This window comes from uncultured Ramlibacter sp. (assembly GCF_936925435.1).
GTDB lineage: Bacteria > Pseudomonadota > Gammaproteobacteria > Burkholderiales > Burkholderiaceae_C > Ramlibacter.
The window spans coordinates 1-55094 of sequence record NZ_CAKZHQ010000019.1; the positions used below are offsets into that span (position 1 = coordinate 1).

Consider the following 55094-nt stretch of genomic DNA (forward strand, 5'->3'; position numbering starts at 1 on the left):
CGTGGAGCTGTTTCACCTCGACCTCGAGCGTCTTGGTCTTGAGCGCGCGCTGGAGCAGCACTTCGAGGCGCTCGAGGTTCACCGGCTTGGTCAGGAAATCCACCGCGCCGCGCTTCATGGCCTCCACCGCCGTATCCACGTTTCCATACGCGGTCATCATGATCACCGCCGGCCGCTGCGGCATGGCTACCACCTCACGCCGATGGGGCTGGCGTTGTTCGACACCTTCGCCGCCCTGCTGCGCTGGCAGCTGCGCTGGCATGGCGCCGGCAGCGCCGGCGGGCTGCAGCTGGACCCCCTGGCCTGCGGCCAGGCCGCCGTGCAGCCCGATTCGGTCAGCGTGGTTACTTCCGTCGAGGACAGTGCCCCGGTGGCGGCCGACGCCACGGCCACGGGCCGTGAGGCCTGGAACCTGAAGGCGTCGCCGGACCCGCTGGTGGCGCTGATCCAGATGTCGCGCCCCACGCTGCGGCTGGCCGGCGGACCGGAAATCTCAGTGCGCGTGCTGGGTGGCTTGAGCGTGACGCTGAAGTCGCTGTTCTAGGCGCGGCGCCGCGCAAGCCCGTTCGCGGCGTTCACAGGTCACTGGAACGCCACCTCGGCAAAGCTGCGCAGCTTGCGGCTGTGCAACTGTTCCAGCCGCTGCTGGCGCAGCAGTTCCACCGCGCGCATGCCGATGCGCAGGTGCTGGTCCACGCGCTCGCGGTAGAAGTGGTTGGCCATGCCGGGCAGCTTGATCTCGCCGTGCAGCGGCTTGTCGCTCACGCACAGCAAGGTGCCGTAGGGCACGCGGAAGCGGAAGCCGTTGGCGGCGATGGTGGCGCTTTCCATGTCCAGCGCCACCGCGCGGCTCTGGCTGAAGCGGCGCTCGGGGCCCGGGTGCGGCAGCAGTTCCCAGTTGCGGTTGTCGGTGCTGGCCACGGTGCCGGTGCGCATGATGCGCTTGACCTCGGCGCCGGGCACGCCGGTCACGTCGGCCACGGCGCCTTCGAGCGCGAGCTGGATCTCGGCCAGGGCGGGAATCGGCACCCACAGCGGCAGCTCTTCGTCGAGCACATGGTCTTCGCGCACGTAGGCGTGGGCCAGCACGTAGTCGCCCAGCTGCTGGCCGTTGCGCAGGCCGGCGCAGTGGCCCAGCATCAGCCAGGCGTGCGGGCGCAGCACGGCGATGTGGTCGGTGATGGTCTTGGCGTTGGCCGGGCCGACGCCGATGTTGACCATGGTGATGCCACCGTGGCCGGGACGCATCAGGTGGTAGGCCGGCATCTGCGGCAAGCGCGGCGGCGGCATGCCCAGGGCATCACCGTCTTGCGCCGCCAGTCCGGCGCGCCGCGTCACCACGTTGCCGGGCTCGACGAAGGCCACGTATTCGCTGTCCGCCCTGGCCATCTCCTGGTGGCCCAGCCGCACGAATTCATCGATGTAGAACTGGTAGTTGGTGAACAGCACGAAGTTCTGGAACCAGTGGGGCGCGGTGCCGGTGTAGTGGCGCAGCCGCTGCAGCGAATAGTCGACCCGGGCGGCCGGGAACAGCGACAGTGGCTGGGCCTCGCCGGGTCCGGCCTCCCTGGTGCCGTTGGCGATGCCGTCGTCCATCGAGCCCAGATCGGGCAGGTCGAAGACGTCGCGCATCAGCACTCGCCGCTCGGGGCTGAGCGACCCCTCGATGTGGTCGTGCTCGGCAAAAGAGAAGTGCACCGGGATCGGCTGGGTGCTGGTGCCCACCTCCAGGTCGACCCCATGGTTTTGCAGCAGCAGTCGGAACTGCTGCAGGTAGTAATTGCCGTACAGGTCGGGCCGGGTCAGGGTGGTCTCGTAGCGGCCGGCGCCGGCGACGAAACCGTAGGACAGCCCCAGGTTCTCCAGCACGTTCTGCCGCACGACGGTGTCGGTGTGGATGCGCACAAAAGGATAGCAAGCCCTCACATGCCCGGGCAGCGTCTCGCCGGCGACGAAGCGCTGCATGGCGTCGCGCAGGTGCTCGATCTGCTGCGTGTAGATCGCACGGACCTGGGCCAGCGCGCTCTCGGCGTCGCTGTGGCGGCTGGGGGCGATGAAGGTCGGCATGTAGGGCATGGAGCCATTGTGCAACGCCGCAAGCCGGGCCGCGGACCGGCCGTTGCGCCGTAAGGAAGAGTCCTACACGGTGTTACGAACTCACCTGACTCCCTTTGGCCCGCCGTGCTGCGACAGTCGCTTCCAGCAACAACAGCAACTGCAACTGCACACAGGAGCCTGCGAATGAGAACAGCAACACTGGCCAGCAACCCTTTTGCCCTGATGACGGATCCGGGCGCCGTGCGCGAGATGATCGACCAGTCGGAGCAATTGAGCCAACTGAGCCAGCGCAGGTGCCATCCCCTGGACAAGGCCTTCATTCGCAGCGCCAGCGCTGAACTTGCCGCCTACGACGCCAAGATCGACCGCACCACGGTCTACCTGCCGCCGGACGAGGACACGCCCGCTGCCGCAGGCCGCCGCCTCCCCGAAACCGTCAACTGAAGATTGTTTATCGCGCTGCTTCCCGCAACGTGACGAACTCCTCCGCCAGGGTGGGGTGGATGCCGATGGTGGCATCGAACACCGCCTTGGTGGCGCCGGCCTTCATGGCCACGGCAAAGCCCTGCACCACCTCGCCCGCCTCGGGCCCCACCATGTGCAAGCCGACCACCCGGTCGCTGGCCTGGTCCACCACCAGTTTGACCAGGCTGCGCTCGCTGCTGCCACTGAGCGTGTGGCGCAGCGGCTTGAAGTCGGAGCGGAACACCCGCACCGCGCCGAATTCCTTGCGCGCCGCTTCCTCGCTGTAGCCCACCGTCCCGATATTGGGATGGGTGAAGACTGCGGTCGGGATGTAGTCGTAGCCCATCTGGCGCTCCCCCTTGCCGAACAGCTGGTCGACCAGGGCCATGGCCTCGCCCAGCGCCACCGGCGTGAGCTGCAGGCGCGCCGTGACGTCGCCCAGGGCGTAGACCGAGGGCAGCGAGGTCCGGTACTGCGCATCGACCACGATGGCGCCGTCCGGCCGCTGCGCCACGCCGGCAGCCTCCAGGCCCAGGCCGTTGACGTTGGGCACGCGGCCGGTGGCATAGAGCACCGTGTCCGCTTCCAGCGTGCCGCCATCGGCCAGGCGCAATGCCAGACCCTGCGGCGTGCGTTCGATGGCGGTGACACCGGCTTGCAGGCGCAGGTCCATGCCGGTTTTGGCCATCTCGGCGGCGGCGAAATGCCGCACCTCGTCGTCGAAGCCGCGCAGGATCTGCTCACCGCGGTACAACAGCGTGACCTGCGAACCCAGGCCCTGGAAGATGGATGCGAACTCGCAGGCGATGTAGCCGCCGCCCACCACCGCCAGCCGCCGCGGGAAGGGATCGAGGTCGAACATGCTGTCCGACGTCAGAACGTGTTCACGCCCCGGCAGCGAGGGCACGCTGGGCGTGCCGCCAGTGGCCAGCAGCACATGGCGCGCGCTCCAGCGCCGGTCGCCGTCGGCCAGGCGCACCTGCACCGTGTGGCCGTCCACCAACTGGGCCCAGCCGCGCACCGTCTGCACGCCGGTCTTGTCCAGCAGTTGCTGGTAGATGCCATTCAGGCGCGTGATCTCGGCCGCCCGCCTGGCCTTGAGCCGTGGCCAGTCCAGGCGCGGCGCGGCCAGGTCCCAGCCGAAGCCGGCGGCCTCCTCGAAAGCTGCGGCGTAGTGGGCCGCATAGCTGTACAGCTTCTTGGGGATGCAGCCCACGTTGACACAGGTGCCGCCCATGTCGGCCGCTTCGGCCAGCACCACCCGCGCGCCGCGCTGCGCTGCCATGCGCGCGGCGCGCACGCCGCCGGAGCCGCCGCCGATGACGAACAGGTCGCAGTCGAAATCCGCCATGTGTGTCTTTCAGGCCCGGAAGGCCGTGATGTCCTGGAGTGCCCAGGCAATGAATGCACGGGTGCGTGCCGGTAACAGCCGCGCGTGAGGGTAAACGATGTGAATGGGCCGCGCCGGCTGCTCGAAGGATTCGAGCACGATTTTCAAACGCTTGCTCGCCAGCAGTGGCGCCACCTGGTAGGAAAAGAACATGCCGAAGCCGGCGCCATCGGCGCAGGCCTCGACCGCCGGCAGCACATGGTTGAACTCCAGGTTGCCGCTGACCGGCACGCGCAATGCGCGTCCGTTCTCCTGGAAGCCGCCCCAGGCCGGCGACCCGCCCGTCACGCGAACGCAATTGGCCTGCTGCAGCTCGCGCGGATGGCGCGGCACGCCGTGGCGCCGCAGGTAGGCGGGCTGGGCAACGACCACGCGGCGGGTCTGACCCAGCGGCCGCGCCACCAGGGAGGAGTCCTCCAGCTTGCCGATGCGGATGCCCACATCGATGCCTTCTTCCAGCAGATTGACAACCCGGTCCAGCAGCACCACGCTGCAGCGCAGCTTGGGGTGGGCGGCGGCGAAGCGGGTGATGCTGGGTGCCACGTGCATCTGGCCGAACAGCACGGGTGCGGTGATGGTCAGGTGGCCGGCCGGTTCGGCCGCCTCGCTGCCCAGGGCGGCTTCGGCCTCGTCCACCGCAGCCAGCACCGCGCGGCAGCGTTCCAGGTGGGCCCGGCCCTCATCGGTCAGCGAGATGCGGCGCGTCGTGCGGTTGAACAGGCGCACACCCAGCGCCGCCTCGTAGCCGGCCAGCGAGCGCACCACCGCCGGCAGCGAGGACTGCAGCACGCGGGCCGCGGCCGTCAGGCTGCCGGCCTCGGCAATGGCGGCGAAAACCTGCATGGCGCGCAGCTTGTCCATGCGGCGCATATTAAGCCGGAATGTGGAGCAGTGATCTGCAGAGCGCGACATTGATTGCGCGGGATGCAGCAAACACAATTGCTGCATCCCAGCCACCCCGGAGCCGAACATGACCGCATCCACCCCGCCCGAACGTCTGCGCCTGTACCGCATGCAGCTGTCCGGCCATTGCCACCGGGTCGAGCTGTTCCTGTCGCTGCTGGGCCTGCCCTGCGACCTGGTCGATGTCGACGTGGGGCGCGGCGAGACCCGCACGCCCGAATTCCTGGCGCTCAATCCCTTCGGCCAGCTGCCGGTGCTGCGCGATGGCCAGATCACCCTGGCCGATTCGAACGCCATCCTGGTCTACCTGGAAGGCCGCTACGCGCCCGGCCGCTGGTTGCCGCGCGACCCGCTGGGCGCGGCCCAGGTGCAGCGCTGGCTGTCGGTGGCGGCCGGTCAGCTGGCCTTTGGGCCGGCGGCGGCCCGCGTCATCCAGCTGTTCCGCAGGCCCGACGATCCGGCCGCCGCGCTGGCGCGGGCGCAGGCCCTGCTCCGCGTGATGGAGCAGCAGCTGGCGTCGCGCGCCTTCCTGGCCGCGGAGACACCGACCCTGGCCGATATCGCCCTGTACAGCTACACCGCGGTGGCGCCCGAGGGCATGGTCACGCTCACGCCCTTTGCCGCCGTCCGTGACTGGCTGGCGCGCATCGAGGCGTTGCCAGGTTTCCTGCCCATGGTGCGCACACCGGTGGGCCTGGAGGCGTGATGCAGCCAGCTTTCCATGCAGGAGAAGTCGCGTTACAACAGCGCGCGGGTTCGGCCGACCACCTGGCGCAGATCGGGCCGCGCGTCATCCGCGACCACATGCCGCAGCAGCACCAGGACTTCTTCGCCCAGCTGCCCTTGCTGGTGCTCGGCGCGCTGGATGACCATGGCCAGCCCTGGGCTTCGGTGCTGGCCGGACCGCCCGGCTTTGCCCATGCACCCCATGAGCGGATGCTGCGGGTGGACGCGCTGCCGCCACCGCACGATCCCTTGCACGGCATGCTGCGCGACGGCGTGCCCATCGGCTTGTTGGGCATCGAGTCGCACACGCGGCGGCGCAACCGCATGAACGGCACGGTGCTTGGCGCTGACGCGCGGGGCTTCGGTGTGACGGTGGCGCAGAGCTTCGGCAATTGCCCCAAGTACATCCAGGCGCGGCGGCCGCAGTACGACCCCGTGGGCGCAGCACCATCGGCCTGGCAGGACCATGATGGCCTGGACGTGGCAGACCAGACGCTGGTGGCACAGGCCGACACCTTCTTCATCGCCAGCGCGCATCCGCAGGCCGGGCAGGGGGTCGGCGCGCATGGCATGGACGTCTCGCACCGCGGCGGCAAGCCCGGCTTCGTTCGCGTGCAGGGGGATGTGCTGACGGTGCCGGACTTCGCCGGCAATGCCTTCTTCAACACCCTGGGCAACCTCGCGCTGAACCCGCGCTGCGGCCTGCTGTTCATGGACGTCGCCGCGGGTACGGCGTTGTTCATCGCGGCGCATGCCGAGATCGTGACCGATGCGGCGCAGGTGCTGGCCTTCGAAGGGGCGCAGCGCCTGTTGCGCCTGCGCGTGCTGCGCGTGCGCCGCGTGGAGGCCGCACTGCCGCTGCGCTGGGGAACGGCAGAGCTTTCACCGCATCTGCAAGGAACCGGCAGCTGGCGCTGACCGCTATCATGCCTGCATGACACAGGCGTCCCCATGGCTGCGCCGGCCTGCTACCGCCGGCCGCGCCCTGCGCTGGCTGGCCGGCTGGTCGCGCATCATCTGGTTCGGCGCCGTGCTGGTGGTGCTGGGGCTGTCGCCATCGAGCTACGGGCGCGCCACGCGCCATGCGCTGCAGCGCCACGTCTACCTGGACACCGCGCCCATCCTGTGGGGCTTCACCATTCTGGGCGCGCTGCTGACCCTGGTCATCACCCGCATCGTGGTGGTCACCGCCTACAGCTACGGCCTGTCGCAGTACGCGCTGGAGATGGTGATCCGGGTGCTGGTGCTCGAGCTGATCCCGCTCACGGCGGCGCTGTTCGTCGCCCTGCGCTGCACCATCCCCAACGGCGCGGCGCTGTCCGAGATGCGGCGCTCGGGCCACTTCGATGCGTTGCGCAAGGACGGCCGCGACCCGGTGCTGGCCGAGGTGCTGCCGCGCATGCTGGCCGGCGTGTTCTCCACCGTCACGCTGGCGGCCCTGAGCTGCGTGGTCGCCATCGTGCTGGCCTACCTGGCGGTCTATGGCCTGACGGTGGCGGGGCTGCCGGCCTACACCCGCATGTTCGGCCGCGTCTTCGACGGCCCGGTGTCGCTGATCTTCGTGCTCAAGACCGGCTTCTTCAGCCTGGCCGTGTCGGTCATCCCCATGGCATCGGGCCTGTACGACGTGGAGGGGGACGGCTCGCGCGAAAGCGCGGCGCTGCAGGGCCTGGTGCGCATGTTCGCCGTGCTCGTGGTGCTCGAAGCCGTGTCCCTGGTCGGCAACTACTACTGAAAACCAACATCCATGCAGGAACAGCCAGAGCAGGCCGACACCCCGGCGCGCAACTCCGAACCCGCGGCGCAAAAGCCCGTGGACCACCTGGAGTTCAAGGCCAGGCTGCTGCTGGCCTTCACCGTGCTGCTGATCGCTGGCTCGGCGCTCTACCTGCTGTACGCGCGCGGCGTGTTCGAGCCGACCCAGAAGCTGGTGCTGACCACCGACGACTCCGAGGGCGTGGTGGCCGGCATGGACATGACCTTCTCGGGCTTTGCCATCGGCCGGGTGCGCGGCGTTGAACTGGCCAAGGACGGCAATGTCCACATCACGGTCGACGTTGCCAGATCGGATGCCCACTGGCTGCGCACAACCAGTGTGTTCACCCTGGTGCGCAGCCTGGTGGGCTCGACCAATCTGCGCGCCTTCAGCGGCGTGCTGACCGACCCGCCCCTGGCCGACGGCGCGGTGCGGCCGGTGTTGCGCGGCGATGCGACGGCCGAGATCCCGCGTGTCATTGCCGCCGCCAAGGACGCGCTGGACAACGTCACCGCGTTGACGGCGCAGGATGCGGCATTGGGCGCCAGCCTGGCCAACGTCAAGGCGCTGACCGACAAGCTCAAGGGCCCGCAGGGTGCGCTCGGCGCGGTCTTCGGCAACGAGGCCGATGCGCGCAAGCTGGTGGCGGCGCTGGACAACACCAACGCCTTGCTGCTGCGGCTGGACACGCTGACCCAGCGCGTCGACGGCCTGGCGGCCAAGGCCGACACCCAGGTGTTCGGCGAGCAGGGCCTGGTCACGGACGCGCGGGCCACGGTGCAGCAGCTCAATGGCCTGCTGGCCGACACCCGCGCCAGCCTGAAAAAGATGGACGCCGTGCTGGCCGACGTCCAGGCAGTGGGCGCCAACGTGCGCAGCGCCACCGACGACCTGGGCGCGCTGCGCGGCGACGTCGAGGCCAACCTGCGCAAGATCGACGGCCTGATCAACGAGATCAACCGCAAGTGGCCGTTCGCGCGCGACACCCAGATCAAGCTGCCTTGAACATGAAAAATCTCTTCGTCGTCGGCCTGCTTGCCTTGTTGGCGGCTTGCGGCAGCCAACCCAAGGCCCCCGAGTGGCAGATGAACGCCCATGGCGCGCTGGAGCGCTATGTCGAAGCCGCCATGGCCGGCAACACGCGGGTGGAGAACGCCGAGTTCATGCGCGCCCGCGGCGAGCTGTCCCGCACCGGCGATGCTGGCCTGGTGGCGCGCGCCGAACTCACGCGCTGCGCCGCGCGCGTTGCCAGCCTGGTGTTCGAGCCCTGCCTGGGTTTCGAGGCCCTGCGCGCCGATGCGCCGGCAGCCGAGCGCGCCTATGCCGACTACCTGGCGGCGCGCGTGCTGCCGTCCGATATGCCCCTGCTGCCGCCGGCGCACCGCGCGGTGGCCGCCGGCCAGGGCGATGCCGCAGCGGTCCACGCGGTCAGCGACCCCTTCGCCCGCCTGGTGGCCGCTGGCGTGCTGGTGCAAGCGGGCCGCGCCAGCCCGGATGTGCTGCAGGCGGCGGTGGACACGGCTGGCGCCCAGGGCTGGCGGCGGCCGCTGCTGGCCTGGCTGGGCGTGCAGGCGCGGCGCGCCGAGTCGGCAGGCGCTAGTGCCGAGGCCGAGCGCCTGCGCCGGCGCATGGCTCTGGTGGCCGGCCAGAACTAGCATTGCTATTAATTCAGTAGCATTCCAGGCCCAGTGGTCGGGGGCTAGGGCCTGATTCCTTTCGAAATCAGCCGAATTTTCGGGTGTGGCGCAGGCGCAGCAGGCTGAACAGGCTGGCGACGCCGGCGAAGCCCGCAGCCAGAGCCAGGGCCAGCATTGGGCCGCGCCCGTCGTGCGCGCTGGCGAAGCTGAAGATGATGGCCAGCAGCACTGCGCCGATCGACTGGCCCGTCAGCCGCGCCGTGCCCAGCATGCCGCTGGCCGCGCCGGCGCGCTGCAGGGGGCCGCTGGTGACGATGATGTGGTTGTTGGGCGACTGGAACAGGCCGAAGCCGGCGCCGCACAGCGCCATGCGCCAGACGATGTCGGCGCTGGACGGCTGTGGCGGCAGCGCCGCCAACAGGCCCAGGCCGGTGGCCAGCAAGGCCAGGCCGATGCCGCCCAGCAGGCCGCCGGGCCAGCGGCCGATCAGGCGTCCGGCCAGCGGCGCGACGCAGACGATGGCCACCGGCCAGGCCGTCATCAGCAGGCCGGTTTCCAGGTGGCTGCGGCCCCAGCCGTCGAGCATCAGAAAGGGCAGGGCGATGGCGGCCAGCATCTGCGCGGCGAAGGCCGTGACCGAGGTGCACATGGACAGGGCGAAGACCGGGATGCGCAGCAGGTCCAGCGGGAACAGCGGCGCGCTCTGCTGCCATTGGCCGCGCAGGTAGAAGAAGCCCACCACCAGCCCCAGGCCCAGCAGGCCCAGGCCCCAGACCAGCGCGGCGGGCGAAGGCGTGGCGCCGGCGCGCGTGCCCAGCGCGTCGACGCCCAGGAAAACCAGGCTGAACATCAAGGCGTTGAGCGCCACGTCCTGCCAGCGCAGGGCGCCGGTCACGGGCGGCGCGGTGTTGTGGGGCAGGGCCTTCCAGCCCAGCACCAGCACCACCAGACCCAGCGGCAGGTTGAGCGCGAACAGCCAGGGCCAGGGCGCGATGGACAGCACGGCGGCGGCCACTGTCGGTCCCGCCACCGAAGCGGTGGCGACCACCACCGAATTGAGCGCGATGCCGCGCCCCAGCAGGCGCGCCGGGTAGGTCAGCCGCACCAGGGCCGCGTTCACGCCCATGATGCCGGCCGCGCCCAGGCCCTGCACCGCGCGCGCCGCCGCCAGCGCCGGCAGCGAGCTGGCCAGCACGCAGGCGGCCGAGGCCACGGTGAACAGCAGCAGGCCGCCCAGGTAGACGCGCCGGTAGCCCACGCGGTCGCCCAGGCTGGCGCAGGGCAGCAGGAAGGCCAGGATGGCCAGCTGGTAGGCGTTGACCACCCACACGGCCTGGGCGGCACTGGCCTGCAGGTCGTGTGCGATGCCCGGCAGGGCCAGGTTGACGATGGTGCCGTCCAGCACAGACAGCGCGATGCCCAGGACGATGACCGCCATGGAGTGGTAACGCGCCGGGGTGGGCAGGCCATCGGGGGCGGAAGCGGGCATCGTCACCGGCAGCACTGTAACGCCCCCGGCGCCGCGGTACCGGGGCGCTGCGCAATAATCCCTCCATCCCCCCGAACGAAAGCTCCCCGTGCGATCCACTCTTGCCTGCCTCGTCGCCGGCCTTGCCCTTGCCGGCAGCGCCTGGGCGCAAACGCCCGCCCCCGTCACCACCAAGAGTGGCCTGGTCTACCAGGCGCTCAAGGAAGGCAGCGGGGCATCGCCCGCCGCCAGCGACACCGTCAAGGTCCACTACAAGGGCATGTTCCCCGATGGCCGCGAGTTCGACAGCTCGTACAAGCGCGGCGAGCCCACCGAGTTCCCGCTCAACCGCGTCATCCCCTGCTGGACCGAAGGCGTGCAGCTGATGAAGCCCGGCGGCAAGGCCAAACTGGTCTGCCCGCCGGCCATTGCTTATGGTGAGCGCGGCGCCGGCGGCGTCATTCCGCCCAACGCCACACTGCACTTCGAGATCGAGCTGATCTCGGTGCGACGCTAGGCCGCGATGAACGTTTCTTTTTCGGCGCTGCCGCTGGCCCCGGAGATGCAGGCCAATCTGCAGCGCCTGGGTTACCTGGAGATGACCGCCATCCAGGCCGCGGCCCTGCCGCCGGCCCTGCTGGGCAAGGACATCATTGCCCAGGCCAAGACCGGCAGCGGCAAGACCGCGGCTTTCGCGCTGGCCCTGCTGGCCAACCTCAATGCCCGGCGCTTTGCGGTGCAGACCCTGGTGCTGTGCCCGACGCGCGAGCTGGCCGACCAGGTGACGGCGGAGATCCGCCGCATCGCCCGGGCCGAGGAGAACATCAAGATCGTCACACTGTGCGGCGGCGTGGCCCTGCGCGGCCAGACCGCCAGCCTGGCCCATGGCGCCCACATCGTGGTGGGCACGCCGGGCCGCATCATGGACCATCTGGAGCGCGGCCACCTGCAGCTCGATGCGCTCAACACCCTGGTGCTGGACGAGGCCGACCGCATGCTGGACATGGGCTTCTTCGACGACATCGCCAAGGTGGCGCGGCAGTGCCCCAAGCAGCGTCAGACCCTGCTGTTTTCCGCCACCTACCCGGAAGGCATCGCCAAACTCAGCGCGCAGTTCATGCGCGACCCGCAGACCGTCAAGGTCGAGGCCCAGCATGCCGGCACGCAGATCGCGCAGCGCTGGTACCAGGTCAAGGACAGCGAGCGCCTGCACGCGGTGAGCCTGCTGCTCAACCACTTCCGTCCAGCCAGCACGCTGGCGTTCTGCAACACCAAGGCGCAGTGCCGCGACCTGGTCCAGGTGCTGCAGGGCCAGGGCTTTCACGCACTGGCGCTGTACGGCGAGCTCGAGCAGCGCGAGCGTGACCAGGTGCTGGTGCAGTTTGCCAACCGCAGCTGCTCGGTGCTGGTGGCCACCGACGTGGCCGCGCGCGGGCTGGACATCGCCCAGCTGGCGGCGGTGGTGAACGTCGACATCACGCCCGACACCGAAGTGCACATCCACCGCATCGGCCGCACCGGCCGGGCCGGCGAGGAAGGCCTGGCGCTGAACCTGGCCAGCATGAACGAGATGGGCAGCGTCGGCAAGATCGAGCAGCTGCAGGGCCGCGAGAGCGAGTGGCACAAGCTCGACGAGCTGACGCCGGCCAGCCGCGAGCCCCTGGTGCCGGTCATGGCCACGCTGCAGATCGCCGGCGGGCGCAAGGAGAAGATCCGCGCCGGCGACGTGCTGGGCGCGCTCACCGGCGAGGCCGGCTACAGCCGCGAGCAGATCGGCAAGATCGACATCAACGAGTTCTCCACCTACGTGGCGGTGTTGCGCGGCATTGCCCGCGAGGCCGCGCAGCGGCTGTCGGACGGCAAGGTCAAGGGCAAGAAGGTCAAGGTGCGGCTGCTCGAGGATGAGCCGGACCAATGAAAAAGCCCGGGCCTTGCGGCACCGGGCTTGAGAGAGCGGAAGAACCGCCTGCCGGTCAGGGCTTGCTGGCCGTCGGGAACGGCCAGGCCGCCTGAGGGTTCAGCGTGGTCTGCGCCGCAGGCGCAGCCGGCGCTGCAGCAGCCTTGGCTACCGGCTTGGCAGCGGGCTTCTTGGCAGCAGGCTTTTTCGCGGCTTTCTTCGCAGCGGGCTTTTTGGCAGCCTTTTTCGCAGCAGGCTTTTTCTTGGCTGCAGTCTTCTTCGCAGCCTTCTTCGCCGCCGGCTTCTTCTTGGCAGCGACCTTCTTCGCCGGAGCCTTCTTCGCTGCCGTCTTCTTGGCGGCGGGGCGCTTCGCAGCGGCCTTCTTGGCCGGAGCCTTCTTGGCCGGAGCCTTCTTCGCTGCCGTCTTCTTGGCGGCTACTTTCTTGGCCGGAGCCTTCTTGGCCGGAGCCTTCTTCGCAGCTACCTTCTTGGCCGGGGCCTTCTTGGCGGCTACCTTCTTGGCCGGAGCCTTCTTAGCGGCTTTCTTCGCCGTAGCTTTCTTTGCAGTTGCCATTTCTATCTCCTTGATCAAGTTGATCAACATCAACTAAAGAAGCACTCCATGCCTGTTGGTGGCACGAAGCGATTCATGAGGTTGGGCTTTGCAGCCCAGCGCCATGAACACCGTGGCCCTGGCTGTGCCGCGCTCTATGGCCGGTCACAGCAAGGACGTATTCCAACTCTACTGTCGCAGTTGCCGTATCAATCCCAGGAAAGAGCGCCACCCGACTGGTATTCGATCACGCGGGTTTCGAAGAAATTGCGCTCTTTCTTCAAGTCAATCATCTCGCTCATCCACGGGAAGGGATTTTCCTCGTTGGGGAAGAGCGCTTCCAGGCCGATCTGCGTGGCACGGCGGTTCGCGATGTAGCGCAGATAGCCCTTGAACATGGAGGCGTTCATGCCGAGCACGCCGCGCGGCATGGTGTCCTCGGCGTACTTGTATTCGAGTTCGACGGCCTTGGCGAACAGCAGCTTGATCTCGGCCTTGAACTCCGCGGTCCACAGGTGCGGGTTCTCCAGCTTGAGCTGGTTGATCAGGTCGATGCCGAAGTTGCAGTGCATCGACTCGTCGCGCAGGATGTACTGGTACTGCTCGGCGGCGCCGGTCATCTTGTTTTGCCGGCCCAGTGCCAGGATCTGGGTGAAGCCGACGTAGAAGAACAGGCCTTCCATCAGGCAGGCGAAGACAATCAGGCTCTTGAGCAGGGTCTGGTCGGTCTCGTGCGTGCCGGTCCTGAAGTTGGGGTCGCTGATCGCCTCGATGAAGGGGATCAGGAACTGGTCCTTCTCGCGGATCGACTGCACCTCGTTGTAGGCGTTGAAGATCTCGCTCTCGTCCAGGCCGAGCGACTCGACGATGTACTGGTAGGCGTGGGTGTGGATCGCTTCCTCGAAGGCCTGGCGCAGCAGGAACTGGCGGCATTCGGGGGCCGTGATGTGGCGGTAGGTGCCCAGCACGATGTTGTTGGCGGCCAGCGAGTCGGCGGTGACGAAGAAGCCGAGGTTGCGCTTGATGATGCGGCGCTCGTCTTCGGTCAGACCGTTGGGGTCCTTCCACAACGCGATGTCGCGCGTCATGTTCACTTCCTGCGGCATCCAGTGGTTGGCGCAGGTGGCGAGGTATTTTTCCCAGGCCCACTTGTACTTGAACGGCACCAGCTGGTTGACGTCGGTCTGGCCGTTGATGATGCGCTTGTCGGCCGCGTTGACGCGGCGCTGGCTGGTCACTGGCTTGAGTGCTGCGGGGGCTTGCGGCGCGACGGCGCCGTCATCCAATGTGCGCAGCACGGGCTGCGGAATCTGCGAGGGTGCTTGCGAAAGAGGTGAAGACTGCACCTCGCGGTTCGGGAATGAACCGCTATGCACGGGAGTTGGCGGTGTGGGCTTGACTTCTTCGTCCCAGGTCAACATAAGTTTTCCAATGCTCGAATTATGTGAGCAGTGATGCGAAATGAAAAGTGTTCATTCACATCACCACCCGATTGTGTTGTGCAATTGCATCGGCGTTTTGTCGGAGAAGGCCGACAGTTTTCACCGCGGCCTTTTCCATCATTGGCAGGCTTCGCAGCCCGGGTCATCGATCGCGCAGAACTTGATGTCCGTCGCCGGCGATGCGCTCAGCGGCGCCGTCGAGGTATCCGACATCTGGGCGCGCGCAGCGGCCGCAGCCGCGTCGATGGCGCTCATGCCGCCGGAGGCCGCGCCCGAGGACACGGCATTGAGCCGGCCCGAGGTGACGGTGGACTTCTCGGTCTGCGTCGCGCTGATGGTGCGCAGGTAGTAGGTGGTCTTGAGACCGCGCAGCCAGGCCAGCTTGTAGGTGTCGTCCAGCTTCTTGCCCGAGACGCCGGACATGTAGATGTTGAGCGACTGGGCCTGGTCGATCCACTTCTGGCGGCGCGCCGCGGCTTCCACCAGCCAGGTGGTTTCCACCTCGAAGGCGGTGGCGTACAGCAGCTTGATCTCCTGCGGCACGCGGTCGATCGGGCGCAGCGAGCCGTCGAAGTGCTTCAGGTCCATCACCATGACGTCGTCCCACAGGCCCAGGCGCTTCAAGTCGCGCACCAGGTAGTGGTTGATGACGGTGAATTCGCCCGACAGGTTGGACTTGACCGACAGGTTGCCAAAGCACGGCTCGATCGAGGCGTCCACGCCGATGATGTTGGAGATGGTCGCCGTCGGGGCGATCGCCACGCAGTTGGAGTTGCGCATGCCGTCCTTGGCGATCTTCTTGCGCAGGCTGTCCCAGTCCAGGCTGGCCGAGCGGTCCACCTCGACATAGCCGCCACGCTGCTTTTCCAGCATGTCCAGCGTGTCCAGGGGCAGCACGCCCTTGTCCCACAGAGAGCCCTTGTAGCTGGAGTACTTGCCGCGCTCGCGGGCCAGCTCGGTCGAGGCCCAGTAGGCGTGGTAGCAGACAGCTTCCATGGACTTGTCGGCGAACTCCACGGCTTCCTGCGAGGCATAAGGCACGCGCAGTTCGTACAGCGCGTCCTGGAAGCCCATGATGCCCAGGCCGACCGGGCGATGCCGCAGGTTGGAGTCGCGGGCCTTCTTGACGGCGTAGTAGTTGATGTCGATCACGTTGTCGAGCATGCGCATCGCCGTCGTGATGGTCTTCTTGAGCTTGTCGTGGTCGATCTGGCCGTTCTTCAGGTGGCGCGGCAGATTGACCGAGCCCAGATTGCAGACCGCGGTTTCGGTGTCGCTCGTGTTGAGCGTGATCTCGGTGCACAGGTTGGACGAGTGCACGACGCCCGAATGCTGCTGGGGCGAGCGGATGTTGCAGGCGTCCTTGAAGGTGATCCAGGGATGGCCGGTCTCGAACAGCATGGTGAGCATCTTGCGCCACATGTCGGCGGCCTGCACCGTCTTGGCGGGCTTGATCTCGCCGCGCCTTGCCTTGTCTTCATAGGCCACATAGGCCTTCTCGAACTCGATGCCGAACAGGTCGTGCAGGTCGGGCACGTTGGACGGCGAGAACAGCGTCCACTCGCCTTTTTCCATGACGCGGCGCATGAACAGGTCAGGAATCCAGTTGGCCGTGTTCATGTCGTGCGTGCGGCGGCGGTCGTCGCCGGTGTTCTTGCGCAGCTCCAGGAACTCTTCCATGTCCAGGTGCCAGGTCTCCAGGTAGGTGCAGACCGCGCCCTTGCGCTTGCCGCCCTGGTTGACCGCGACCGCCGTGTCGTTGACCACCTTGAGGAAGGGCACGACGCCCTGCGACTCGCCGTTCGTGCCCTTGATGTGCGAGCCCAGGGCGCGCACGCGGGTCCAGTCGTTGCCCAGGCCGCCGGCGAACTTCGACAGCAGGGCGTTTTCCTTGATCGACTCGTAGATGCCGTCCAGGTCGTCCGGCACAGTGGTCAGGTAGCACGAGGACAGCTGCGAGCGCAGCGTGCCGGCGTTGAACAGCGTCGGCGTCGAGGACATGAAGTCGAAGCTGGACAGCACTTCGTAGAACTCGATGGCGCGCGCTTCGCGGTCGACCTCATTGAGCGACAGGCCCATGGCCACGCGCATGAAGAAGGCCTGGGGCAGCTCGATGCGGGTCTTGCGCTCGTGCAGGAAGTAGCGGTCGTACAGGGTCTGCAGGCCCAGGTAGTCGAACTGGTTGTCGCGCTCGGCTTTCAGGGCCGCGCCCAGCTTCTTCAGGTCGTACTGCAGCAGCTTCTCGTCGAGCAGCTCGGCGTCGACGCCGCGCTTGATGAAACCGGGGAAGTAGTCGGCATAGCTGGCGGCCATGTCGGCCGGGGCGATGTCGCGGCCCAGCACTTCCTTGAAGATGGTGTGCAGCAGCAGGCGCGCGGTGACGTAGGTGTAATCGGGATCCTTCTCGATCAGCGTGCGGGCCGCCAGGATGGAGGCCTTGTAGACCTCGTCCATGGGCACGCCGTCGTACAGGTTGCGCATGGTCTCGGCCATGATCGGGTCGGGCTTGATGTCGGCGCCCAGGTTCAGGCAGGCGCTGTCGATCAGGCCCTTGAGGTGGTCCAGGTCCAGCACGATGCGCTGGCCGCCGTCGAGCGCGTGCAGCGCGGGCGTCTTGGGCGTCTCCTGCGCGCCCTTCTGGGCGCGTTCCTGGGTGCGGCGTTCGCGGTACAGCACGTAAGCGCGGGCAATCTCGTGGTGGCCGCCGCGCATCAGGCCGAGTTCGACCTGGTCTTGCACGTCTTCAATATGGAAGGTGCCGCCGCCCGGGCGCGAACGCACCATGGCGCGGATCACGGCCTGGGTCAGGCTGTCGACGGTTTCGCGCACGCTGGCCGAGGCCGCGCCCTGCGTGCCATGCACGGCCAGGAAGGCCTTCATCATGGCGATGGCGATCTTGTTGGGCTCGAAGGGAACGACGGCGCCGTTGCGGCGGATGATCTGGTAATTGGCCAGGGGGTTGGTCGCGCTGGCTTGTTCGGGGATGGGGGTGAGAGGTCCGCTGGCGGGAACGCTGCCACTGACGGTGCTCAAAGCTGACTGCATGCTTTTTCCTCAGGCTGTGGTTGTTTTTTTTGCGAGGACGAAGTGTATCTCCTCACAGTGCCGGCCACTATATATAGTGGGTATCCGATGTCAAGGGCACTACAGGTAGTGGTTGCCCCAGGTTCTGGAAAAGCTGTGAATATCATGTGAGGAGGCGGTCGGCCGTTGCGTAAACGGCTGCATGAATTCAGGCTTAAATACACACAGGCAAGCATTGGTGCGGCCTCTCGAGGCAAAAGCCTTTGAAGGTCGCTTGCGCATTGACTTTGGAGTGAGGTAACAGGCTGTTGCGATTTGGTGCGACGAAGACGCGCAATGAGCGAGTGCCAGCTTGAGTGCCGCCCGACGCAGGATGCGTTCCCGCGATGCCAGCAGGCGCGCGACCTGCCTCAACCAGGAAAATTTGCCGCCGGCCAGCCCAGGCTGCGCCGCAGCAACGCCCAGTCGAAGCCCGCGCCCGGGTCCTGCTTGCGGCCGGGGGCGATGTGCTCGTGGCCGGCGATGTGGGCGATCGGATAGTGCTGGGCCAGGGCGGCGCACAGCAGGGCCAGGGTCTCGTACTGGGCAGGCTCGAAGCTGTCGCCCTCCAGGCCCTCGAGCTCGATGCCCACCGAGCCGTCGTTGCAGTTGTCGCGGCCGCGCCAGTGCGAGGCGCCGGCATGCCAGGCGCGCTGGTCGCAGCTGACGAACTGCCACAGCTCGCCGCCACGCCGGACATAAAAATGGGCCGAGACCTGCATGCCCTCAATGCTCTTGAAATAGGGATGGGCCTGCCAGTCCAGCGTGTTGCCAAACAGCTGCTGGACTTCGTCGCCGCCGTACTGGCCGGGCGGCAGGCTGATCGAATGCACGACCACCAGGTCGACCAGGGCACCGGCCGGGCGCGCGCCGAAATTGGGCGAGTCCTGCCGGCGCGCGAAGCGGTACCAGCCGTCCTGCCACAGCAGGCCGGCCTGGTGGGGCTCAGCTGGCGTCATTCGGCTCTTCGCCGCCGGGCACCGCGATCGCCAGCCGGTCGATGCGGTAGCGGATCTGCCGCAGGCTCAGGCCCAGCCGCTGGGCCGCGGCCGTGCGGTTGAAGCCGCTGTCACGCAGGGCCTTGACCAGGATGTCGCGCTCCTGCTGGTCCAGGTAGGCCTGCAGGTCCTGCGGCATGGCCTCGGCGGCGCGCGGCGCCGGCGCCAGCTCGCCAGGCACGCTGGGGGCGAAATCCACCTGCAGCTCCTCGCCGTCGGACAGCGCCACTGCGCGGTGCAGCAGGTTCTCCAGCTCGCGCACGTTGCCGCCCAGCGGATGGGCCGCCAGCTGGGCGACCACCACCGGCGACAGCACCGGCACCGGCATGCCCGAGTCCTGGGCGATGCGCGCCAGCAGCGACTCGCACAGCGCCGGCAGGTCCTCGCGGCGCTCGCGCAGCGGCGGGATCATGATGTCGATGACGTTCAGGCGGTAGTACAGGTCCTGGCGGAAGCGCCCGGCCAGCACGTCGGCGGCCAGGTCCTTGTGGGTGGCGCTGACGATGCGCACGTCGACCCCGTCTTCCTGGGTCGAGCCGATGGCGCGGACCTGGCGCTCCTGGATGGCGCGCAGCAGCTTGGACTGCATGGCCAGCGGCAGGTCGCCGATCTCGTCGAGAAAGAGCGTGCCGCCGGCGGCGGCCTGGAAGTAGCCCTGGCGGTCCTGGGTGGAGCCGGTGTAGGAGCCCTTGCGGGCGCCGAAGAATTCCGCCTCCAGCAGCGCCTCGGGAATCGCCCCGCAGTTGACCGCGATGAAGGGGCCGGCCTCGCGGTGGCTGCAGGCGTGGATGGCGCGGGCCACCAGTTCCTTGCCGGTGCCCGACTCGCCGCGCACCAGCACCGGGGCCATGCTGCGGGCCACCTTGGCGATGCGCTCCTTGACCTGCTGCATCGCCGCCGAGGCACCGACCATGCGCTGCAGCGCGGCCCGGCTGCCCTGGGGTGGCTCGCCGGCTGCCACGCGCTGCGTCCCGGCGGCGCGGCTGCGCACGGGCGGCGCGTTGTCCTGGATGGCCGAGGCCACGACGCTGCGGAACTGCTTGAGGTCGACCGGCTTGGTCAGGTAGTCGAAGGCGCCCGCCTTGAGCGCTTCCACGGCGTTCTCGGCCGAGCCGTAGGCCGTCATGACGATGCAGCGCTCGGGCCGCTGCTGGGCCAGCATGCGTTGCAGCAGCTCCAGCCCCAGACCGTCGGGCAGGCGCATGTCGGTGATGACGGCGTCGAATTTGCGGGCGTCCAGCAACTCCCAGGCCTCGGCCAGCGAGCCGGCGGCGTCGACCCGGTAGCCTTCGCGCAGCAGCGTCAGCTCGTAGAGTGTGCGCAGGTCGGGCTCATCGTCGACGACCAGGACTTGCGGGGGCACGGAGGCGGCTTGTGACATCAGGCGCCTATTGTGGCAAATGAGGGAGTGGCGGCAAGTCCCGACCCGCCGGGACGGAACTGGACGAAGAATTCATTGCCTTCGCGCGCGGCGCCGGCCCGGGCGGCACAACGGCGGTAGCCGATCTGCGCGCCATGCTGCTCGCACAGCTCGCGGCAGATGTACAGGCCCAGCCCGCTGGAGCGGCTCTCGGAGGAAAAGAAGGGTTCGAACAGGTGGCGCTCGACGGTCGGCTCCAGCGGCGGGCCGTCGCTCCAGACCAGCAGCCGGACGCGGCTGGCGGCCTCCGAGGTCAGGACCTGGATCGAGTCGCACTGGCTGCCGGCGTGGCGCAAGGCGTTGTCCAGCAGGTTCACCAACACGCGGCGCAGATGGTCGGGCTCGAACGGCACCTGGGCCGTGCCGGCCTGCAGCGCGAGCTGCATCCGCGCGCTGCCGCAAGTTTGCTGGCCCCAGTCGGCGCAGGCGGCGGCGACGGCGGCGTCCAGGCCGAGCATCGGTGTGTGGGTGTCGTGCCGCACGCGCGAGATGTTCAGGATGTCCTCGACGATGCGCGCCAGCCGGCGCGCGTTTTGCGCCACCATGGCGCTGAGCTGTTTGTGCGCCGGCTCGACCAGGTCCTCCTCCAGCAGCGCGTTGGCCTGGGTGATGGCGGCCAGGGGATTGCGGATCTCGTGGGCCACGGCGGCCGACATGCGCCCCATGGCGGCGAGTTTCTCGGTGCGCAGCCGCGCCTCCATTTCGCGCAGATCTTCCAGGAACATGACGCACAGGCTGTCGCCCGGCGCGTCGTGCTGCGCCGTCAGCCGGGTGCGCACGAAGACACGCCGCGCCGGCCCGGCCGGCACGCTCAGGGAGATCTCGCCCAGCTGGGGGTCGCGCAGCTCGAAGGTCAGCGTCGCCAGGTCGACCAGCGGTTGCCAGCCGGGCACCGCCGCCAGCGGGAACGGCCGGCCGTGGGCTGCGGGACCGCCGCCCAGCAGCAGGCGGGCCGAGGGGTTGGCGGCATGGACCTCACCGCGCTGGTCGACCACCAGCACGCCGTCGGCCAGTGTCTCGATCACGAGCTCGTTGACCTGGGCCTGCGCGCGTGCAGCCTTCTGGCTGCGGCGGGCGGCCTTTTCCTCGCGCGCCAGCCGCTGCGCCAGCTGGTTGGCCAGGAAGGCCAGCGCGAAATAGCCGGTGCCCGTCAGGCCTGCCTGCAGGAAGCGCTGGGCGGTGTCGTCGGGCAGCTGCAGCGCCAGCAGCCAGGCGTCGATCAGCAACAGCAGGGTCACGGCCGCGGCCGTGCCCAGGGCCAGCAGGGTCGATCCCAGCACCGAAGCCATCAGCACCGGCAGGGCGAACAGCGGCGAATAGTTCACGCCTCCCGCTTGCAGGAATTGCAGCGTGGAAAACGCCAGCAGGTCGACGCCGATGGTCGACACCCATTGCGGGTCGAAAGCCTCGCCCGGCGTTGGCGGCCGGGTGAGGATGCGCACCGCCAGCGCGCAGGCCAGGTAGGCGCCACAAAGGCCGAACAGCCAGGCCGCGCTGCCGGGGGGCGGTTGCGGCGCCCGGCTGTGCAGCACGGCCAGCAGGGCCAGCAGCACCACGGCGATCGCCACGCGGGCTGTGGCGAAGCCGCGCCACAGCCGCACGAAGGCCGAGTCTTGGGGAGGTGCGGCCGGCGCTTCAGCCCAGGGCGCGATCGATGGCTGGTGATCTGCCATGTCAGGGCGCGACGCGGTGCTCCGGGCTGCAGTAGAAGCGCCCGTCGCCGCCGGCCACGGCCTCGGCGCGTGGCAGGTGCAGCGCGCAGACCGGGCAGCGCACCATGTCCTGCGCCAGCGCGGCGGGTTGCGCTGGCGCAGGCGGCGTGCCGCTGCCTTCGGTGCGCCGCTGGTGGCGCCACACCAGGTAGACGACCAACAGGACGCCAAACAGCACGATGTACTTCATGTCGGCCGTCCCAGTACCACCTCGAGCACGAAGCGCGAGCCGACATAAGCCAGCAGCAACAGGAGCGCGCCGGCATAGAGCACGCGCACCGCAGTGCGGCCGCGCCAGCCGAAGCGTGCCCGCCCCAGCAGCAGGCCGGCAAACACCAGCCAGGCCAGCACCGAGAACACGGCCTTGTGGTCCCAGCGCCAGCCGCGGCCGTAGAAGTTTTCGCTGAACAGCGCTCCGGCCAGCAGGGTGGCCGACAGCAGCACGAAGCCGGCGCCGGCAAAGCGGAAGGTCAGGCGCTCCAGCGTCAGCAATGGCAGGCCGGCGTGCGGGTCGGTGGCCTGGCGGATGTGGCGCTCAGCCCGGCGCATCAGCCAGGCATGGACCACGGCGGCGGCGAACAGGCCGTAGGAGGCGATGCCCAGCGCCAGGTGCAGCGGCAGCCAGGGCGAGGCCGAGACATGCATGGGCGTGCCGGGAAAGACCATGGCCAGCAGCACGGCTGCGGCGCCCAGGCCGGCCAGCGCCCAGCGCGCCTGCAGCTGCGGAAACAGTTCGCGTTCGACCGCATAGACAGTCAGCACCAGCCAGGCGGTGACCGACAGCGCCGGCGCGAAGCCAAAGCGCGGCGCCTCGCCCAGCAGGGTCCAGGCCAGCACCAGGGCGTGCAGAAGCCAGGCCACCAGCAGGGCGATGCGCGCGGCCTGTTCGGACAGGCGCGCGGCGGCGGCGGCGGGCACGGCATAGGCCGCGGCTGCCGCCAGCGTCAGCGCCACACTGGCCCCCGTTGCACTGGCTAGAATCATGGTTCGCAGTTTAGCCCCTTGCTTCGCACGCCGAAGCTTCCCATCCCGCAGCACCCAAGGGCTCCCATGGCCTCCGCCCTCACAGACAAACTCTCCCGCCTGGTCAAGGAAATGCGCGGCCAGGCGCGCATCACCGAAGCCAACGTGCAGGACATGCTGCGCGAGGTGCGCATGGCCCTGCTCGAGGCCGACGTCGCCCTGCCGGTGGTGCGCGACTTCATCGCCCGGGTCAAGGACAAGGCCCTGGGCCAGGAGGTGCTGGGCTCGCTGTCGCCGGGCCAGGCCCTGGTGGGCATCGTCCACCGCGAGCTGGTCGCCACCATGGGCGAGGGCGTGGCCGATATCAATCTGCAGGCCCAGCCGCCGGCGGTCATCCTGATGGCCGGCCTGCAAGGCGCCGGCAAGACCACCACCACCGCCAAGCTGGCCAAGCACCTGATCGACAAGCGCAAGAAGAAGGTGCTGACGGTCTCGGGCGACGTCTACCGGCCGGCCGCCATCGAGCAGCTCAAGATGGTGACCAAGCAGGCCGGCGCCGAGTGGTTCCCCAGCACGCCGGACCAGAAGCCCGTGGACATCGCTCGCGCCGCCATCGATTACGCGCGCAAGCAGTACTTCGATGTGCTGCTGGTCGACACCGCCGGGCGCCTGGCCATCGACGAGGCGCTGATGCGCGAGATCAAGGAGCTGCACGCCGTCCTCAACCCGGTGGAAACGCTGTTCGTGGTCGACGCCATGCAGGGCCAGGATGCGATCAACACCGCCAAGGCCTTCAAGGAAGCGCTGCCGCTGACCGGCATCATCCTGACCAAGACCGACGGCGATTCGCGCGGCGGCGCCGCGCTGTCGGTGCGACAGATCACCGGCGCGCCCATCAAGTTCGCCGGCACCAGCGAGAAGATCGACGGCCTGGAGGTGTTCGACGCCGAGCGCCATGCCGGCCGCATCCTGGGCATGGGCGACATCCTGGCCCTGGTCGAACAGGTCACGGCCGGTGTCGACATGGAGGCCGCGCAGAAGCTCGCGGCCAAGGTCAAGAGCGGCGGTTTCGACCTGAGCGACTTCCTCTCGCAGATCCAGCAGATGAAGAGCATGGGTGGCCTGTCCAGCCTGATGGACAAGCTGCCGGCGCAGATGCAGGCCAAGGCCGGCCAGGTCGACATGGACAAGGCCGAGCGCGACGTGCGCCGCAAGGAGGGCATCATCCAGAGCATGACGCCGCTGGAGCGCCGCAAGCCCGAGCTGATCAAGGCCACCCGCAAGCGCCGCATCGCCGCCGGCGCCGGCGTTCATGTCCAGGAAGTCAACAGACTGCTCAATGAGTTCGAGCAGATGCAGGGCATGATGAAGAAGATGAAGGGCGGCGGCCTCATGAAGATGATGAAGCGCATGGGCGGCGGCGGCAAGGGCATGCCCAAGATGCCCTTCTGAGGCCCTTCCACGCCATGTCGGAGGTCAGATCGGCCTCCAGCCACCACCAATCCTTGCGATGACGCTATCTACTTGATAGCGAGCGCGGTGCCGCGGCTGGCGTGGCGCCAGGCCCGGCGCAGCACCATGGGCGAGCGCGATTCTTCCGGAATCAGCAGCAGGCCGCGGCCGCGCATCCAGCCGCCCAGCTCCACATGGCTGGTCAGCACGGCCAGCGGCACGGCCAGCAGCAGCGGCAGGGCCACCGGCGCCAGCCAGACCAGGGCGCCCAGCTGGATCGATGCCACGGCGCCGGCCAGCAGGCCGATGACGATGGTCATGGGCGACAGGCGCAGCGCCGCTTCGCGCCAGGACAGGACGGCGGCTTCGCGCGGGGGCGACTTCCATTCCAGCTTGAGGCCGGTCAGCGCCACCAGCACGAACAGCGAATGCGCCAGCATGCGGATGGGCGCCAGCAGCAGGGCCAGCACGGTTTCCAGCACGGCGCTGCGCAGCAGGCCGGCGCCGCCGCCGAACTGCGCCTGCTTGCCCTGGAGGAAGACCGCCGCCAGGCCCAGGATGCGCGGCATGAACAGCATGCACAGGGTCCAGGTCCACAGGCCGCGCAGTTCGGACGGCACGGCATGCCAGTCGGGCACGATGGCCGCGCCCGACATCCACAGGGCGGTGCCGAAGGTCATGAAGGCCAGCCACAGCGGCGCCGACAGATAGGACATGGCGCCGATGGCGAACATCGCCCTGTGCACGCGGTGGATGCCGGGTTCGGCGATCAGGCGCGAGTTCTGCAGGTTGCCCTGGCACCAGCGGCGGTCGCGCTGCAACTCGCTGAGCAGGTCGGGCGGCTGCTGCTCGTAGCTGCCGGTCAGGTCCGAAACCAGCCAGACGTGGTAGCCGGCGCGGCGCATCAGGGCGGCCTCGACGAAGTCGTGCGACAGGATGCCGCCGGCCATGCCGCCTGCGCCCGGGATGGGCGCCAGCGCGCAGTGCTGCATGAAGGGCGCGACGCGGATGATGGCGTTGTGGCCCCAGTAGTGCGACTCGCCCAGCTGCCAGAACTGCATGCCCAGCGTGAACAGGCGCCCCGTCACGCGCGAGGCGAACTGCTGCGCGCGCGCATGCAGCGTGGCGTGGCCGATGGCCTGGGTGGCGGTCTGGATGATGCCGGCCTGCGGGTGGGCTTCCATCAGCTTGACCAGGGTGGTGATGCAGTCGCCGCTCATCACGCTGTCGGCGTCCAGCACCACCATGTAGCGGTAGTCCTTGCCCCAGCGGCGGCAGAAGTCGGCAACGTTGCCGGCCTTGCGGTGCGTGCGGCGGCTGCGCAGGCGGTAGTAGACCTCGATCTGCGGCTGCTCCGGGTGCGCGGCCAGGGCCTGGCGCAGGCCCGCCCAGGCGGCGCGCTCGGCGGCGATGGTGGCGGGCTCGCTGCTGTCGGACAGCACGAAGACGTCGAAGCCGCTGGCGTGGCCGGTGGCGGCCACCGACTCGCAGGTGGCGCGCAGGCCGGCGAACACCGTGGCCACGTCCTCGTGGCAGATCGGCATGATGATGGCGGTGCGCGCATCGGGATTCATCGGGTGGTGGGCCACCTCGCGCGCCGACAGCGCATGGCCGTCACCGCGCAGGCTGACCCAGAAGCCCATGAGGGCGGTGACGAAGCCGGTCACGACCCAGACCGAGAGCACGGCGAACAGCGTGGCCTGGCCGATCTGCAGCCAGCTGTTGTCGTAGTCGGGCTGGGCATTGACGAACAGCGCGGTCGCCACCGCGGTGCTGGCCAGGGTCAGCAGCAGGAAGACGAAGCGGCGCCTGGCGGCGGCTCTTTCCCAGGCCTGGCGCCGGCTGGGCGCGGCGGGCGCGCTGGCGCCTTGCCACAGCAAGGCCGTGGCCATGCTGTTCCAGAAGCCGCGCCAGGGGCGCGGCGCCATCGAGCCGCGATGCAGCGGCGGCGCCGTCATCGCATTCGGATGGCGCTCTCCGCGCAGGCTGCTGCGCGGGCTCACTCGGGAAGAAGAATGCTGGACCATGTTTCGCTCACGCTGTGGTTGTCTTGTTGCAGGAAGGCGCGCAGCTCGACCGGCCGAGCCGGGTCGATGCGCTGCACGCGAAAGCTCATGCGCCAGCCATGGGTGGCGGGATTGGGATAGGCAAGTTGTTCGACAACCCGGCCGTTGCCGTCGGCGCTGACCATGGCGCGCACCGGCGTGCCGGGGGGCAGGGCGTCCAGCGCCGGGCCGGCGACATCGAGCACGTACTGGACCTGGCCGCTGCGGTTGTCGCCCGGCTGCACGAAGCCGTGGCCGCGGCGCGACTGCAGCACGCTGGCGCCCGGCGCGCGTTGCTGGGCGTCGCCCTGCCAGGCGATCTCCCAGGCCAGCTCCAGCGGCTCGCCGGCGGCCGGCAGGCTGCGCGGCACCCAGTAGGCGACCACGTTGTCGTGCGTCTCGTCGGGCGCCGGCAACTGCAGCAGCTCGACCCGACCCGGACCCCAGTCGCCCAGCGGCTTGACCCAGGCGCTGGGCCGGCGTTCGTAGCGCGCCTCCACGTCCTCGTAGCTGGCGAAGGCGCGGTCGCGCTGCATCAGGCCGAAGCCGGCCAGGCGCTCCAGCGCGAAGGAGCTGGCGATGGGCCGCGCCGGGTTCTGCAGCGGCCGCCAGATCCATTCGCCGTTGCCGCTGGCCACCAGCAGGCCGTCGGAGTCGTGCACTTCGGGGCGGAAGTCACCGGGCCGCGGCTGGTTCTCGCCGAAGAAGAACATGCTGGTCAGCGGCGCCACGCCCAGGGTGGCGATGGGTTTGTCGCTGGCGCGCAGGAACAGGCGCATGCGCACCTGCACTGTGGTCTGCGCGCCGGGCGTGATGTCGAAGCGGTAGGCGCCGGCTGCGCGTGGCGAGTCCAGCAGCGCGTAGACCGTCAGCTGCCTGGCGTCGGCGGCCGGGCGCTCCAGCCAGAAATCCGTGAAGCGTGGGAATTCTTCCGGCCCGCCGCCGGCGCTGTCGATGGCCAGGCCGCGGGCCGACAGGCCGTACTGCTGGCCGGCGCCCAGGGCGCGGAAATAGCTCGCGCCCTGGAACACCACCAGTTCGTCCTTGTACTGCGGGCTGTTCAAGGCGGTGTGGACGCGCAGGCCGGCAAAGTCCAGGTCGCCCCAGGGCGTGGCCGCCAGGGCGTTCTTGCCGAAATCGAAGTCCTCGCGTGCGTAGGCCAGCTTGCGCGCGCCGTCGGGCGTGATCTCGTGGATGCGCACGGCCTGGGCTTGCAGCTTGCCGCGGTGGAAGAACATGGCCTCGTACGGCAACCTGGCGTCGCGCCAGAGCGCGCGCTCTGGCCGGAAGCGGATGTCACGCAGGCCGTCGTAGTCCATGCGCGCCAGGTCCGCCGGCAGCGCCGGCGTGCTGTCGCTCCAGGCCGACTGGGCGCGGTTGCGGGCCAGCGCGCTGAGTTCCTCGAAGCCGAATGCGGCGGCGTTGGCACTGAGGCCGGCCAGCGCCAGCAGCAAAGCGGAGAGGGTGTGCAAGGGTTTCACGCTGATCCCAGGGCAAACCCTGTGCCAGACTGTAAAAACCTTTTGAAATCAACGACTTGGCGCTGAAATCTGTGTATCCAATTGCTGCAATGCAGCGAATGGTCTGCAGAACCCCTGTTTTTGTCGTCAGCGGGCGACGCCTCGGCCGGCGGTCTTGAAAAAGTCTTTGAAAATCAACGACTTATGCGCGTCGCCAAAAAGCGACGGGCCTCAGGCGGCTGGATCCTGAAACTGGCCCGGCGTCAGGCTGTGCTTTTGCAGCAGGCGGTAGAACTCGGTGCGGTTGCGGTCGGCCAGGCGGGCGGCATCGGCCACGTTGCCGTCGGTCAGCTTGAGCAGGCCGACCAGGTAATCGCGCTCGAAGCGCTGTTTGGCCTCGGCGTAGTTGAGCACCTGGACCGAGGGCACACGCAAGGCGCGCTGCACCAGGGCCAGCGGGATCAGCGGCGTGGTCGACAGGGCGCAGACCTGCTCGACGACGTTGAACAGCTGGCGCACATTGCCCGGCCAGGCCGCGGTGGCCAGGGCCTTCATCGCTTCCGGCGCGAAGCCCGACAGGCGCCGGCCGTACTTGCCGGCCAGCTTGTGCAGGAAATGGTTGGCCAGCAGCGGGATGTCTTCGCGCCGCTCGGCCAGTGCCGGCAGCGACAGCGAGACCACGTTCAGGCGGTAGTACAGGTCTTCGCGGAACTGGCCGGCCGCCATCGCCGCGTCCAGGTCGCGGTGGGTGGCCGAGATGATGCGCACGTCCACCGTGTGGGACTGCGACGAGCCCACCGGCCGCACGGCCTTGTCCTGCAGCACGCGCAGCAGCTTGACCTGCAGGGCCGGCGGCATGTCGCCGATCTCGTCGAGCAGCAGGGTGCCGCCGTCGGCCGCCTGGAACAGGCCCTTGCGGTTGGCCACGGCATCGGTGAAGGCGCCCTTGATGTGGCCGAACAGCTCCGACTCCAGCAGCGCTTCCGGGATTGCGGCGCAGTTGATGGCGATGAAGGGGCTGCCGGCGCGCGGGCTGGCCTGGTGGATGGCGCGCGCCAGCATTTCCTTGCCGGTGCCGCTGTCGCCGCGCAGCAGCACGCTGGCGTCGGACTGCGCCACCATGTAGGCCTCGGCCAGCACGTCGGCCATGCGGCTGGAGCGGCTGATGATGTCGCCGCGCCAGCCCTGGTCCGCCTGCGAGGCGGCTGGCTCGGGCGCGCCCAGGGCCAGGGCCTGGGCGATCTTGTCCAGCAACTCCTTGCCGTCGTAGGGTTTGGTCAGGTAGGTGAAGACGCCGCGTGCCGTCGCCTCGACGGCGTCGGGGATGGTGCCGTGCGCAGTGAGCAGGATGACAGGCAGGGCTGGATGGCGCACGCGGATGGCGTCGAACAGGGCCAGGCCATCGCGCCCGGGCAGGCGCACGTCGCTGAGCACCAGGTGCGGCCGCTCGATGTCCAGCTGCGCCAGCGCGGCCTCGGCCGAGCTTACGGCCGTCACGCGGTAGCCCGCGGCCGACAGCCGCAGCGACAGCAGGCGCAGCATGTCGGCGTCGTCGTCGACGACCAGCAGGCGCTGTTGCGCGAGAGTGGCTGCGCTGCCGCTCATGGCCGGGGCGCGCTGGCCGCCGGGCGCGAAGGCAGGCTGCGCTCGATGGCGCGCACGGCTTCCAGGCGGTCGTTGAGGGCGTCGATGCGGCGCTGGCTGTCGCGCAGCTGCTGGGCTTGGCGTTCGGCCTGCTCCTCCAGCCGGCGCGCCTCCAGCTGCTGGCCGATCTGGCTGGCCAGCAGGCGGGCCAGCGACTGCAGCTCCTGCGCCGAGCTGCCGTTCTGGGCCAGCACGCGCTGCACCAGGGCCTGGGCACGCGCCAGGTTGGGCGGGCTGCGGGTCTGCGCCAGCGCCAGCGCCAGTTCCAGCGAGGCCAGCGGCGCATCGGCCGGCTCGCCCCGGCGGCTGATCTCCAGCGCCAGCTCGGTGGGCCCGAGCACGCGCACGCGGTCGGCATAGGCCAGCAGCTCGCTGGCGCCGCTGGCCGGCGGCGGCACGGCTTCAGCCGTGGGCGCAACGACTGCGCTGGGCGGTGGCGCTGGGACCGGCACGGGCGCGGCGCAGGCCGCCAGCAGCAATGCGGCGGCCAGGGTGGAGTGCAGGCGGAAAACCGCGCGGAGCGTGCGGCCGGTGTCAGGAGGCATGGGGCAGTTCTATCTGGAAATGGGCGCCGGCGCCATCGGACAGCAGCGTCACCCGGCCGCCATGGGCCGTGACGTATTCCTGCACGATGGACAGGCCGATGCCGGTGCCGCGGGCGGCGTCGGCGGGCTGGCGCTCGCCGCGGTAAAAAGGCTCGAACACCAGGTCGCGGTCGGCTTGCGCCACGCCCGGGCCCTGGTCGCTGATGTCAATGCGCACGCCCTCGGGCGGCGCCGACAACTGCACGCTGATGGTGCCGTGCGGCGGCGAGAAGCGGATGGCATTGGACAACAGGTTGCCCAGTGCCGTCTGCAATTTTTGCGCGTCGACAGGCAGCATCACGGCCGGGCCCTCGACTTTCACCGTGAGCTGGCGTGCCTGCCATTGCAGGCGCTGGTCGCGCACCTGCTCGCGCAGCAGCTCCAGCAGGTCGGTGGGACGCCGGCGCAGCTGGCGCGCCTCGAAGGCGGCGGCGTTGAAGCGCAGCAAGGCCTCGATCTGGGCCTGCAGCGACAAGGTGTTCTGGTGCAGGATCTGCGTGACCTCGCGCTGGCTGGGCGTGAGTTCGCCGGTGATGCCGTCTTGCAGCAGGGCCACGCCTTCGCGCAGCGCGGCCAGCGGCGTCTTGAGTTCGTGCGAGACGTGGCGCAGGAAGCGCGCCTTGTCGGCTTCCAGTTCGGTCAGGCGCAGGCGCAGCCATTCGAGTTGCTGGCTGATGCGGCGCACGTCGGATGGGCCGCGGATGTTGATCGGCTCCTGCAGCCTGTCCTCGCCCAGGGCCACGATGGCGTGCTCCAGGCGCTTGAAGCGGCTGGACAGCCACAGGCCCAGGCCGACGGCCAGCATGCTGGCCAGGGCGATGGCGCCCATCACCTGCTGCGTCAGGCGTGTGCGGCTGGCGTCGAGCCGTTCACGCAAGGCGCGGTTGCGCTCCTCGATCAGGCCCTGGATGTCGGCTGCGATGCGGCTGTTGAGCGCATCGAGCTCGCGGAACTCGGCGGCGACGGCGCGCTCGCGGTCCAGCGCCGTTTCCGCCGGCCCCGTCAGCTGGCCCTTGACCGTGTCCAGCTGGCTTTGCCACTGCGGCGTCTTGTCGGCGCGCAGGCCGCCGGCCTGCATCTGCTGCAAGGCGGCGCCGGCCGCCCTGGATTCGTCCTCGAAGCGGCGCCGCAGCATGGAGTCGTTCAGGATCAGGGACTGGCGAGCGGCGCGCTCCATGCCGGCGGTGCGCGCGATCAGCGACTGCGCCGCGCCATTGAGTTCCAGTGCGCGGCGGGCTTCCTCGCTGCTTTGCGCCATCAGGCGGTCCAGGATGACGACGGCGCGCAGGGCCGTGCCGCCCAGCAGGGCGCCGATCAGCATGAAGGCCACCAGCAGCAGCTGGCGAAACGACCCCATCGCCAGCATCACCCGCGCGTCAGCCAGCCAGGGCGTGATCGACCTGCAGCACCTCGCCGCGCAGCGAGCGCTGGCCGGCCTCGGTGATGCGCACGTCGACCATCTGCCCCACCAGCCGCGGCTGGGCCGGCAGCAGCACCAGCCGGTTGCATTCGGTGCGGCCTGTGAACAGGCTGGGGTCCTTGTGCGCAGGGCCTTCCACCAGCACCCGCTGCACCGTACCCTGGCGGCTGGCGCTGATGGCCCGCACGCTGGCGTCCAGCGTCGCCTGCAGCCGCTGCAGGCGCGCCAGCTTCACTTCATGCGGCGTGTCGTCGTGCAGGTTGGCTGCCGGCGTACCCGGCCGCGGGCTGAAAATGAAGCTGAACGAGGTGTCGTAGCCGACATCGTCGACCAGCTTCATCAGCTTGCCGAAGTCCTCGTCGGTCTCGCCCGGGAAGCCAACGATGAAGTCGCTGGACAGGGCCAGCTGCGGCCGGATGGCGCGCAGCTTGCGCACCGTGCTCTTGTATTCCATGGCGGTGTAGCCGCGCTTCATGGCCATCAGGATGCGGTCGCTGCCGTGCTGCACCGGCAGGTGCAGGTGGCTGACCAGCTTGGGCACCTTGGCATAGGTGTCGATCAGCCGCTGGGTGAATTCGTTGGGGTGGCTGGTGGTGTAGCGGATGCGCTCGATGCCAGGGATCTCGGCGACGTACTCGATCAGCAGGGCGAAGTCGGCGATGTCGGCCGTCCCGCCCATCGTGCCGCGGTAGGCATTGACGTTCTGGCCCAGCAGCGTCACTTCACGCACGCCCTGGTCGGCCAGGCCGGCGACCTCGGTCAGCACGTCCTCGAAGGGCCGCGAGACCTCCTCGCCGCGCGTATAGGGAACGACGCAGTAGCTGCAGTACTTGCTGCAGCCTTCCATGATGCTGACGTAAGCGCTGGCGCCGTCGACCCGCGCCGGCGGGAGGTGGTCGAACTTCTCGATCTCGGGAAAGCTGATGTCCACCTGCGGCCGCTCCTGGCGCGCGCGCTGCTCCAGCAGCTGTGGCAGGCGGTGCAGGGTCTGCGGGCCGAACACCACGTCCACATAGGGCGCTCGCTCGATGATGGCCGCGCCCTCCTGGCTGGCGACGCAGCCGCCCACACCGATCAGTACGCCCTTGGCCTTGAGATGCTTGACCCGGCCCAGGTCGGAGAACACTTTTTCCTGTGCCTTCTCGCGCACCGAGCAGGTGTTGAAGAGGATGAGGTCGGCCTCGTCCACGTTCTGGGTGGGCTCGTAGCCCTGCGCGGCGTGCATCACGTCGGCCATCTTGTCCGAGTCGTACTCGTTCATCTGGCAGCCGAAGGTCTTGATGAAAACTTTTTTGGTCATGGCGCTGGCCTCACTTGCGCGCGCCGAAGATCGCGGCCAGCAGCTCGGCGAAGCGCAAGAAGCCCTCGGCCCCGCTGCCAGCGCCGCCGAGCTTGGTGAATTCCGCCTCGGTCAGGATCCAGACCTCGTGCACCAGGCCGGCAGCGTCGCGCCGGTAGACTACGGGCACGGTCTTGCCGGCCAGGGCTCCGGTCAGCACGAGCATGTTGTTGAGGTCGCGGATGCGGACGCCGGGCGAAAGCCGGTCGGCCTTGCCGTCCAGCGCGATCTCCGGCGGGTAACCCACCGCCATGCGGGCGGGCTTCACGTCCTTGGGCGCTTCGCGCACCATTCCCTGGGCGGCAGCGCCGGTGGGCAATGCGGTGACGGCCAGGCAGGCCAGGGAGAGGGACAGGGCCAGGCCGGCCCGGAGTCTGTTGCAGCGGTTCATGGTGTCTGTCCAGAGGCTGTCGAAGGAAAAAGGCACTGCGCGAACAGTGCCTCGGGGATGGGCCGCAGTTTACCAAAGCGGGCCTTCTTATACTGCCGCCTTCGTCCCAGCGCTGGCTGGCATCACCCACAGGAGTTTTCATGGCATTTCAACCTTTGCGCGGCCTGGGCCTGGCGCTCGCGCTCAGTCTGGCGGCCGGCACGGCACTGGCGCAGCAGCGCGTCATCCGCATCGTCGTTCCCTACGGCCCCGGCGCGGTGCAGGACACCATCGCCCGCACCTTCAACAACGAGCTGGGCGTGCTGCTGGGTGCGTCGGTGATCATCGAGAACCGCGCCGGCGCCGGCGGTACCATCGGCACGGCCCAGGTCGCCAAGGCCGCGCCCGACGGCAACACCCTGGTGCTGGCCGCAGCCAGCCACACCCTGGCCGGCCACATGTACAGCAAGCTGCCCTACGACCCGATCAAGGACTTCGTGGGTGTGAGCTACCTGGGCAATTCGGGCTACGTGATTGCCGCGCCGGGCAATCTGGAGGGCGTGAACAGCCTGGCCGACTACCTCAAGCTGCTCAAGGCCAAGCCGGGCCAGTTCAATTACGCCTCGGCCGGCAACGGCAGCGCCACCCACCTGGGCATGGCCTCCTTCCTGGCCAAGGCAGGCGCGCAGATGCAGCACATCCCGATGAAGTCCACCGGCGACGCTGTCAACGAGGCCCTGGCAGGCCGGGTGCAGGGCGTGGTGCCGGCGGTGATCGGCGTTGTGGCCTTCAAGCAGGACGCGCGCCTGAAGCTGCTGGCCTACACCGGCACCAGCCGCTCGCGCTTCCTGCCCGAGTTGCCCACCGTGGCCGAAGCCGGCCTGCCGGGCTACAAGTTCGATTCCTGGTTCGGCCTGCTGGCCCCGGCCGCCATGCCCAAGGCCGAGGTCGACAAGCTCAACGCCGCGGTGCAAAAGGTGATGGCCGACCCGGCTGTGCAGCAGCGCTTTGCCAACCTGGGCGTGGAAATGGGCGCCATGGCCCCGGACGACTTCAACAAGCTGTTGCGCGCCGACTGGGAAACGTCTGGCGCCATCGTCAAGGCCTCGGGCGCCAAGATCGACTGAGGCCGCAAGAAAAAAGCCCCGGGCCGGACGGCACGGGGCTTTCAGGGGATCTGGTGGCGCTTCACGGATTCGAACCGCGGACCTGTGGATTATGATTCCATCGCTCTAACCGACTGAGCTAAAGCGCCGTTCCGGGCGCTTTTTCAGTTTGCGCCGGAGCCCGAGATTATAACGGATGCCGTCACTGGTTCCGGAACTGGGGCTTGCGCTTGTTGACGAAGGCGTCCATGCCTTCCTTCTGGTCGGCGGTGGCGAAGGTCGCGTGGAACATGCGCCGCTCGAACATGATGCCGTCCGACAAGCTGCTCTCGAAGGCCCGGTTGACCGATTCTTTGGCCGCCATCACCGCGATCTGCGAGAACTCGCAGATCAGCAGGGCCGCGCCCAGAGCTTCTTCCATCAGCTTGTCCAGCGGCACGACGCGGCTGACCAGGCCAGAGCGCTCGGCTTCGGCGGCGTCCATCATGCGGGCCGTCAGCGCCATGTCCATGGCCTTGGCCTTGCCGATCGCGCGCGGCAGGCGCTGGGTGCCGCCGGCGCCGGGGATGATGCCCAGCTTGATCTCGGGCTGACCGAATTTCGCGTTGTCGGCGGCGATGATGAAGTCGCACATCATGGCCAGCTCGCAGCCGCCGCCCAGGGCGAAGCCGCTGACGGCGGCGATCACCGGCTTGCGCACGCTGCGGATGGTTTCCCAGTTGCGGGTGATGTAGTCGCCCTTGTAGACGTCGGCGAAGCCGTAGCTGGCCATGGCGCCGATGTCGGCGCCGGCGGCAAAGGCTTTCTCGCTGCCGGTGACGATGATGCAGCCGATGGCCTCGTCGGCGTCGAAGGCCTTCACGGCCGCGCCCAGTTCGTCCATCAGCTGGTTGTTCAGCGCGTTGAGTTGCTTGGGGCGGTTGAGCGTCACCACGCCGACCTTGCCGCCCTCGGTGCGCACCTCGATGCATTCGTAAGCCATGTCGTTCTCCTCGGTTGGATCGGAGGACTATACCCAAGGGAAAACATTCACCAACCGATCGGTCGGTCAATGCTAGAGTGCCGCCAGGAGACCAGGTATGACCGAACCGACCGTGCTGTATTCGACCGAGGGCGCCGTGGCGCTGATCACGCTGAACCGGCCGCAGGCGCTCAATAGCTTCACCCGGCAGATGCACCATGAACTGTGGGCTGCGCTGGACAGGGCCGAGGCCGACAAGGCGGTGCGCGCCATCGTCCTGACCGGTGCCGGCCGCGGCTTTTGTGCCGGCGCCGACCTGGGCGAATTCGACTTCGCGCCCGGCCCCAACCTGGTCCAACGGGCCGACCCCGGTCCGGTCATCGACCAGGCTTTCAATCCCACGGTGCGCAAGCTGATGGCGCTGCGCGTGCCGACGGTGGCTGCCGTCAACGGCGTGGCGGCCGGCGCCGGTGCCTCGCTGGCCATGACCTGCGACCTCGCCGTCGCTGCACCCAACGCCAGCTTCATCCAGGCCTTCAGCAGGATCGGCCTGGTGCCCGATGCCGGCGGCACCTGGTTCCTGGTCCAGAAGCTGGGGCTGGCGCGGGCCATGGGCGCTGCGCTGCTGGGCGACAAGCTCAGCGCCAAGGAAGCGAAAGAGTGGGGAATGATCTGGGACGTTGCGCCCGAAGGCCAGGACTGCGTGGCAGCGGCCATGCAACTGGCCCAGCGCCTGGCCGTGCTGCCGACCCAGGCCCTGGTGGCCACCCGCAAGCTGCTGCGTGATGCTGCCTCGCGCAGCCTGGACGAGCAGCTTGACGCCGAGCGCGACACGCAGTCGCAACTGGGCAAGACCCATGACTACATCGAAGGCGTGATGGCCTTCCTCGAGAAGCGCCCGGCGCAGTTCAAGGGAGAGTGACCATGTCCCCGACCGAAATGGCGCGGCGTGTCGGCGAAACCATGTGGGCCGGCGACACGGCCAGCAAGGACACCATGGGCATGGAGCTCCTGGCCTGCGAGCCGGGCCGCGCCGTGCTGCGCATGCAGGTGCGCGAGCTGCACCTGAACGGCCACCGCATCTGCCACGGCGGCTTCATCTTCACCCTGGCCGATTCCACCTTTGCCTTTGCCTGCAACAGCCATAACAAGGTGACGGTGGCCGCCGGCTGCAGCATCGAATTCCTCAGGCCCGGCCAGTTGGGCGACGTGCTCACCTGCGAGGGGGTGGAGCAGGTGCTGCAGGGCCGTCACGGCATCTACGACATGCGGGTGAGCAACCAGCGCGGCGAGGTCGTGGCCATGTTCCGCGGCAAGAGCGCATCCATCTCTGGCACTGTGATCCCGGAGGTGACATGACGGGCTTTCCCCTCGAGCCCATCGAGAAGGCCAGCGTCGACGAGCTGCGCGGCCTGCAGTTCAAACGCCTGCGCCAGACCTTGCAGCACGCCTGGGCCAACTCACCGGTGTACCGGGCCAAGTTCGACGCCGCCGGCGTGCATCCCGATGACTGCCGCAGCCTGGCTGATCTGGCAAAGTTCCCCTTCACCACCAAGAAGGACCTGCGCGACAGCTACCCCTACGGCATGTTCGCCGTGCCGCGCGCGCAGTGCGCGCGCATCCATGCCTCCAGCGGAACGACGGGCAAGCCCACCGTGGTCGGCTACACCAGGAACGACATCGCCACCTGGTCCCATGTGATGGCGCGCAGCATCCGCGCTTCGGGCGCGCGGCCGGGCGATCTGGTGCATGTGAGCTACGGCTACGGCCTGTTCACCGGCGGCCTGGGCGCGCACTATGGCGCCGAGCATCTGGGCCTGACGGTCGTGCCCTTCGGCGGCGGCCAGACCGAGCGCCAGGTGCAGCTGATTGCCGACTTCCGGCCCGACATCATCATGGTCACGCCCAGCTACATGCTGGCCATCGCCGACGAGTTCGAGCGCCAGGGGCTGGACCCGGCCCGGTCCTCGCTGCGTCTGGGCATCTTCGGCGCGGAGCCCTGGACCAACGACATGCGCGCCGCCATCGAGCAGCGCATGGGGATCGATGCCGTGGACATCTACGGCCTGTCCGAGGTGATGGGGCCGGGCGTGGCCAACGAGTGCGTGGAAACCAAGGACGGCCCCACCCTCTGGGAGGACCACTTCTATCCCGAGATCATCGATCCCGAGACCGGTGCATTGTTGGCCGATGGCGAACTGGGCGAGCTGGTCCTGACCAGCTTGACCAAGGAAGCGCTGCCGGTCATCCGCTACCGCACGCGCGACCTGACGCGTCTGCTGCCAGGCACGGCGCGCACCATGCGCCGCATGGAAAAGATCACAGGCCGCAGCGACGACATGATGATCGTGCGCGGCGTCAATGTCTTCCCCACGCAGATCGAGGAGCTGATCTTGCAGCGTGCGGAGCTGGCGCCGCACTACCAATGCATCCTCAGCCGCGAAGGCCCGCTGGACTGCCTGACTGTGGCGGTGGAGGCGCGCCAGGGCATAGCGCACGACAGCCTGTCGGCGCGGGCGGCGGCCGACAGGCTGGCCCATGAGATCAAGACCTATGTGGGGACCTCGGCGCGCGTCGAGTTGCGCGCCGCCGGTGGCATCGAACGCAGTCTGGGCAAGGCCAGGCGGGTCCTGGATCAAAGGAAATGACTGCTAGCGCTGTTCGATGCTGTCGACGATCAGGTCGACCACTGCTTCCTCGCCCATGCTCACACGGATGCGCACCGGCAGGTATTGCAGGCTGGGCGCGAACCACATCTCTGCCGTGATGTTGCCGCGCGGGTTGGCGATGGGCCGGGGCTTGAGGCGAAAAGCCTCGATCTCGCCCAGCCGCGGCGTGCGCAGCATCTCGCGCTCGACGATGTCGTAGGTCCAAAGGTCGACGGCATTGGGCCGCGCCAGCCAGAGGTCCACGCTGCGCCCGACCTCCAGCCGCTCCTGGCCGGTGGCGAAGCGGTGGGCCAGCTCGACGAACTGGCTGGCCGTGTCCTGCATGCCACCGGGCCGCGGCGCCCTGCGGCCGTCGGCAAAAAAAATGCTGGCCTCGTCCATGCGCATGCCTCGGCTCTTGCCGCGTCGCACTTCCTCGTAGGCCAGCGGCAGCAGGCCGTCGGAACGCACCTCGCCCTGGCTGGTGATGAGCAGCCGCACCATCAAGGTCACATCGATGTCGATGCGGGCCTGGTAGCGGTTGCCGTCGCGCTGCCATTGCACCTTGGCGTCGCCATAGAGCTCGCCGCTGCGAAAGCGCCCGCCCAACTGGTAGTTCAGACGCGTGTCGGCCGGCCAGCTGTCGGCCGGGTCTGCCGTGGCAGTGACGGCGGCTGTGGCGGCTTCGGGCAGGGACTCGGCGGCTGCGGCTTCAGGCGGCTGCGGCGCGACCGGCTCCGGCGGCGGGGCGGCATCGGTGACGGCGGCAGTGGCGGTCGCCGCCGGACTGCTGATTGCTATCGATTCGGTAGCTGGTGAGGCCTGTTTCACGGGGGCTGCAGGCCTTTTTTTCTCTGACGCAGGCGGCGCAGGTGGGGTCTGCGGTTGCAGCAGCCGGGTGAACATGGGCTCGGCCTGTGATCGCAGCACGCTGGCCGCAGGCAGCTGGCGCGCCAGCCAGTCCAGCGCCAGGCCATGGGCCAGCAGCACGGCCAGGCCGATGGCCAGCAGCCGCAGGGCCAGGCCGGCCGGAGCGCTGCCGGCGTTCAGGCGGGCACGGCGAGCCATGGCTTGACCAGGCCGGCATCACGCAGAACGAGGCGCCAGGTGGTGGCTGTGGCCGGCAGTTGCAGGTCGAGGCGCAGGATGCGGCGGTCGCGTGCCACCAGGGCCGTCAGCTTGCGATGGCTGCCGGCGTAGAGCAACAGGTCGTCGAGCTTGGCCATGCGCCAGGCCGTGCCCGCAACCTCCACGCCCAGCCATTCGTCGTTGGCGGCGATGCCGGCCTGTTCGGCCGCGCCGCCGCGCAGCACGGTCTTGATCTGGATGCCGGCCGTCTCGCTCACGCGCAAGCCCAGGCGCTGCTGCAACTGGGCCGGGTCTTCCCGCACGTCGATACCGTGCTGGGGCAGCAATTCGGCCAGCGGCAGCTCGCGCGTGCCGTGGATCCAGGCGCTGATCTCGCGGCTGAAACTGCGTCCGCCCAGCTCCTTGAGAACGGCGGCGAAGTCGGCCTCGGTCATGGGGCCGGCCTTGCAGCGCAGCCACAGGGCGCGCATCACATCGTCGAGCGTGGTGCGGCCTTCGGCGCGCAGCGTCAGGTCGAAGCACAGCGCCACCAGCGCCCCCTTGGTGTAGTAGCTGACCGTGCCGTTGGCGGTGTTCTCGTCCTGCCGGTAGTACTTGACCCAGGCGTCGAAGCTGGCCTGGGCCACGGCCTGCACCTCGCGGCCCGGGGTCTGCAGCACCTGGTTGATGGTCTTGTTCAGCAGCTTGAGGTAGGCGGCATCGTCGATGATGCCGGCGCGGCGCAGCAGCAGGTCATCGTAGTAGCTGGTGAAGCCCTCGAAGAACCACAGCAGCTGGGTGTAGTTCTCGCGGCCGTAGTCGTAGCGGCTGAACTCGGCCGGCCGCAACTGCTTGACGTTCCAGGTGTGGAAGTATTCGTGACTGATCAGGCCCAGCAGCGTGGTGTAGCCCTCGCCCAGGCGCGCATCACCGAGCCGCGGCAGGTCCCGCCGCGAGGCGATCAGAGCGGTGGAGTTGCGGTGCTCCAGGCCGCCGTAGCCATCGTCCACCACGTTGAGCATGAACAGGTAGCTCTTGAAGTGCGGCTTTTTCCGGCCATGCCAGAAATGGATCTCGGCTTCGCAGATTTTCTGCGTGTCGGCCAGCAGGCGGGCGCTGTCAAAGGACTCGCTGGCGCCGGCCACCACGATGCGGTGCGGCACGCCGCCGGCCTTGAACTGCGCGCTCCAGAACGTGCCCAGTTCCACCGGGCAGTCCGCCAGCTCGTCGTAGTCGGCCGCGAGATAGGTGCCGAAGCCGCGCTTGCCGGCTTTGAGCGGTGCCAGGGCGGTGGCGGCTTCCCAGTGCGGGGCGGCCTTGTCGGCCACCAGCTCCAGCACATGGGGCATGGCCTCCTGGCCGTGCACCTTCAGGCACAGGCTGGTGCCGTTGAAAAAGCCGCGCTGGCTGTCCAGCCAGGCGGTGCGCACCGAGTTGTCGAAGGCATAGACCTCATAGATCAAGACCAGCGCCGTGCTGGGCACGCAGTCGATCTGCCAGCTGCACTTGTCCAGCTGCTGCAGGGCCACCGGCTTGCCGTCCTGGCGCGCCGAGAGTTTCTGCAGATTCTTGGAGAACTCGCGCACCAGGTAGCTGCCCGGGATCCACACCGGCAGCGAAACCCGCTGCTGCGCCGCCGGCTGCGCGATGGTCAGGGTGACGCGAAACAGGTGGGCATGCAGATCCGCGATCTCGACCCGGTAGTGCACTGCTGCGCCGCTCACTTGGCTTCGGCCAGCATTTTCTCGACCTGCGGCGCGCCGATGGCGCCGGGCACGCGCGAGCCGTCGGCGAAGATCAGCGTGGGCGTGCCGGTGATCTTGTGCTTCTTGCCGAACTCCAGGTTGCGGGCGACAGCGGCGGCGTCGCAGCTGCCGGCGGGAACGTTGGCGTCGCGCACCATCATGTCCTGCCAGGCCTTGCCCTTGTCCTTGGCGCACCAGACGTTGCGCGACTTGTCGTGTGAGTCGGGGCTGAGGATGGGGTAGAGGAACATGTAGACGGTGACGTTGTCGACCTTCTGCAGGTCGCGTTCGAAGCGCTTGCAGTAGCCGCAGTTGGGGTCCTCGAAGACCGCCAGCTTGCGCTTGCCGTTGCCGCGCACGATGGTGAAGGCGTCCTTGATCGGCAGGCTGTCGAAGTCCACCGCCAGCAGTTTTTCGGTGCGCTCCTCGGTCAGGTTGCGCCGCTGCTTGGTGTCGATCAGGCTGCCCTGGATGAGGAAGCTGCCCTCGGCGTCGGTGTAGAGGATGTCGGTGCCCACGCGCACCTCGAACAGGCCGGGCATGGGCGTCTTGCTGATCTCGTCGATCTTGCCCAGTTGCGGGATGCGTTCGCCCAGGTTCTTGCGGATGGTGGCTTCCTGCGCATGGGCTGCGAAGGCGGCCAGCAGGCCGGTGGCAAAAAGGGCCGCCAGCAGCCCGCGTTTGAAATCAATCATTTGTTGTCCAGGTCGTTCATCCACCGTGGCGTCAGAGCCGCCCTGCAGCCTGCCGCGCCACCCATTGCTTGAGCGGTCCGCTGCGCTCGAATCCCCGCATGCCCCAGTTGCGCAGCCAGCCCCAGGGACCGGCCTCTTGTGCGAACAGCTGCTGCAGGCCGTCGGTCGCCGCGCCCATGGCCAGCACCGACGCCTTGCGCGAGCGCTCATAGCGCCGCAGCAGTTTCACGTCGCCCACGCCGCGCCAGTACTCGCGTTCGTGCAGGACCCTGGCCAGCTCGCTGGCATCGGCCAGCCCCAGGTTCAGGCCCTGGCCGGCCAGGGGGTGGACCGTGTGGGCGGCGTCGCCGGCCAGCGCCCAGCCCGGCCCGCACCAGCGGTCGGCCCGCGCCAGCTGCAGCGGCCAGCAGGCCCGCTCGCTGGCCAGGGCCAGTTTGCCCAGGGCGCCATGGCTGGCCGCCTGCAGCCGGGCTTCAAATTCCGTCGCCGGCAGCGCGAGCAACTGCGCTGCACGTTCCTGGGGGACTGACCAGACCAGGGCCACGGAGTTCCCGTCGGCGGTCTCGGCCGGCCCGCCCAGCGGCAAAAATGCCAGGATGCCGCCCTCGCCGAACCACTGGCGGGCCACCTGGCCGTGCGGCTGCTCGCAGCTCACACGCGCCGCGATGGCGTGCTGCGGGTAGGGTGTGACGTCGTACTGCACGCCGAATTCGGCACGGGTCGCGCTGGCCCTGCCTTCGCAGACCACGGTCAGGGCCGCCGCCTGCGGTTGTTCCAGCAGTTGCACCAGGGGCTGGAAACGCAGCGCCTGGTCCAGCTGCGCCTGCAATGCAGCCACATCGACGATCCAGGCCAGGGCCTGTACGCCCTGCTGCTGCGCGTCGAAGCGGACCTCGCCGCCATCGTCGCCATGCACCTGCATGGCCTTGACCGGCGTGCAGTGGCGCTCGTCGGGCCAGGCCCGCAGGGCCTCCAGCAGCTGGCGCGAGGCGGCATTGAGCGCATAGGCGCGCACGTCGCTGGCCGCGCCGGTGGCGGCGGCAGCTTGGCCGGTCAGGCCGACGTTCAGGCGCTCACGCGCCAGCAAAAGGGCCAGCGTGCGGCCGACCACGCCGGCGCCGCGAAGACAGACATCGAGAGGAGGCGCCATGCCTGGGATTGTAGGAGGCGGGGCACAATCGCGGCTGCCCATCCCACCAGCCCCTTGCCCATGAGCTCCACTCCTGCCGATGTCACCGCCCGGATCGCCCGGTTGTTCGTCTATCCCATCAAGTCCTGTGCCGGCATCGAGCTGGCCGAGGCCGTGCTGACCGAAACCGGCCTGGACCTGGACCGGGCCTGGATGGTGGTGGATGAAGAGGGCGAGTTCGTCAGCCAGCGCGAACTGCCGCGCATGGCCCTGGTGCGGCCCCAGCTCAAAACCCAGGAGGTGGTGCTGCGGGCCCCGGGCATGCTGGCCTTGCACCTGGCCATCGACACCGTCGAGGAGCCGGTGCGGGTGCGCGTCTGGAACGACGAAGTGCCGGCCTACGACATGGGCGCCATCGCCGCCCAGTGGTTCAGCGACTTCCTGGGCCGCAAGCTGCGCCTGGTGCGCTTCGACCCCGAGCACCGCCGCCTGTCGAGCCTGCAGTGGACCGGCGGGGTGGAGGCGCCCAACCAGTTCAGCGACGGCTATCCGGTGCTGGTGACCAGCGAGGCCTCGCTGCCGGGGCTGAATGAGAGGCTGGCGGCCGTCGGCCACGCCGCGGTGGGCATGGAGCGCTTCCGGCCCAACATTGTGCTGGCCGGCATCGATGCCCACGACGAGGACCGGCTCGATGAACTGCAGGTCGCGGCCGGCGATGCGCCGGTGCGGTTCAAGCTGGTCAAGCCCTGTGCGCGCTGCCCCATTCCCAACATCGACCCGGCCACCGCCGAGAGCCGCAGTGCCGTCGGCGATGCGCTGCAGGCCTACCGGCGCGACGACCGCCTCGGCGGCGCCGTGACCTTCGGCATGAATGCCATCGTGCTCGAAGGCGATGGCCAGGTCTTGCGCGTTGGCCAGCAGCTGACGGCGAACTGGCGCTTCGAGTAGGGGCCCTAGCTGCTGGCCAGGCCCGCCGAAGCTTCGGGCAGCAGGCTGTCCTCGTCGCCCTCGTGGGCGGGATCGTCGTCCAGCGGCGCTGGCTGGGTGACTTCCGGTTCCAGGAAGCGGATCGGCCGGCGCGTGCGTGCCGACATGCCGTCCAGCAGCACGCCCAGCGAGTCGGCCAGTGCGGGGGCGTCCATGGTGCGCTCGCGCAGCACCACGGCGGCGATGTGGAACTGCAGGGTGACGTCGGGCTTGAGGCCCTTGAGCGGCATCAGGCCGGCGGCGATCAGGCGGGCCGCGCTTTGCGTGACCTCGGTGCGTGCCGTCACCCCTTCCAGGATCAGGCCGAAGCGGGCCTCGGCGACGCGGCTGACGGTGTCGACGTCGCGCAGCAGCCGGCGCAGCTTGATGACGCTGCGCAACAGGCTCTGTTCGGCCACGGCCGAGCCGTAGTGGGCCTTGATGCGCCCGTGGTTGACCAGGTCGATGAAGACCACGGCGGCGTCCTCGCGGTCGCGCCGGTAGCGCGCCACCACCTGGCGCAGCCGGTCGTGGAACAGGTGCGGCGCCAGCAGGCCGGTCAGCGCGTCCTGGCTGGACAGGGCCAGCTCGCGGATCTGCGTGCCGTGGCGCTCGCGCGCGCGGATGCTCAGGGCCACCAGCAGCAGCGGCACCTCCAGCGCCGTCGCCACCACGATCGCATAGAGGGTGCCGAAGGACGCGGGCAACCAGCCGAAGACGCGCGCCAGGGACAGCAGCACCGCGGTGGCCAGCGGCGCATAGGCCAGCAACACCCACAGGCCGACGCTGTCGCGGCGGCGCCAGGACAGCCAGGCCACCAGCACGTTGAGCGCCACCGCGCAGGCCATGTAGGCTGCCACCAGGCCCAGGGCCAGTGGCCGGGCCAGGAAGGGGTAGGCCAGGGCCAGCACGCCGCCCAGCGGCCCGGCCACCGCGGTGACCCGCGCCAGCACGCGGTGGCGCACCGCAATACCGGCCAGGCTACGTACGAACAGGACGGCGGCGCCGGTGGCCAGCAAGGCCAGGCTGCCTTGCAGTGCGTCGGCCCAGAAGCCCGAGCCGGTCCACAACAAGTGGGCCGCCACGCCGGTATAGGCCATCAAACCCAGCATGGTCGCCGCCGCATAGGCCGCATACCAGCCGTAGATGCGGTCCCGGTAGGCCCAGCTTTGCGCCGCGCAGCTGGCGATCAGCAGCACCAGCGCGCCAAAGGCCACGCCCAGCCCCAGGTATTCGACCTGCAGTTGCTGCGCATGGGCGGCTTCTGACTCCAGGCGCACCGGCACGCTGGTGGGGGTCTGGCTGCGCACCTGCAGGTAGACATCGTGCGACTGGCCCGGCTCCAGATCCAGGCGGAAGGATGGGTAGCGGCCCGGCTCGGGCCAGGCATCCACCGCCACCGTGTCGCCGGCGGTTTGCGAGCGCCACTGGCCGTCGGCGTCGCGCTGCCACAGGCGCACAAAGTCCAGCACCGGCGAGGGCAGGGTGATGAGCCAGCCCTGGCGGGTGTACGGTGCCAGCGCCAGCCGGTAGTGGATCCACAGGGCGCCGCGGTCGCCGAAGTCATGGATGGCGCTGGTTGAGCCCGGTTTCAGATGCAGGTCGCCGCCTGCCACCTGGTCGATGCCGGCGCTGCCGGTGGCATCGAGCCACAGGCTGCCCAGCTCCTCGCCGTCCAGTCTCGGCGGGCCATCGCCCAGTGTGATGGCGGGCAGCGCCGGGGCCGCCTGGGCGTGGGCGCCAGCCGGTGCGGCCAGCGTCAGCAGCAGTGCCAAAGGCCAGGCCCGCAGCCCGGCGGCAAGCCATCGCATACACTTCCCCGCCTGATTTTTGGAAACTGACATGAGCTTGAAGTGCGGGATTGTAGGTTTGCCCAATGTGGGGAAATCAACCTTGTTCAACGCGCTGACGAAAGCCAGCGTGCCGGCGGAGAACTACCCTTTCTGCACGATCGATCCCAGTGTGGGGGTGGTGGAGGTGCCCGATCCGCGGCTGGCGCAGCTGTCTGCGATCGTCCAGCCCGAGCGCATCGTACCGGCCATTGTCGAGTTCGTCGACATTGCCGGCCTGGTCGCTGGCGCCAGCAAGGGCGAGGGCCTGGGCAACCAGTTCCTGGCCCATATCCGCGAGACCGACGCCACCGTGAACGTGGTGCGCTGCTTCGACGATCCCAACGTGATCCACGTGGCTGGCAAGGTTGACCCCATCTCCGACATCGAGGTCATCCAGACCGAGCTGTGCCTGGCCGACCTGGGCACGGTGGAAAAGGCGCTGCACCGCCACTCCAAGACCGCGCGCTCGGGCGACAAGGAAGCGGCCAAGATCGTCGCCATCCTGGAGAAATGCCAGGCGGCGCTCAACCAGGGCACGCCGGTGCGCGCGATTGACTTCAGCAAGGAAGATCAACCCCTGGTCAAGCCGCTGTGCCTGATCACGGCCAAGCCGGCCATGTTCGTCGGCAACGTCGCCGAGGATGGCTTCGACAACAACCCCTACCTGGACAAGTTGCGCGAGTACGCCAAGAAGCAGGGGGCGCCGGTGGTGGCGATCTGCGCCAAGATGGAGGCCGAGATGGCCGACATGAGCGACGAGGACAAGCAGATGTTCCTGGCCGAGATCGGCCAGCAGGAGCCGGGCCTGAACCGGCTGATCCGCTCGGCCTTCACGCTGCTGGGCCTGCAGACTTATTTCACCGCGGGCGTCAAGGAAGTGCGTGCCTGGACCGTGGCCGTCGGCGCCACCGGGCCACAGGCCGCCGGCGTCATTCACACCGATTTCGAGCGTGGCTACATCCGTGCCCAGACCATCGCCTTCGACGACTTCATCGCCTTCAAGGGTGAGCAAGGCGCCAAGGATGCCGGCAAGATGCGCAGCGAAGGCAAGGACTACGTCGTCAAGGATGGCGACGTGATGAACTTCCTGTTCAACGTCTGAGAGAACCGGCTCAGACCGGCCAGATGTACAACAGCACCGTCGTCATTGTCACGTAGCGCAGGAATTTGCCGATCAGCATGTAGAAGGCGCAGGGCCAGAAGGGCAGCCGCAGCCAGCCCGCCACCGCGCACAGCGGGTCGCCGAACAGCGGCAGCCACGACAGCAGGCAGGCCTTTGGCCCGAGCTTTTCCAGCCAGGCGATGACCCGCGTGTGGTGCGATGAGTGGTGGTACTTGTCGACCACCTGGTGCGCGCCATAGCCCATCCACCAGTCCAGCATGCCGCCCAGGGTATTGCCTGCCGTGGCCACGCCGATGGCCGTCCAGAACATCTCTGGATTCAGGTGCAGCAGGCCGAACAGGATCGGTTCCGAGCCTATGGGCAGCAGCGTCGCCGAAATGAAGGCGGCGATGAACAGGGTGCTCAGCCCGTATTGCGGCAGAGCGAGCAGGGCGAGGAGAGCGTCGAGCCAGGCTTGCATGCGGGCCGAGTATGGCAGCAGCCCGGCCGGCCGGCTGTAGGTGCGGACCGCCGGCGCGCATTTCAGCGTCTGAAACCGTGGGCGCATACAATCGTGCCTCATTTTTCAGCAGCAACCCCTCCCTTACCCCATGAAGATCGGCCCGCATGACCTGGCGAACAACCTGTTCGCCGCGCCCATGGCCGGCGTGACGGACCGGCCCTTCCGGCAGTTGTGCCGCAAGCTCGGCGCAGGTTATGCGGTCAGCGAGATGGTCACTTCGCGGCGTGATCTGTGGAACAGCCTGAAGACCTCGCGGCGCGCCGACCACACTGGCGAGCCCGGGCCGATCGCGGTGCAGATCGCCGGCACCGACGCCGCCATGATGGCCGAGGCCGCGGCCTACAACGTCGAGCGCGGCGCCCAGATCATCGACATCAACATGGGTTGCCCGGCCAAGAAGGTCTGCAACAAGTGGGCCGGCTCGGCGCTGATGCAGGACGAGGCGCTGGCCGTGGCCATCGCGCAGGCCGTGGTCCAGGCCTGCGCGCCGCACGGCGTCCCCGTCACGCTGAAGATGCGCACCGGCTGGTGCCAGGCGAACAAGAACGCGGTGACGCTGGCGCGTGCCTTCGAGGGCGTGGGCATCCAGATGCTGACGGTGCACGGCCGCACGCGCGAGCAGGGCTACAAGGGCCAGGCCGAGTACGAGACGGTGGCGGCCGTGAAAGCCGCGGTGCGCGTGCCGGTGGTGGCCAACGGCGACATCAGCACGCCCGAGCGGGCGCGCGACGTGCTGGCCCTGACCGGCGCCGACGCCGTGATGGTCGGCCGCGCTGCCCAGGGCCGGCCCTGGATCTTCCGCGAGATCGCGCATTTCCTGGCGACCGGAACCCACCTGGCGCCGCCGCTGGTGGTCGAGGTGCGCAAACTGCTGCTCGAGCACCTGGACGACCACTACGCGCTGTACGGCGAGTTCACCGGCGTGCGCAGCGCCCGCAAGCACATCGCCTGGTATGTGCGCGGCCTGCCCGGCGGCGAGGACTTCCGCGACAGCATGAACAGGATCGAGGAGGCGGCCGCCCAGCAGGAGGCGGTGGCCGCGTATTTCGACGCATTGGGCGGCACCATGGACCGCCTGCCGGCGGCCGGCGCCGCCGGCAACAACCAAGAAGAAGCAATGGAAGCAGAGGCATGAGCAAAAAGCACATCGAGGAATGCGTGCGCACCAGCCTGGAGGGGTATTTCCGCGACCTGCGCGGCACCGAGCCCGACGGCATGTACGAGATGCTGGTCAAGGTGGTGGAAAAGCCGCTGCTGGAGGTGGTGATGGCGCGGGCCGACCACAACCAGTCCAAGGCCGCCGAGTGGCTGGGCCTGAACCGCAACACCCTGCGCAAGAAACTCGTCGAACACAAGCTTCTCAAATAAACATGAACGCACTCATCTCCGTTTCCGACAAGACCGGCATCCTGGAATTCGCCCAGGCCCTGCACGCCATGGGCATTCGCCTGCTCTCCACCGGCGGCACCGCCAAATTGCTGGCCGACGCCGGCCTGCCGGTCACCGAAGTGGCCGAGCTCACCGGCTTTCCTGAAATGCTGGACGGCCGGGTCAAGACCCTGCATCCCAAGGTCCATGGCGGCCTGCTCGCGCGCCGCGACCTGCCAGAGCACGTGGCGGCGCTCAAGGCCCACGGCATCGAGACCATCGACCTGCTGGTGGTCAATCTCTACCCCTTCGAGGCCACCGTGGCCAAGCCCGGCTGTACGCTGGAGGATGCGATCGAGAACATCGACATCGGCGGCCCGGCCATGGTGCGCAGCGCCGCCAAGAACTGGAAGGACGTGGGCGTGCTGACCGACGCCGGCCAGTACCCGCTGGTGCTCGAGGAGTTGCGCAGCGGCGGCAAGCTCACGGACAAGACCAAGTTCGCCCTGTCGGTCGCGGCATTCAACCGCATCAGCAACTACGACGGCGCCATCAGCGACTATCTCTCGCGCATCGACGACCCCGAGTCAAGCTCGGGGCAGGCTGGCCTCAGCCAGTTCTCGGGCCAGACCAACGGCCGCTTCGTCAAGCTGCAGGACCTGCGCTACGGCGAGAACCCGCACCAGCAGGCCGCCTTCTACCGCGACCTGCACCCCGCGCCCGGCTCCCTGGTCACCGCCGTGCAGTTGCAGGGCAAGGAGCTGTCGTACAACAACATCGCCGATGCCGACGCCGCCTGGGAATGCGTCAAGAGCTTCAGCGAAGCTGCCTGCGTCATCGTCAAGCACGCCAACCCCTGCGGCGTGGCCATCGCGCAGGACGCGCTGGGCGCCTACAGCAAGGCCTTCCAGACCGACCCGACCTCGGCCTTCGGCGGCATCATCGCCTTCAACCGCACGCTCGACGGCGCCGCGGCGCAGGCGGTGAGCAAGCAGTTCGTCGAGGTCCTGATGGCGCCGGCCTTCACGGCCGAGGCGCTGGAGATCTTCAAGGCCAAGGCCAATGTGCGTGTCCTGCAGATCGCTTTGCCGCCCGGTGGTGCCAGCGACTGGGACAACGGCCGCAACCTGATGGACATCAAGCGCGTCGGTTCGGGCCTGCTGATGCAGACCGCCGACAACCGCGAACTGACGGTGGCCGAGCTCAAGGTGGTGACGAAGAAGCAGCCGACGCCCGAGGAGTTGCAGGACCTGCTGTTCGCCTGGAAGGTCGCCAAGTACGTCAAGTCCAACGCCATCGTCTTTTGCAAGGGCGGCATGACCATGGGCGTGGGTGCCGGCCAGATGAGCCGGCTGGACTCGGCGCGCATTGCCAGCATCAAGGCCGGCCATGCCAAGCTGTCGCTGCAAGGCACGGCGGTGGCCAGCGATGCCTTCTTCCCGTTCCGCGACGGCCTGGACGTTGTCATCGACGAAGGCGCGAGCTGCGTGATCCAGCCCGGCGGCAGCATGCGCGACGGCGAGGTGATCGCCGCCGCTGATGAGCGCGGCGTCGCCATGGTGTTTTCCGGCGTGCGCCACTTCAGGCACTGATTCCAGAGCGGAATCGGCGCCTGGCCCCCTGCGGCGGGCCTGAGTTGCTATCAGTTTTGTAGCGTCTTGAAGGCTTCGCGGGCCGCTTCGACAGTTTGCGCGATGTCGTTGGCGCTGTGCGCGGAGCTGACGAAGCCGGCTTCGTACAGGGCCGGTGCAATGTAGACGCCGCGGTCCAACAGGCCGTGGAACAGCTTGTTGAAGCGTGGGCTGTCGGTCTTCATCACCTGGGCATAGTTGTGCGGCAGCTCGGGCAAGAGGAAGAAGCCGAACATGCCGCCTTCGCAGTCGGCGTTGAAGGGCAGGCCCTCGGCCTGGGCCGCTGCGCTCAGACCGTCGACCAATGAGCGGGTGCTGGCCGACAGCGCGTCGAAGAAGCCGGGCTTGCTGATTTCAGCCAGGGTGGCCAGGCCGCAGGCCGTGGCCACGGGGTTGCCCGAGAGTGTGCCGGCCTGGTAGACCGGGCCCAGCGGCGCGAGCTGCTCCATGATGGCGCGCGGTCCGCCGAAGGCCGCCAGCGGCATGCCGCCGCCGATGACCTTGCCCATCACCGTGATGTCGGGCGCGAAGCCGGGGATAGCCCTGGCGTAAACGGCCTGTGCGCCACCGAGCGCCACGCGAAAGCCCGTCATCACCTCGTCGAACACCAGCAGCGCGCCGTGCTGCGTGCACAGTTCGCGGCAGCGCTGCATGAAGGGCAGGCTGGCACGCACGAAGTTCATGTTGCCGGCGATCGGCTCGATCGCCAGGCAGGCCAGCTCGCTGCCGTGCAGGGCGAAGGCTTCTTCCAGCTGCGCGACGTTGTTGTATTCCAGGACCAGGGTGTGCTGCACCACCTCTGGCGGCACGCCGGCGCTGGTGGGATTGCCGAAGGTCGCCAGGCCCGAGCCGGCCTTGACCAGCAGGGCGTCGGCGTGGCCGTGGTAGCAGCCTTCGAACTTGATGATCTTGCTGCGGCCGGTGGCGCCGCGCGCCAGCCGGATCGCGCTCATCGCCGCTTCGGTGCCCGAGCTGACCAGGCGCACCATGTCCATCGAGGGCATCAGCGCCAGGATGGCCTCCGCCAGTTCGACCTCGCGCTCGGTCGGCGCGCCATAGGAGAAGCCTTCCAGCACGGCCTTTTGCACCGCCTCGACCACGGCCGGATGGCCATGGCCCAGGATCATCGGGCCCCAGGATCCGATGTAGTCGATGTGGCGCTTGCCGTTGGCGTCCCAGAAGTAGGCGCCCTGGGCGCGCTGCACGAAGCGCGGCGTGCCGCCGACGGCGCGAAAGGCCCGCACCGGCGAGTTGACCCCACCGGGGATGCAGCGCCGTGCGCGCTCGAAAAGTTGTTCGTTCTGGTCCATGGGCTCAATGCTTTGTGTCGTGGGCAGGCATGTCGAAGACTTGCAGGGCCTGCGCTTCTTCCTCGGTCAGGTCGCCGCCTGCGGTCTCGGGCTGGGCCCAGAACAGCCGGTCGGGCACCACGTGGCCCATGCCGGGGCGAAAGCCCCCGTCCAGGCAGCGGTCCAGGTAGCTCAAGGCTTCGGTGGCGGCGGCGGCCAGGTCGGTGCCGCTGGCCAACAAGGCCGCCAGCGCCGCCGCGAGCGTGTCACCGGCACCGGCGAACACGGCTTCGAAGCGCTCGAATTTTTCGCTGCCCAGCACCGCCTGCGGCGAGGCCAGCACGTTGTCGATGAACTGCTCGGGCAGGGGAATGCCGGTGACCAGGGTGTAGGGAACGCCCATCTCTGAAGCGGCCTTGGCGATGTCGCGCGCCGAGGGGCTGCGGTCGGAACTCCAGTCCGGCAGCAGCCAGCGCCACAGCGTGCTGTGGTTTCCTACCAACACGGTGGTCTGCGGCAGCATGAGTTCGCGGAAGGCGTCGAGGTACAGGTCGATCTGGCCTTCGTCCCACCAGGACAGGTTGGGCATGTAGGCCACCACAGGGACATCGGCGTAGTCGGCGGCGATCTCGGCGATCGTGCTGATGGCCTCGGGGCTGCCGACAAAGCCGACCTTGAAGACTTGCACCGGCACGTCTTCGAGGATGGCGCGCGCCTGTTCGGCGATGCTCTCCTCATCGAATGCGAAGTGGTCGAAGACCTCGGCGGTGTCGCGCGCATAGGCGCCGGTCACGACGGGCAGCGCGTGTGCGCCGACCGAGGCGATTGCCGTGACATCTGCGGCCAGGCCGCCCGCGCCGCTGGGATCGCTGGCGTTGAAAACCATCACGCAGGCCGGGCTGCCAACGTCGTCGTCTTCGCTGTCGGATGTGGGGGGAGTTGGGTTTGGCATAGGCCCGAGTGATCCAGGCATCGGCACGCTGTGCTTTCGGCGCGCAACAGGGCCTCGATACAATCGTTGCATTCTATTCGAAGGCCCTTTAAGCTGTGACTGAAACAAAAACATGGATGTGTCTGATCTGCGGGTGGATCTACGATGAGGCCGCCGGCGCCCCCGATGAAGGCATCGCTGCGGGCACGCCCTGGGCCGAGGTTCCGATGAACTGGACCTGCCCCGAATGTGGCGCCCGCAAGGAAGATTTCGAGATGGTGCAGATCTAACAAGGGGGCGTGCATTGGTGGCATCCTGCGGGTGCCGGCGCAACCCCCCGAGCAGTTACAAAAGAGGAGCAGCGTCAAGTGAGCACGACTGGAGCAGGGTTCAAGGTGCTGGTGATCGATGACAGCAACACCATCCGGCGCAGTGCTGAGATTTTCCTGAAGCAGGGTGGCCATGAGGTCATGCTGGCCGAGGACGGTTTCGATGCCCTTGCCAAGGTCAACGACTACCAGCCCAATCTCATCTTCTGCGACATCCTCATGCCCCGTCTGGATGGCTACCAGACCTGCGCGATCATCAAGCGCAACGCCAAATTCGCCTCGGTGCCTGTGGTCATGCTGTCCTCCAAGGACGGCGTGTTCGACAAGGCCCGCGGCCGCATGGTCGGGTCGCAAGACTACCTGACCAAACCGTTTACCAAGGACCAGTTGCTGCAGACAGTGCAGCAGTTCGGTGCCGCCAATCAAGGAGTAGTGTGATGGCTATCAAGAAAGTCCTGGTCGTGGACGATTCCAAGACCGAGCTGATGTTCATGACGGACTTGCTGCAAAAGAACGGCTTCGCGGTGAAGACCGCCGAGAACGCCGAAGACGCCTTTCGTCGCCTGGCCGAGGAAAAACCCGACCTGATCCTGATGGACGTGGTGATGCCGGGCCAGAATGGCTTCCAGCTGACGCGCGCCATCACGCGCGATCCGCTCTATGCCGACGTGCCAATCATCATGTGCACCAGCAAGAACCAGGAAACCGACCGCGTCTGGGGCATGCGCCAGGGCGCGCGCGACTACATCACCAAACCGGTGGACGCGGACGAGCTCATGGCCAAGATCAAGGCCCTGAGCTGATCCGGGCCCCCTAGAGAACAATGGCCAACCGCGAAGCCCTCCGCGAACTTCAAAGCCGCCTGGCAAGCCGTCTGCAGGCCGCCCGTACCGAGGGCACGCAAGCCTCCTGGCTGGCGGTGGAGGCTGCCGGCAAGCGGTACCTGTTCCCGCTGGCGCAGTCCGGCGAGATTTTTCCATTTGCCAGCACCCAGCCCGTGCCGTACACCCAGGCCTGGTTCCTGGGCGTGGCCAACCTGCGCGGCGGCCTGTTCGGCGTCGTCGATCTGGCCGGCTTCGTGGCCGGGCAGGCGCCGGCGCCGCGTTCGGACGCCATCCGCGCCGAGTCGCGCCTGGTCGCGCTCAACGCCATGCTCGAAGTCAATTGCGCGCTGCTGATCGACCGGCTCTCTGGCCTTCGCAATCTTGACAGCTTCTCCTCGTCCAGTGAGCCCCCGGCGGGCTCGCCCGACTATTTCGGCAGCGGCTACACCGATGCCGGCGGCGCCTACTGGCAGGAAATCAATCTGCAAGCCCTGTCGCAACAACCCCAGTTCCTGAGCATCAGCGCTTAAGTTTTCCCCGGAAGGTTCGCATCATGTCCGTCGTTGACCAACTCAAAAACCTGTTCTCCAAGAAACCTGCCGACAGCTCGGCCGACCCCGGTGGAGAACTGAGTCTCGCGATGCCCGATGCCTCGCTTGACCCGATGGCCACGGGCGCCATGGATGCGGCCGGCAGGAACACGCTGCTGGAGCAGCCACTCGATCCCGACAGCGTGGCCGGCGAAGACTCGCTCGAGCCGATGGATGTTGTCGACGAGGCCGAACTGATCTCGGTGCCCCTGCTCGGGCGCCGCACCATCGTCACGCACCAGCGCATTTTGTTCACCCTGCTGGCCCTGTCGCTGGTGGTGCTGGGCTCTGTGGCCGTGTTCGCGGTGAACCAGGCGGACAAGGTGGCCTTGCAGGTGGCCGGCACCGGCCAGTCGCTGATGCAGTCGCAGCGCCTGGCCAAGTCGGTGTCGCAGGCCCTGGTGGGCAGCCCCCAGGCCTTCCCGGACGTGAAGGAAAGCGCCGACGTGCTGGCCAAGACGGTGCGCGGCCTGAAGTCCGGCGACGAGTCGCTGCGCATCCAGCCGGTGGCCGAGGAATACCAGGACGACATCGCCAAGATCAATCCGCTGATGGAGCGCGCCGAGAAGAACGCCGGCACCGTGATGGGACAGCAGAAGATCCTGACCCAGGTGGGCAACGCCCTGCGCACCATCAACCGCCAGTCGTCCGACCTGCTGGAAATCGCCGAGACCGTGTCCTCGCTCAAGCTGCAGCAGAACGCCGCGCCGGCCGAAATCTCCGCCGCCGGCCAACTGGTGATGTTGACGCAGCGCATCGGCAAATCGGCCAACGAATTCCTGACGATGGAAGGCGTGTCGCCCGAGGCGGTGTTCCTGCTGGGCAAGGACTTGAACTCGTTCAAGGAAATCGCCCAGGGCCTGCTCGAAGGCAGCCCTGACCTGCGCCTGGCCGGCTCCAAGGACCCGCAGACGCGCGAGCGCCTGGAGGCGCTGATGAAGCTCTATGAACAGACCCGGACGCAGGCCGGCGCCATTCTGGGCAACCTGCAGGGCCTGGTGTCCGCGCGCGAAGCGCAGGCAGCCATCATTGCCGACAGCGAGCCGCTGCGCCGCTCGCTGGAAGACTTGCAGGGCAAGCTGTCGTCGCAGACCGGCCTGGGCGCCGGCGCCCTGACGGCCCTGTTCGTGTCGTCGATCTTCGCCATCCTCTGCGCCGTGGGCCTGGCCTACGTGCAGCTGCAGGACAGCCGCAAGCGCCAGACTGTGGCTGAGCAGCAGCGCCTGGAAGCCGAGCAGCAGGAGCAGGAAGCCAAGCGCGTGAACGACGCCAACCAGGCGGCCATTTTGCGGTTGATGAACGAGCTGCAGACAGTGGCCGAAGGCGACCTGACCCAGGAAGCCACGGTGACCGAGGACATCACGGGCGCCATCGCCGACTCAGTGAACTACACGGTGGAAGAACTTCGCCAGCTGGTGGGCAACGTGCAGAACACGGTCACCCGGGTGGCGCAGACGACGGCCCAGGTGGAAAGCACCTCGACCGAGCTGCTGGCGGCATCGACCGAGCAGCTGCGCGAAATTCGCGAAACCGGCCAGTCGGTGCTCGACATGGCAGGCCGAATCAACCAGGTGTCCGGGCAGGCGCAGGAG

Annotated in this window: 53 protein-coding genes and 1 tRNA gene (1 of these 54 running past the window's edge); 24 read left to right on the forward strand and 30 right to left on the reverse strand. The window is 68.3% G+C overall.

Annotated elements, in window-relative coordinates:
* The coding region (locus tag Q0632_RS09055; protein WP_298927617.1) for a response regulator at positions 1–184 on the reverse strand (184 nt) is incomplete at its 3' end.
* Between the two features lie 18 nt (positions 185–202).
* Here Q0632_RS09055 and Q0632_RS09060 point away from each other — a divergent pair.
* Positions 203–544, forward strand: coding sequence for a hypothetical protein (locus tag Q0632_RS09060; protein ID WP_298927620.1), 342 nt, complete (start codon positions 203–205; stop codon positions 542–544).
* Between the two features lie 38 nt (positions 545–582).
* On the opposite strand, the gene Q0632_RS09065 is transcribed toward Q0632_RS09060, so the two are convergent.
* Positions 583–2076: an AMP nucleosidase gene (locus tag Q0632_RS09065; RefSeq protein WP_298927625.1), complete on the reverse strand. Its 1494-nt coding sequence runs from the start codon at positions 2074–2076 to the stop codon at positions 583–585.
* A gap of 165 nt (positions 2077–2241) precedes the next feature.
* Here Q0632_RS09065 and Q0632_RS09070 point away from each other — a divergent pair, with 165 nt between their 5' ends.
* Positions 2242–2502 (forward strand): hypothetical protein, encoded by a 261-nt coding sequence (locus Q0632_RS09070; protein WP_298927629.1) that lies wholly within the window; start codon positions 2242–2244, stop codon positions 2500–2502.
* A gap of 7 nt (positions 2503–2509) precedes the next feature.
* On the opposite strand, the gene gorA is transcribed toward Q0632_RS09070, so the two are convergent.
* Positions 2510–3874, reverse strand: coding sequence for a glutathione-disulfide reductase (gene gorA, locus Q0632_RS09075; RefSeq protein ID WP_298927633.1), 1365 nt, complete (start codon positions 3872–3874; stop codon positions 2510–2512).
* Between the two features lie 9 nt (positions 3875–3883).
* Positions 3884–4774, reverse strand: a complete 891-nt coding sequence (locus tag Q0632_RS09080; RefSeq protein WP_298927638.1) for a LysR family transcriptional regulator — start codon at positions 4772–4774, stop codon at positions 3884–3886.
* Between the two features lie 109 nt (positions 4775–4883).
* Between Q0632_RS09080 and Q0632_RS09085 the strand changes: the two genes are divergently transcribed.
* The 5 genes from Q0632_RS09085 to Q0632_RS09105 are packed head-to-tail and all read left to right on the forward strand — an operon-like array spanning position 4884 to position 8953.
* Positions 4884–5522, forward strand: coding sequence for a glutathione S-transferase family protein (locus Q0632_RS09085; protein WP_298927642.1), 639 nt, complete (start codon positions 4884–4886; stop codon positions 5520–5522).
* Positions 5522–6460 (forward strand): pyridoxamine 5'-phosphate oxidase family protein, encoded by a 939-nt coding sequence (locus tag Q0632_RS09090; protein WP_367181179.1) that lies wholly within the window; start codon positions 5522–5524, stop codon positions 6458–6460. The genes Q0632_RS09085 and Q0632_RS09090 overlap by 1 nt, the downstream gene beginning before the upstream one ends.
* A gap of 16 nt (positions 6461–6476) precedes the next feature.
* Positions 6477–7277, forward strand: coding sequence for an ABC transporter permease (locus Q0632_RS09095; protein WP_298927651.1), 801 nt, complete (start codon positions 6477–6479; stop codon positions 7275–7277).
* A 12-nt stretch (positions 7278–7289) separates the two neighbouring features.
* On the forward strand, positions 7290–8303 hold the full coding sequence (locus tag Q0632_RS09100; RefSeq protein ID WP_298927655.1) for a mammalian cell entry protein: 1014 nt from the start codon (positions 7290–7292) through the stop codon (positions 8301–8303).
* A 2-nt stretch (positions 8304–8305) separates the two neighbouring features.
* Positions 8306–8953 (forward strand): hypothetical protein, encoded by a 648-nt coding sequence (locus tag Q0632_RS09105; RefSeq protein ID WP_298927660.1) that lies wholly within the window; start codon positions 8306–8308, stop codon positions 8951–8953.
* A 67-nt stretch (positions 8954–9020) separates the two neighbouring features.
* Here Q0632_RS09105 and Q0632_RS09110 read toward each other — a convergent pair whose 3' ends face one another.
* Positions 9021–10424 (reverse strand): MFS transporter, encoded by a 1404-nt coding sequence (locus Q0632_RS09110; RefSeq protein ID WP_298927665.1) that lies wholly within the window; start codon positions 10422–10424, stop codon positions 9021–9023.
* Between the two features lie 88 nt (positions 10425–10512).
* Here Q0632_RS09110 and Q0632_RS09115 point away from each other — a divergent pair, with 88 nt between their 5' ends.
* Positions 10513–10920, forward strand: coding sequence for an FKBP-type peptidyl-prolyl cis-trans isomerase (locus Q0632_RS09115; protein ID WP_298927670.1), 408 nt, complete (start codon positions 10513–10515; stop codon positions 10918–10920).
* Between the two features lie 6 nt (positions 10921–10926).
* Positions 10927–12321: an ATP-dependent RNA helicase DbpA gene (gene dbpA, locus Q0632_RS09120; protein WP_298927675.1), complete on the forward strand. Its 1395-nt coding sequence runs from the start codon at positions 10927–10929 to the stop codon at positions 12319–12321.
* 55 nt (positions 12322–12376) lie between these two features.
* Here the strand turns inward: dbpA and Q0632_RS09125 are convergent, their stop codons facing one another.
* From Q0632_RS09125 to Q0632_RS09160, 8 genes are all read right to left on the reverse strand, one after another.
* Positions 12377–12874, reverse strand: coding sequence for a histone H1-like DNA-binding protein (locus tag Q0632_RS09125; RefSeq protein ID WP_298928057.1), 498 nt, complete (start codon positions 12872–12874; stop codon positions 12377–12379).
* 188 nt (positions 12875–13062) lie between these two features.
* Positions 13063–14274, reverse strand: coding sequence for a ribonucleotide-diphosphate reductase subunit beta (locus tag Q0632_RS09130; protein ID WP_298927680.1), 1212 nt, complete (start codon positions 14272–14274; stop codon positions 13063–13065).
* A gap of 138 nt (positions 14275–14412) precedes the next feature.
* The gene (locus Q0632_RS09135) at positions 14413–17340 is read right to left on the reverse strand and encodes a ribonucleoside-diphosphate reductase subunit alpha (RefSeq protein ID WP_298927685.1); all 2928 of its coding nucleotides are present in this window, start codon (positions 17338–17340) and stop codon (positions 14413–14415) included.
* A gap of 389 nt (positions 17341–17729) precedes the next feature.
* Complete coding sequence (gene ampD, locus Q0632_RS09140) at positions 17730–18317, reverse strand: 1,6-anhydro-N-acetylmuramyl-L-alanine amidase AmpD (RefSeq protein ID WP_298927690.1); 588 nt, start codon at positions 18315–18317, stop codon at positions 17730–17732.
* Positions 18304–19737 carry a sigma-54 dependent transcriptional regulator gene (locus Q0632_RS09145; protein ID WP_298927695.1) on the reverse strand — a complete coding sequence of 478 codons (1434 nt, stop codon included), beginning with the start codon at positions 19735–19737 and terminating at the stop codon, positions 18304–18306. Before Q0632_RS09145 ends, ampD begins: the two co-directional genes overlap by 14 nt.
* On the reverse strand, positions 19737–21449 hold the full coding sequence (locus Q0632_RS09150; protein WP_298927698.1) for an ATP-binding protein: 1713 nt from the start codon (positions 21447–21449) through the stop codon (positions 19737–19739). Before Q0632_RS09150 ends, Q0632_RS09145 begins: the two co-directional genes overlap by 1 nt.
* A gap of 1 nt (position 21450) precedes the next feature.
* Positions 21451–21678: a PP0621 family protein gene (locus tag Q0632_RS09155; protein ID WP_298927703.1), complete on the reverse strand. Its 228-nt coding sequence runs from the start codon at positions 21676–21678 to the stop codon at positions 21451–21453.
* The gene (locus Q0632_RS09160; protein ID WP_298927707.1) at positions 21675–22472 is read right to left on the reverse strand and encodes an inner membrane protein YpjD; all 798 of its coding nucleotides are present in this window, start codon (positions 22470–22472) and stop codon (positions 21675–21677) included. Before Q0632_RS09160 ends, Q0632_RS09155 begins: the two co-directional genes overlap by 4 nt.
* A gap of 66 nt (positions 22473–22538) precedes the next feature.
* Here Q0632_RS09160 and ffh point away from each other — a divergent pair, with 66 nt between their 5' ends.
* Positions 22539–23903: a signal recognition particle protein gene (ffh, locus tag Q0632_RS09165; RefSeq protein ID WP_298927712.1), complete on the forward strand. Its 1365-nt coding sequence runs from the start codon at positions 22539–22541 to the stop codon at positions 23901–23903.
* A gap of 68 nt (positions 23904–23971) precedes the next feature.
* Here the strand turns inward: ffh and mdoH are convergent, their stop codons facing one another.
* From mdoH to Q0632_RS09200, 7 genes are all read right to left on the reverse strand, one after another.
* Positions 23972–25930, reverse strand: a complete 1959-nt coding sequence (gene mdoH, locus Q0632_RS09170) for a glucans biosynthesis glucosyltransferase MdoH (RefSeq protein WP_298927716.1) — start codon at positions 25928–25930, stop codon at positions 23972–23974.
* A complete protein-coding gene (locus tag Q0632_RS09175) occupies positions 25903–27420 on the reverse strand; it encodes a glucan biosynthesis protein (protein WP_298927720.1) in 1518 nt (505 codons plus the stop codon). Before Q0632_RS09175 ends, mdoH begins: the two co-directional genes overlap by 28 nt.
* 219 nt (positions 27421–27639) lie before the next feature.
* Positions 27640–29013: a sigma 54-interacting transcriptional regulator gene (locus Q0632_RS09180; RefSeq protein WP_298927725.1), complete on the reverse strand. Its 1374-nt coding sequence runs from the start codon at positions 29011–29013 to the stop codon at positions 27640–27642.
* The gene (locus Q0632_RS09185) at positions 29010–29597 is read right to left on the reverse strand and encodes a hypothetical protein (RefSeq protein WP_298927729.1); all 588 of its coding nucleotides are present in this window, start codon (positions 29595–29597) and stop codon (positions 29010–29012) included. The genes Q0632_RS09180 and Q0632_RS09185 overlap by 4 nt, the downstream gene beginning before the upstream one ends.
* Positions 29587–31002, reverse strand: a complete 1416-nt coding sequence (locus tag Q0632_RS09190; RefSeq protein ID WP_298927733.1) for an ATP-binding protein — start codon at positions 31000–31002, stop codon at positions 29587–29589. Before Q0632_RS09190 ends, Q0632_RS09185 begins: the two co-directional genes overlap by 11 nt.
* A 10-nt stretch (positions 31003–31012) precedes the next feature.
* Complete coding sequence (gene miaB, locus Q0632_RS09195; RefSeq protein ID WP_298927735.1) at positions 31013–32356, reverse strand: tRNA (N6-isopentenyl adenosine(37)-C2)-methylthiotransferase MiaB; 1344 nt, start codon at positions 32354–32356, stop codon at positions 31013–31015.
* Positions 32357–32366: 10 nt separating this feature from the next.
* Positions 32367–32786, reverse strand: a complete 420-nt coding sequence (locus Q0632_RS09200; protein ID WP_298927738.1) for a hypothetical protein — start codon at positions 32784–32786, stop codon at positions 32367–32369.
* 140 nt (positions 32787–32926) lie between these two features.
* Between Q0632_RS09200 and Q0632_RS09205 the strand changes: the two genes are divergently transcribed.
* Complete coding sequence (locus Q0632_RS09205; protein WP_298927746.1) at positions 32927–33892, forward strand: tripartite tricarboxylate transporter substrate binding protein; 966 nt, start codon at positions 32927–32929, stop codon at positions 33890–33892.
* A 51-nt stretch (positions 33893–33943) separates the two neighbouring features.
* On the opposite strand, the gene Q0632_RS09210 is transcribed toward Q0632_RS09205, so the two are convergent.
* A tRNA-Met gene (locus Q0632_RS09210) sits at positions 33944–34020 on the reverse strand.
* A 53-nt stretch (positions 34021–34073) separates the two neighbouring features.
* A complete protein-coding gene (locus tag Q0632_RS09215) occupies positions 34074–34853 on the reverse strand; it encodes an enoyl-CoA hydratase (protein ID WP_298927750.1) in 780 nt (259 codons plus the stop codon).
* Positions 34854–34950: 97 nt separating this feature from the next.
* Here Q0632_RS09215 and Q0632_RS09220 point away from each other — a divergent pair, with 97 nt between their 5' ends.
* From Q0632_RS09220 to paaK, 3 genes are read left to right on the forward strand one after another with little or no spacing between them, the layout of a single operon-like run.
* Positions 34951–35754: an enoyl-CoA hydratase-related protein gene (locus tag Q0632_RS09220; protein ID WP_298927755.1), complete on the forward strand. Its 804-nt coding sequence runs from the start codon at positions 34951–34953 to the stop codon at positions 35752–35754.
* A 2-nt stretch (positions 35755–35756) separates the two neighbouring features.
* On the forward strand, positions 35757–36191 hold the full coding sequence (paaI, locus tag Q0632_RS09225; protein WP_298927760.1) for a hydroxyphenylacetyl-CoA thioesterase PaaI: 435 nt from the start codon (positions 35757–35759) through the stop codon (positions 36189–36191).
* On the forward strand, positions 36188–37480 hold the full coding sequence (gene paaK / locus Q0632_RS09230) for a phenylacetate--CoA ligase PaaK (RefSeq protein ID WP_298927765.1): 1293 nt from the start codon (positions 36188–36190) through the stop codon (positions 37478–37480). Before paaI ends, paaK begins: the two co-directional genes overlap by 4 nt.
* Positions 37481–37483: 3 nt before the next feature.
* Here the strand turns inward: paaK and Q0632_RS09235 are convergent, their stop codons facing one another.
* From Q0632_RS09235 to Q0632_RS09250, 4 genes are read right to left on the reverse strand one after another with little or no spacing between them, the layout of a single operon-like run.
* Positions 37484–38548: a DUF3108 domain-containing protein gene (locus Q0632_RS09235; protein WP_298927770.1), complete on the reverse strand. Its 1065-nt coding sequence runs from the start codon at positions 38546–38548 to the stop codon at positions 37484–37486.
* Positions 38527–40272 carry a peptidase M61 gene (locus Q0632_RS09240; RefSeq protein WP_298927774.1) on the reverse strand — a complete coding sequence of 582 codons (1746 nt, stop codon included), beginning with the start codon at positions 40270–40272 and terminating at the stop codon, positions 38527–38529. The genes Q0632_RS09235 and Q0632_RS09240 overlap by 22 nt, the downstream gene beginning before the upstream one ends.
* Positions 40269–40988: a DsbC family protein gene (locus Q0632_RS09245; RefSeq protein WP_298927778.1), complete on the reverse strand. Its 720-nt coding sequence runs from the start codon at positions 40986–40988 to the stop codon at positions 40269–40271. The genes Q0632_RS09240 and Q0632_RS09245 overlap by 4 nt, the downstream gene beginning before the upstream one ends.
* Positions 40989–41019: 31 nt before the next feature.
* Positions 41020–42138 carry an FAD-dependent monooxygenase gene (locus Q0632_RS09250; protein WP_298927783.1) on the reverse strand — a complete coding sequence of 373 codons (1119 nt, stop codon included), beginning with the start codon at positions 42136–42138 and terminating at the stop codon, positions 41020–41022.
* A 60-nt stretch (positions 42139–42198) separates the two neighbouring features.
* Between Q0632_RS09250 and Q0632_RS09255 the strand changes: the two genes are divergently transcribed.
* Positions 42199–43065: an MOSC N-terminal beta barrel domain-containing protein gene (locus Q0632_RS09255; protein WP_298927789.1), complete on the forward strand. Its 867-nt coding sequence runs from the start codon at positions 42199–42201 to the stop codon at positions 43063–43065.
* 5 nt (positions 43066–43070) lie between these two features.
* Here the strand turns inward: Q0632_RS09255 and Q0632_RS09260 are convergent, their stop codons facing one another.
* On the reverse strand, positions 43071–44894 hold the full coding sequence (locus Q0632_RS09260) for a 7TM diverse intracellular signaling domain-containing protein (RefSeq protein WP_298927793.1): 1824 nt from the start codon (positions 44892–44894) through the stop codon (positions 43071–43073).
* Between the two features lie 31 nt (positions 44895–44925).
* Here Q0632_RS09260 and ychF point away from each other — a divergent pair, with 31 nt between their 5' ends.
* Complete coding sequence (gene ychF / locus Q0632_RS09265) at positions 44926–46017, forward strand: redox-regulated ATPase YchF (RefSeq protein ID WP_298927798.1); 1092 nt, start codon at positions 44926–44928, stop codon at positions 46015–46017.
* A 10-nt stretch (positions 46018–46027) separates the two neighbouring features.
* Here ychF and Q0632_RS09270 read toward each other — a convergent pair whose 3' ends face one another.
* A complete protein-coding gene (locus Q0632_RS09270) occupies positions 46028–46498 on the reverse strand; it encodes a YqaA family protein (RefSeq protein ID WP_298927805.1) in 471 nt (156 codons plus the stop codon).
* A gap of 130 nt (positions 46499–46628) precedes the next feature.
* On the opposite strand from Q0632_RS09270, the gene dusB reads away from it, so the two are divergent.
* The 3 genes from dusB to purH are packed head-to-tail and all read left to right on the forward strand — an operon-like array spanning position 46629 to position 49500.
* Positions 46629–47675: a tRNA dihydrouridine synthase DusB gene (dusB, locus tag Q0632_RS09275; RefSeq protein WP_298927808.1), complete on the forward strand. Its 1047-nt coding sequence runs from the start codon at positions 46629–46631 to the stop codon at positions 47673–47675.
* A complete protein-coding gene (locus Q0632_RS09280) occupies positions 47672–47908 on the forward strand; it encodes a Fis family transcriptional regulator (RefSeq protein WP_298927815.1) in 237 nt (78 codons plus the stop codon). The genes dusB and Q0632_RS09280 overlap by 4 nt, the downstream gene beginning before the upstream one ends.
* Positions 47905–49500, forward strand: a complete 1596-nt coding sequence (gene purH / locus Q0632_RS09285; RefSeq protein ID WP_298928059.1) for a bifunctional phosphoribosylaminoimidazolecarboxamide formyltransferase/IMP cyclohydrolase — start codon at positions 47905–47907, stop codon at positions 49498–49500. The genes Q0632_RS09280 and purH overlap by 4 nt, the downstream gene beginning before the upstream one ends.
* A gap of 50 nt (positions 49501–49550) precedes the next feature.
* On the opposite strand, the gene hemL is transcribed toward purH, so the two are convergent.
* Together hemL and Q0632_RS09295 are read right to left on the reverse strand one after the other, a co-directional pair.
* Entirely contained in the window at positions 49551–50849 is a 1299-nt protein-coding gene (gene hemL, locus Q0632_RS09290) for a glutamate-1-semialdehyde 2,1-aminomutase (RefSeq protein ID WP_298927819.1), read from the reverse strand.
* 4 nt (positions 50850–50853) lie between these two features.
* Positions 50854–51780: a bifunctional hydroxymethylpyrimidine kinase/phosphomethylpyrimidine kinase gene (locus tag Q0632_RS09295; RefSeq protein ID WP_298927824.1), complete on the reverse strand. Its 927-nt coding sequence runs from the start codon at positions 51778–51780 to the stop codon at positions 50854–50856.
* A 116-nt stretch (positions 51781–51896) separates the two neighbouring features.
* Between Q0632_RS09295 and Q0632_RS09300 the strand changes: the two genes are divergently transcribed.
* From Q0632_RS09300 to Q0632_RS09320, 5 genes are all read left to right on the forward strand, one after another.
* Positions 51897–52049 (forward strand): rubredoxin, encoded by a 153-nt coding sequence (locus Q0632_RS09300; RefSeq protein ID WP_298927829.1) that lies wholly within the window; start codon positions 51897–51899, stop codon positions 52047–52049.
* A gap of 78 nt (positions 52050–52127) precedes the next feature.
* A complete protein-coding gene (locus tag Q0632_RS09305; protein WP_298927833.1) occupies positions 52128–52526 on the forward strand; it encodes a response regulator in 399 nt (132 codons plus the stop codon).
* Positions 52526–52891: a response regulator gene (locus tag Q0632_RS09310; RefSeq protein WP_141507783.1), complete on the forward strand. Its 366-nt coding sequence runs from the start codon at positions 52526–52528 to the stop codon at positions 52889–52891. The genes Q0632_RS09305 and Q0632_RS09310 overlap by 1 nt, the downstream gene beginning before the upstream one ends.
* Before the next feature lie 20 nt (positions 52892–52911).
* Positions 52912–53442, forward strand: coding sequence for a chemotaxis protein CheW (locus Q0632_RS09315; RefSeq protein WP_298927845.1), 531 nt, complete (start codon positions 52912–52914; stop codon positions 53440–53442).
* A gap of 23 nt (positions 53443–53465) precedes the next feature.
* Positions 53466–55094, forward strand: the 5' portion of a protein-coding gene (locus tag Q0632_RS09320; RefSeq protein ID WP_298927848.1) for a methyl-accepting chemotaxis protein. 666 nt of this gene lie beyond the right edge of the window; only the first 1629 of its 2295 coding nucleotides appear in the window; it begins with the start codon at positions 53466–53468; its stop codon lies off the right edge, out of view.

Bases quoted from the DNA above. Each gene is read 5' to 3' on its own strand.
- ffh (WP_298927712.1), top strand. From the start codon at position 22,539: ATGGCCTCCGCCCTCACAGACAAACTCTCCCGCCTGGTCAAGGAAATG.
- Q0632_RS09105 (WP_298927660.1), top strand. From the start codon at position 8,306: ATGAAAAATCTCTTCGTCGTCGGCCTGCTTGCCTTGTTGGCGGCTTGC.
- Q0632_RS09095 (WP_298927651.1), top strand. From the start codon at position 6,477: ATGACACAGGCGTCCCCATGGCTGCGCCGGCCTGCTACCGCCGGCCGC.
- Q0632_RS09060 (WP_298927620.1), top strand. From the start codon at position 203: ATGGGGCTGGCGTTGTTCGACACCTTCGCCGCCCTGCTGCGCTGGCAG.
- Q0632_RS09065 (WP_298927625.1), bottom strand. From the start codon at position 2,076: ATGCCCTACATGCCGACCTTCATCGCCCCCAGCCGCCACAGCGACGCC.
- Q0632_RS09130 (WP_298927680.1), bottom strand. From the start codon at position 14,274: ATGTTGACCTGGGACGAAGAAGTCAAGCCCACACCGCCAACTCCCGTG.
- ychF (WP_298927798.1), top strand. From the start codon at position 44,926: ATGAGCTTGAAGTGCGGGATTGTAGGTTTGCCCAATGTGGGGAAATCA.
- Q0632_RS09080 (WP_298927638.1), bottom strand. From the start codon at position 4,774: ATGGACAAGCTGCGCGCCATGCAGGTTTTCGCCGCCATTGCCGAGGCC.
- Q0632_RS09185 (WP_298927729.1), bottom strand. From the start codon at position 29,597: ATGCCTCCTGACACCGGCCGCACGCTCCGCGCGGTTTTCCGCCTGCAC.
- Q0632_RS09315 (WP_298927845.1), top strand. From the start codon at position 52,912: ATGGCCAACCGCGAAGCCCTCCGCGAACTTCAAAGCCGCCTGGCAAGC.
- Q0632_RS09110 (WP_298927665.1), bottom strand. From the start codon at position 10,424: ATGCCCGCTTCCGCCCCCGATGGCCTGCCCACCCCGGCGCGTTACCAC.
- miaB (WP_298927735.1), bottom strand. From the start codon at position 32,356: ATGACCAAAAAAGTTTTCATCAAGACCTTCGGCTGCCAGATGAACGAG.
- dbpA (WP_298927675.1), top strand. From the start codon at position 10,927: ATGAACGTTTCTTTTTCGGCGCTGCCGCTGGCCCCGGAGATGCAGGCC.
- gorA (WP_298927633.1), bottom strand. From the start codon at position 3,874: ATGGCGGATTTCGACTGCGACCTGTTCGTCATCGGCGGCGGCTCCGGC.
- Q0632_RS09200 (WP_298927738.1), bottom strand. From the start codon at position 32,786: ATGAACCGCTGCAACAGACTCCGGGCCGGCCTGGCCCTGTCCCTCTCC.
- Q0632_RS09160 (WP_298927707.1), bottom strand. From the start codon at position 22,472: ATGATTCTAGCCAGTGCAACGGGGGCCAGTGTGGCGCTGACGCTGGCG.
- paaK (WP_298927765.1), top strand. From the start codon at position 36,188: ATGACGGGCTTTCCCCTCGAGCCCATCGAGAAGGCCAGCGTCGACGAG.
- Q0632_RS09310 (WP_141507783.1), top strand. From the start codon at position 52,526: ATGGCTATCAAGAAAGTCCTGGTCGTGGACGATTCCAAGACCGAGCTG.
- Q0632_RS09220 (WP_298927755.1), top strand. From the start codon at position 34,951: ATGACCGAACCGACCGTGCTGTATTCGACCGAGGGCGCCGTGGCGCTG.
- Q0632_RS09180 (WP_298927725.1), bottom strand. From the start codon at position 29,013: ATGAGCGGCAGCGCAGCCACTCTCGCGCAACAGCGCCTGCTGGTCGTC.
- Q0632_RS09235 (WP_298927770.1), bottom strand. From the start codon at position 38,548: ATGGCTCGCCGTGCCCGCCTGAACGCCGGCAGCGCTCCGGCCGGCCTG.
- Q0632_RS09125 (WP_298928057.1), bottom strand. From the start codon at position 12,874: ATGGCAACTGCAAAGAAAGCTACGGCGAAGAAAGCCGCTAAGAAGGCT.
- Q0632_RS09245 (WP_298927778.1), bottom strand. From the start codon at position 40,988: ATGATTGATTTCAAACGCGGGCTGCTGGCGGCCCTTTTTGCCACCGGC.
- Q0632_RS09070 (WP_298927629.1), top strand. From the start codon at position 2,242: ATGAGAACAGCAACACTGGCCAGCAACCCTTTTGCCCTGATGACGGAT.
- Q0632_RS09295 (WP_298927824.1), bottom strand. From the start codon at position 51,780: ATGCCAAACCCAACTCCCCCCACATCCGACAGCGAAGACGACGACGTT.
- ampD (WP_298927690.1), bottom strand. From the start codon at position 18,317: ATGACGCCAGCTGAGCCCCACCAGGCCGGCCTGCTGTGGCAGGACGGC.
- Q0632_RS09085 (WP_298927642.1), top strand. From the start codon at position 4,884: ATGACCGCATCCACCCCGCCCGAACGTCTGCGCCTGTACCGCATGCAG.
- Q0632_RS09260 (WP_298927793.1), bottom strand. From the start codon at position 44,894: ATGCGATGGCTTGCCGCCGGGCTGCGGGCCTGGCCTTTGGCACTGCTG.
- Q0632_RS09255 (WP_298927789.1), top strand. From the start codon at position 42,199: ATGAGCTCCACTCCTGCCGATGTCACCGCCCGGATCGCCCGGTTGTTC.
- Q0632_RS09135 (WP_298927685.1), bottom strand. From the start codon at position 17,340: ATGCAGTCAGCTTTGAGCACCGTCAGTGGCAGCGTTCCCGCCAGCGGA.
- Q0632_RS09270 (WP_298927805.1), bottom strand. From the start codon at position 46,498: ATGCAAGCCTGGCTCGACGCTCTCCTCGCCCTGCTCGCTCTGCCGCAA.
- Q0632_RS09150 (WP_298927698.1), bottom strand. From the start codon at position 21,449: ATGGCAGATCACCAGCCATCGATCGCGCCCTGGGCTGAAGCGCCGGCC.
- Q0632_RS09250 (WP_298927783.1), bottom strand. From the start codon at position 42,138: ATGGCGCCTCCTCTCGATGTCTGTCTTCGCGGCGCCGGCGTGGTCGGC.
- paaI (WP_298927760.1), top strand. From the start codon at position 35,757: ATGTCCCCGACCGAAATGGCGCGGCGTGTCGGCGAAACCATGTGGGCC.
- Q0632_RS09300 (WP_298927829.1), top strand. From the start codon at position 51,897: ATGTGTCTGATCTGCGGGTGGATCTACGATGAGGCCGCCGGCGCCCCC.
- Q0632_RS09100 (WP_298927655.1), top strand. From the start codon at position 7,290: ATGCAGGAACAGCCAGAGCAGGCCGACACCCCGGCGCGCAACTCCGAA.
- mdoH (WP_298927716.1), bottom strand. From the start codon at position 25,930: ATGGTCCAGCATTCTTCTTCCCGAGTGAGCCCGCGCAGCAGCCTGCGC.
- Q0632_RS09090 (WP_367181179.1), top strand. From the start codon at position 5,522: ATGCAGCCAGCTTTCCATGCAGGAGAAGTCGCGTTACAACAGCGCGCG.
- Q0632_RS09190 (WP_298927733.1), bottom strand. From the start codon at position 31,002: ATGCTGGCGATGGGGTCGTTTCGCCAGCTGCTGCTGGTGGCCTTCATG.
- Q0632_RS09155 (WP_298927703.1), bottom strand. From the start codon at position 21,678: ATGAAGTACATCGTGCTGTTTGGCGTCCTGTTGGTCGTCTACCTGGTG.
- hemL (WP_298927819.1), bottom strand. From the start codon at position 50,849: ATGGACCAGAACGAACAACTTTTCGAGCGCGCACGGCGCTGCATCCCC.
- dusB (WP_298927808.1), top strand. From the start codon at position 46,629: ATGAAGATCGGCCCGCATGACCTGGCGAACAACCTGTTCGCCGCGCCC.
- Q0632_RS09145 (WP_298927695.1), bottom strand. From the start codon at position 19,737: ATGTCACAAGCCGCCTCCGTGCCCCCGCAAGTCCTGGTCGTCGACGAT.
- Q0632_RS09280 (WP_298927815.1), top strand. From the start codon at position 47,672: ATGAGCAAAAAGCACATCGAGGAATGCGTGCGCACCAGCCTGGAGGGG.
- Q0632_RS09215 (WP_298927750.1), bottom strand. From the start codon at position 34,853: ATGGCTTACGAATGCATCGAGGTGCGCACCGAGGGCGGCAAGGTCGGC.
- Q0632_RS09205 (WP_298927746.1), top strand. From the start codon at position 32,927: ATGGCATTTCAACCTTTGCGCGGCCTGGGCCTGGCGCTCGCGCTCAGT.